The organism is Desulfobaccales bacterium (genome assembly GCA_041648175.1).
Classification (GTDB): domain Bacteria; phylum Desulfobacterota; class Desulfobaccia; order Desulfobaccales; family 0-14-0-80-60-11; genus 0-14-0-80-60-11.
Genome location: JBAZPO010000012.1, coordinates 57,672 through 115,342, shown reverse-complemented (window position 1 = coordinate 115,342; position 57,671 = coordinate 57,672). Strand labels below are relative to the sequence as shown.

Below are 57,671 nucleotides of genomic sequence, written 5' to 3'. Positions count from 1 at the left end.
GCTACCCATCCTGGGGATTCGCCGGCTGCCAAAGCCCATGAAGCAAAAGTAGGTCTCGTTTTGTACATTCGCCAATCTGTGCCATTCGGGGATGCACTCCATCAGATTGGCCCACTCCTCAAGCGTGAAAGGTTGGATGCGAATCCTTTTATTCTTGGGTAACTTAAGGCAATTATAGCGTTTGCCATAAATTTATGCCGCTGGCTGATTTTTAAATCCCCCTAAATCCCCCTTTTTCAAAGGGGGACTTTATAAGTAATTCCTTATAGTTCACCCCTTTACCAAAGGGGAGTTAGGGGGGATTTAGGGTGTTATACCAAGTTGCGCTCATAGAAGTAAGAAAAGCTCACGGTCTGTAGTGGAGTACCCGAGTGTGCGCCCAACCTGAGGGCGGACACATAGGTCCGCCCCTACAAAAATTAAATTACCTGTTTGATCGCAGTTTGGTATTAAAGTATCTCCTATTACGGAAAAAACTTTTGGCAAACGCTATAAATGGATCCGGCAGTTGTGAGAGTCTGGGCAGAGACCGCCATGGCCCAAAAGAGCAAGGGCTGACTTGCTGACCTTTTCTCCTGCCAAAATTCTCGGCAACACCGAATCGAGCACAGTAATTCGGTGATCAAGATTCTCACCAGCAGATCTACCCAGGAAATAAGTTGGTAAACGGAGGGTACGCAGCCCGATAATTTCAAGGTATAATTCTAAAGGGCAAACCCTTACCCCGCCGAAAGCGAACTGGCTGGTCCCGGTCCGGGGGCAGAAATATAGCGTTTGCCATAAATTTATGCCGCTGGCTGATTTTTAAATCCCCCTAAATCCCCCTTTTTCAAAGGGGGACTTCATAAGTAATTCCTTATAGTTCCCTCCTTTACCAAAGGAGGGTTAGGGGGGATTTGGGGTGTAAAGTATCTCCTATTACGGAAAAAACTTTTGGCAAACGCTATAAAGAGCCATCTGGTTGCGGAGCTACCATTGAAGACCCTAAACCTTTTTTCCACGAACAAAACCTGCCGCTTGCTGGTTAATCTTGCTGGTGAAATCGTAGAAAAGTACCACCAGTTCAAAGAGTTTCTCGGGCACAACTACGTTGCCTTACAGCACCTGGCGGAACTTGAGCAGATCTATTTTACCGGGGCGCCCTTTAACATGCGGGAGGTTGAAGAACGGACCCAGGATCTGATGACCTCTACCCACCGGCTAGCAGAGGCCCTGGATGCTATGGGCCGCGGCCGCTATACCCCCTTGGTGGGCGTAGTGGACCGGCTGGCCCAGGAGATTGCACCCCTTTATTACCCACCCCCCCACTGCCTGATGGGCCCGCTGGTCCTCCCCCTTTCCGCCCTGAGTGCCGCGTCCTACGGTGAGGCGGGGGGCAAGGCCACCAACCTGGCGCTCATGGCCCAGCGGGTTGGCTTACCGGTTCCACCGGGGTTTGTCGTCACCGCCATGGGCTTCGCCCGGTTCGTGGAAGAAGCTCGGCTGATGCGGGTCATCGAGACTATGCTGGCCACCATTGATCCCAATAACCTGGAGGAGGTGGAAATCGGCAGCCGGGAAATCCAGGCAATGATCCTGGAGGCTACGCTTCCTCCAGTCCTGGCGGACCAGATTTTGGCGGCTTACGAGACCCTGGAGGCTGGGACCGTGAGGGGTGTACACATCGCCATGCGGAGCAGCGCCGTGGGAGAAGACTCCGAGGCCTCTTTCGCCGGCCAATACGTGACCCGCCTCAACGTCACGAAAAACGAAATTATTTCGGCCTACAAGGAGGTGGTGGCCAGCAAGTATGCCGCGCGGGCCATCCTCTACCGTCTGCGCTACGGCCTGGATGACCGGGATACCCCCATGTGCGTGGCCGGGATCACCATGGTGGATTCCCGGGCCAGCGGGGTGCTCTACACGGTGGACCCGGCCCGGCCCGAATCTGGCCAACTCAAGATCAGCGCGGTGTTGGGGCAGGGGGAGTACCTGGTAAGCGGTGAGACCTCCCCGGACGGATTTTTCGTGGACCGGCAGACTCTGGCTGTGGTAGACCAGAGCCTCGGGAACAAGGCCAGCCGGCTGGTTGCCAGCCCTGACGGTGGTCTTAGGCTGGAGGAGACTCCCGGGGCAGAGCGTGATCGCCCTGCCATTTCTGACCAACAGATCCGCATCCTGGCCCAGGGGGGCCTGAAGCTGGAGCGCTATTTTCAGGGACCCCTGGACGTGGAGTGGGCTGTGGACCAGGAGGGCCGCCTCTTTTTCCTGCAGTCCCGGCCGCTGGGTTTGATCCAGGGCAAAAGCCGGCAAGCTGCCGTACCCCGGGAAATCCCGGGACACCCCTTGTTGCTCGCCGGCGGCAAAACTGCTTCCCCCGGTGTGGCCGCCGGGGTGGTATGGCAAGCGGGCCGGGAAGGCAACGCCACGCCGCCGGAAAACGCCATCCTGGTGGCCCGGACGGCTTCACCGGATTACGCCAGTCTCATGGGCCGCATCAAGGGCCTCATCACCGACGTGGGGAGCATCACCAGCCACCTGGCCTCCGTGGCCCGGGAGTTTGGCCTTCCAGCCCTCCTGGATGCAAATGGGGCCACCAAAACCTTGATAGACGGTCAAGAGATCACCCTGGTCGCAGACGATGCGGCGGTGTACCAGGGGGTGGTGGCCGATCTGGCTGAGAGCGTCCGGCCAACCCGGAGGCATATCATCAACAGTCCCATGCATACGCGCTTGCGAGCCGTGCTGGACAAGTTGTCACCCTTAAATCTCACTGATCCCCAGGCCCCGGACTTTACCCCTTCCGGCTGCCGGACGCTGCACGATGTCATCCGCTATGCCCATGAGCAGGCCATGCACGAAATGTTCGGCCTGACCGAGGCCGGGCCAGGGGAGACCGTGGCGGCTCGGCTCACCACCAACATCCCCTTTCCGCTCTATCTCATCGACCTGGGCGGTGGGCTCAGCGGAGGGCTGACCACCTGCGACCAGGTGACCGTGGAAAACCTTGAGTCCGTGCCGATGAAGGCTCTGTGGCAGGGATTGTCCCACCCCGGGATCAACTGGACCGGTGGCATCACCGTGGGCGCCCGGGACTTTCTCACCCTCATGGCCCGAGGGATGTCTCAGAGGCCGGGAGAGCTGCCCGGGGGAGACAGCTTCGCGGTCATTTCCCGGGAATATGCTAATCTCAGCGCCAAGTTCGGCTACCATTATGCCAATCTGGACGTCATGGTGGGAGACAAACCGGAAGATAACTATTTTTCTCTCCAATTTTCCGGCGGGGCCGGCACCCAGGCCGGCCGTTCCATGCGCCTGAGCTTCCTGGGGAAGGTCCTCATCCGCCTCGGCTGTAAGCTGAGAATTACTGGCGACCTGTTGGATGCTTCGATAAGCGGCCTGGCGGCAGCCGATATGGAAGCCGCTCTAGACCAGTTGGGACGTCTGCTGGGGGCCAGCCGCCTTCTGGATGTAGCCATTGCCAGCGAAGCAGACGTTGACCGGATGGTAGATGCCTTTTTTCGCGGTGACTACGATTTTTTCCGGTTGTCTCAGGAAAAACGTCTACCGGATTTCTATACTCCCACCGGGGTTTGGCGGCGGGAGACTCAGGATGGCCGCAGCCTGATCCTGGAGGATGGCTCCGGTTACGGCTGGGGGGTGTCATCGGGGCTGGCAGCGCTCATGGGTCGGATTGTTGGCGTCAAGTACAAGGAATTTTTAGATAATATCGGAGCTTACTTTTATTTTCCCCTGGCCATCGCCAAGGAAAGCTTCGTCACCGACGCGGTGCTCCGGGTCAGGGCTAGGGTGTCGGGCGGCAAGATCGACCAAGTGGCCGGCCTGGCCTTTGCCATGCGGGACGTGGGTAACTACTTCGTCCTCCGAATCAATGCCTTGGAAGATAATTTAGCCCTGTTTGAATATGTGAACGGTAAGCGCCTGCTCCGGGTCAAGGTGGCGGCAACCGTCACTCTGGGGGAGTGGTACGAAATTTCGGTGATGGTACAGGATCACGCCCTTAAAGGCTACCTTGATGGCGAGCTGAAAGTGGAGTATACCGCGGACCGTCTTCTGCAGGGTTTCGTGGGGCTTTGGACTCGGGCTGATGCAGTAAGCTATTTTGAAGAGTTGGTTATCGACGCATCCGGAAAAGTCCTCCGGTTGGCTTCGTAACGGGTTACCGCTCCGCTCTCCTCGAGTGGATCACCAAGTCTTTTCCAGCCGTGCACCGCCTCTTGATTTTGGAAAGATTGGCCTTACCATATTAAGGAATAAAATAAGGGGGCTGTGCTCCTGGCCTGAGGCCATAAATAATATGAAGACCTTGCTGATGCTCATATTCCTCTTAGCTGCCGGTCTCGTGGTCGCTGGCTTTGCCGACCACAACCCGAAGCAGAAATCAGAACGGGGTGCCACAATGTCTGAGCCGCAACAAAACTTACAGACCGCCACCTTTGCTGGCGGGTGTTTCTGGTGCGTTGAGTCGGATTTCGAAAAAGTTACCGGCGTGGTGGAAGTAATTTCCGGATATACCGGTGGTCGCGGCGCTAATCCCACGTATGAAAATTACGCCGAGAAAGGGCACGTGGAAGCTGTGCAGGTGCTTTACGATCCGGCCAAAGTTTCCTACTCAAAGTTACTCGACTATTTCTGGCGTCACGTTGACCCCACTGATCCGGGCGGGCAATTTGTGGACCGGGGCCCGCAATATCGGAGCGCTATCTTTTATCACGATGCGGAACAGAAACGCCTGGCGGAAGAATCCAAACAGGCCTTGCAAAAATCCGGGCGCTTCCAAAAACCCATTGTGACGGAGATCTTACCGTTCACTAAGTTCTACCGGGCCGAGGACTACCACCAGAATTATTACAAGACCCATGCCCTGAAATATAAATACTACCGCTGGAATTCCGGCCGGGATCAATTTCTCGAGAAGGTCTGGGACAAAGGACAGGCGGCCGCCGCCGAACCACCGGGCAACCCGCAGTACACTAAACCCAGCGACGCTGAACTGCGTAAAAAACTAACGCCGTTGCAATACAAAGTGACCCAGAAGGAGGGCACGGAACCGGCATTTCAAAACGAATACCATGACAATAAGAGGGAAGGCATTTACGTGGATATTGTTTCAGGCGAGCCGCTGTTTAGTTCCAAAGACAAATACGATTCCGGGACTGGCTGGCCCAGTTTCACCAAGCCCCTGGAACCGGGGGATATTGTGGAAAAGGAGGATCGCCGGCTCTTCACCACGCGTACCGAAGTGAGGAGCAAGCATGGCGATTCCCATCTCGGCCATGTCTTTAATGACGGGCCGCCGCCCACGGGTCAACGTTACTGCATGAATTCCGCCGCCCTGCGCTTTATCCCCAAAGAAGATCTGGAAAAAGCCGGTTACGGCAAGTATCTTAAGCTCTTCAGTCCGGACAAAAATGTTAAGTAGACCGCTAAATGGTCAGGTGAAACCGGCCTAAACTTGCTTCTGCTCCTTTAACTTCGCTCATTGCAAGATGTCGGCGATCCGTTTCAAGTACTGGTCATCCGCATTTTTTTTGAAAGATGGGCCCCAGAAGTGGAACAGCAGCAGGCGCATAATGATGATCGCGGCTACTCCACCCAGGAAAAAAATAACCACAGCAGCGACCATGTGCATGACTCCCCCCTTTTATTAATTTGGTTGGGTGCAGTGTATGATCGCGCCCCCTGCAAGCCAATTAGGGAAACCCTGAATATGAGTGGGGGAATTCCTATATTGGCGGCTGTACTCTCCCTGATCGGGAAAGTGGGCAAGGCTTTAAAGGAAAACCGGCCTTGTCTTAAGGGCTACTCGCTGAGGATAATTTCATCCAGCGGTCTTTTCGGCACGTGATGCGTGCCGTGCTCATCCCGCCAGTAGTTGATACTGCCTCCGGGCTCCATCTCTTCTAAAACCACGCTCTCCTTGGGTTTGCCCAGGGCAATGGCCAGGAGGATCTCGAACCGGTCCGGAATCTGGAGAATCTCCCGCAGCAGTTCTTTTTTGATGGAGCCGATCATACAACCGGCCAGGTTATGCTCCCGGGCCCCTAGAAGGATGCTCTGGGCCGCGATTCCCAGGTCGGTGGCAAAGGTCTTGGCGATCGCCGTATCACCCACCACGATAAGATAGGCCGACGGCCGTTCGCCTTCCGGGGGGCCGGGCCAATCCTTCAGGTAGCCGGCCCAGGCCAGGCAGGAGAAGATCAGTTCATTTTTGTCGGGGTCGTTGGAGAGAATATATTTGAGGGGCTGGAGATTAGCCGCGGAGGCCGACAGGCGCGCCAGGTTCACCAGCTTTCTCAGCGTATCCACCGAGACCGGCTCATCTTGAAAGAAACGTCGGCAACTGCGGTTTTTTATGATCAGGTTCTCAATCATGGCTGCTTCCTGGTCAGGATGGTGAGAGACGACCTCCAAACAATCACGGGATGAAGCCAACGGATTTTTAGCTCTCAGTCCCCCCCCATTAAATTCGCGGGCTCCTGGCGCGGTTCCAGGCGAAAAACCCCTTCCGGGGTGAGAGTGGCCAACAAGCCATAAGTCTCCAAAAAGTCGCTCAGAGGCCGGCCCAGGAGAAGATCGGTGGCCGCCGGGGTGACTTCCCAGTCGTCGATGAGCAACTGCCGCAGATAGTGATCGAAGTGCAGGGCCTCGAACAGGGCGTCGCTGGCCTCTTCCTGACCGCTCGCCAGATCGGCTAACAGGCGGGCTACGGCGGCGCAGTCACAGCGGGCTTGATGTTCCTGGATCAATTCCCACACCTCGGGCACGCCGGCGAGGAGGTGGTGGCGCTGCAACAGCTCCTCTGGGGCAGGCGGGTCTGGGGGCTCGCTCCAGCAATTCTGGCGGCGGCACTGCTCCGGCCGATCCTCATAGATGCGGCAGGTCTGAGTGGCTGCCATATAAAACCAACACTGGCGGCTACCCGGAACCTCCCGGACCTTCAGCCGTTCCTCTTTCAGCGCGGTCACCTGCCCATCCCGGGTGGTCGCTTTCTCCCCGGACCGTAGAGTATAGACGTCGTTTAAGGTCAGGACTTCCCGGTTAAAGAGCCCCAGATCGGGACCCAGCAGCGCAGGGCTGCCCTTGCCGCAGCAGTCGCCGCACCGGACGCAGCTCTGCCCCCGCTCCAGGATCTGGTTGCGGCTGGCGGTCATCAATCGGCGCCAGGCAACGGCTCGGGACTCGGAAGGGAGGCTATTCCAGCTCTCGTAAACATCTTTAAACCCTGCGGCCGTCTCGATCTCCCGGCGCAGGATCTTGTAGCGCTCGCTCTTGGGAGAGATTTGCAAGACCTCAGCCAGATAATCGTTCCAGATGGTGGATAATGCCTCCCGCGGGCCTTTGGCCAAAGCGTCCCACGGTTCTCCATGAATCTTGCCTAAAAATTTCTTATCGGCCATGCCTGTCCTTTATTCGGTTAAGTTGTGGCAGTCGCATTTTAATCCGGAACACCTGCTGGATTAGCGCCTCCCAGAGAAATTGTAATATTTTATCATATCAGGATGCCCTGTGCAGGAGCACCGCCATTTTTTCAACGAGCGGCCTTCCCGTCCTCACGTTGAGGGGCTTGGGGTTTCCTGTCTACGAAGCTCTATTTTCTAACGAATATGATATTTTTAAAACCTGACCCGCCCTCTTCTGTCCAGTTGCGTTCGAATTCAATTATAAACCCCGCGTTTTTAAAAAAACTGGTAATGGCAGGTTCTGACTCGTCGCTGACTTCAATCGCCACAGATCTTAATTTGGGATTTTGCACGGTCTCGATCATCCCCAAGATCAGATTCTCTTCTGCTCCGTCGACATCTATTTTAATATAATCAGGATATAATTGAGTCATATTCACAAACTGATCTAAAGAAATAGATAAGGTATTATACGCTACCATATCATATTTATTTCTTCCTTTGATAAAATGATATTGCGAAGGCTCTTGAAATGAATGCAAGCCAAAACCATTAGATAATGCCAAATAATATTGATCAACCTTCTGAATATTATTGATACTAATATTGTAAGCCAAATTGAATGAAGACTCCAAAGCGAGATCAAAGGCGATAATTTTATCAGGGCCGTCTGCTTTTAAGGCGGCATAGAGAGTTTCAGTTCCAAAAGATGCCCCTACATCAAAAAAAGTACATCCTGTTTCAAAGGCGTCGATCCAATCCAGGATTTCCGGTTCTCTCTCTTCCCAATCCTTAAAGGTGTTATAGACTCCGACTTCATTCAATGGCATAATAACTTTTATAGGAACTCCCCGGACTATTTGTTGAGGAGTAGGAAGAATCCGCCCATAAAAATCAAATATTCGCTTCGAAAATCTGGTCTTTTCAATGAAAAACGCCAGAATGGCATTTATCGGACCAAATACTATTTTTTCCAACAGCCTGGCTGCTGATCGAGGTTGCATCATCTCATTGGGCATAAGATATCTCTTGAGCTGAGGTCCGGGAAAAGAAATTAAGGATAACTTATTTATTATGTTATGAAATAGCCAATATCGCCTCTATTTATTCTGAAGGCCTTAACCCTACCAAGTTTAAACCAATATCCGACAAAATACCATATAGTTGCCTTCATCTGTCGTGATTGGGTGATCTGGTGAATGTCCATAAATCGTCCTTTCATGCCAAGTAATCCCAGCCTCGGCTGAGAGCCATGCAGGTAGGTGTGGCTGGGACTCCCGCCTTGCCCGAATTATATCATGTCACTGCCCTGAGGGTAGCCGGACGGTCGCATCGCAAAAGACATTTCTGGCAGCCCTGCGAGCCTTACGGCAGGAAGAACCCCACCATACCTCAATTATTCCATTCTTCAGTCACTATGAAAAAAAATTAGTCAGCGCTTAACATATCTCTAATTTTCCACTGTTAAACTTCACGTGCACATAAAACATAAATCCATAAAAAGGAGTGCCAATGCTTGAGCACAACCTGCACTTGGACACCAGAGTTACTACGGATATGACTCAGCTAACTCTGACCCCTTCCTCTGCGACACCAGGGGACTGTCGCCCTTCTTCCTGCCAATTCTTGGCGCCGTTACAACCCACCATAGCTTCATGGCAACGCCGCTTCCACCAGGGGGTCAATCAGGTAATCATTCGGTTTCATAACGGCTACGGGGCGCTTATTTCGGGAAATCGACTGCTGGAAGGCATTTATGAGATTGCGCCTCTACGGTTTCATGGGGGCGGCCCGGATGACTATGAGCACTATTTTCGCTCCCACGTGCCCGATCTAACCTGGTCCTCGGACCGCGACGAGCTGGTACGGGTTTGCGAGCAAATTTCCCGCTTGCTTCCCGCGGTCACGGTTTAAGCGCTCTGGCCGGTTCGAGCTTTCACCCGATCCTCTAAGAATCTCTAGCCAACGCATCTTTTCCCTGCTATCCGAACTTACCTGCCTCTCGGCCCCAAACGGCCACCCCTGTTAAAAACTCCTTAAAAGCCACTGAAGCACTTCTCGCAGCAGTTCTTTCACCGTTTTTGTTGGCGCCAAAAATCTCTTGCAGGTTGATCCCGCCCCCTTTACACTGGTTCCCGGTCATGGCATAACCTCCATCAGTTCGGATTTGGGTGATCTTGGTCGATACACCCACATGCCATGACCTTCTGATTATCTCATCTCTTTTTGCAGAACCTTCTGTACACTACCTATTTCGAAAATAATTTGGCCGGAGTCTAACAGAACCTAAAGGAAGTCGCTAAGGACAAAAAATAACCCTAAAAGATGGGGGAATCATGCTGCCAAAGAATCTGCTTTATTTGCTTGGGGCCCTGATGTTTATCCTCTGGGCGGGCCAGCCGGGCCAAAGCCAATCTACCCCTGAGATACCCCTGAAGAAGAAAACCTGCGGTGACCTGTGGCCGGTGAAGCAGGATAAAAAGTGGGGCTATGTAGACAAGACCGGTCAGCTCATCATTCCATTTAAATTTGATCATGCCTATGATTTTTCCGAAGGCCTGGCGGCAGTAGAGATTAAAGAGAAAACCGGCTATATCGATAAGACCGGCAAATTCGTCATCCCGCCCCGATTTATTTCGGGCTTTCCTTTCTCTGATGGGATGGCTCTCGTAGTTATTCGCCGTTCCGAGAAAGATAAATACCCCATGAACAAGTTAGGCTATATTGATAAGTCGGGCAAATTGGCGATCCAGCTTAAAGAAACGCTGGATTCAAAATCGTTACATGTCACTTACAAAGGACTGTACTTCTCCGAAGGATTGGTCTACATAGAGCATGGTAAATTGGGCTATATCGATAAAGCTGGCAAGACGATTATTCCTCCCCAATACAATGATACCCAACCTTTTTCCGAAGGTCTGGCAGCTGTGAAGCTTGAAGATAAATACGGCTACATCGACAGGTCCGGAAAGATGGTTATTCCCCCCCAGTTTAGTGATGCCGGCCCGTTTTCTGAAGGCCTGGCCCCGGTCCAGATCGATTCTCACGGGGATCAAGAAGGCTATATTGATAAATCCGGCAAGCTGGTAATCAGTGGAGGAGAATTTAGTGCGGCCAGGGCGTTTTCCGAGGGTCTGGCTGCAGTCCGGGGCAAGAACGACAAATATGGCTTTATTGACAAAACCGGCAAATTTGTCATCCCGCCCCGGTACGATCGCGTGAGTGATTTTTCTGAAGGATTGGCTGCGGTTCAGTCATTCGATGTCAGCTGGCCCGGCGACTTGTCCTATATTGACCATACGGGTCAAATTATCATCAAATCGATATCGAGTTTTCCCAACAGCCCCATGAAGACTGAATTCGATCTACATAACTACCGGTTTTGTGGCGGGGTCGCCTTGGTGAACCTGGGGAAGACCGAAGACGAAGACGCCATGGCTTATATCAACAAAGAAGGAAAATTCATCTGGCCCAAGGTCGCTCCGTCAAAGTAAGAATTGCGCTATCGACCATCGTCAAATGTCATGGCTTTCATGTGCTTCGCCCTGTTGATTCTCCGTAACCTATGGCTTGCTCCAAATTCGGAGTTCCGTGAGTCTATCTGCTATTTTTGAAAACTTTATCTCCCCACATCACTGTCTATGGCTACATCTTTTCCGTAGACCAGCCTTTAAATCAAACCGCACGGGCAGCGGAAATATTTAAAATCTCCAAGGTAAGCCCCTCGTGTCGCACCGGCAGGTGATTCAATATCTATTATCCCGGCTGCCCGGCGTTTTCTAAAATCTTGCGGGGCTGGGCGTTAGGAGTAAGTTCCAGACGGTAGAGGTCAGCTCGGGAGCGATCACCCGGGAGCAGTTGGTCTTTCTCAAAGACAATAGCCGCTCCTCTATCCACAAAAATCGGTGCCGATCCTTCGGCCATCATGCGTCGGGAGGCGTGGGGATGAACCGTGGGAGCTGAACCGGATCGATATCGGGCGCACGTGTTCCCCACAGGCGTGGGGATGAACCGGTGGACGCTCGCTCACAAGAGAAAGCCCGTATCAAGCCCGATAATCCCTTCGCCCCTCTTCTATCATGCCGTGGACGTCCGGAGCGACATGAATCTTGCCCACAAGCGCGAGGGCCTCTTTCCCCATTGCCAACGGCATTGCATCAGATATCTTCTCGTTGGAATCGACGGTATTTCCGTTTAGCCCCGGGAACGAGGTCCTTTTCGCAAACAATGTGGTGGCCAGTCTTCCGACCAGCGGCGTGAACATCATCGTGTTACAGACTTTTGACAACGATACCTCCGCCATCCCGCCAATCCCAGCAAGCCGGAACCCAAAAGAAGAACGGTGGGGGGAAGGGGGATTGTCGTGATTTCGAAGTTCGATTCAGTGAACGTAGGGATTGCTGCACGGCCGCCGTCACCAATAAGGTTTGTCATCCGAAATAGGATCTTCAAGTCGGCAGTAGCGTCGTTCAGATCCGTAGAGTATACCAGGCGGGGCAGGTCGAGACCCTGGTTAAAGTAAATGAAAAATCCTGCTCCCGGAGAAGTGATCCGACCTGCGATTAGGTTGGCGGCTGACCGCCTTGAGGGCCTTTTTCACGTCCTTGTTATCCGCATAGGACCCGGCAAGGGTTTGAAGCTCAAGCGGAGACATGAAATAGAGGGTGGTTGACTTCACTTTCTCAGTTGATTTGGCATCCAGTTTCACCAAGGCATCGACGATTTTCTTGGCCCCTTCTTCAGCATCATTGGCCGAAAGATTGGCAGCCATCATTTCCTTGACGAGGGGTTCAAACAACAAACGGGTCCTTTCCCCCTTGAAGTGCTCAGGGGAAATGTCCTTGGCCAGCTCGCGAATCGCCCGTTTCCATGATTGGCTCGATACTCGTGCCCGCTGGACGCCGCCAAAGACGGCCGTCTTGGGTGAATTCAGATCGTCGCGGTTGAGGCAGGCAACGGGAACGGATTGAATGATGTGCAGTTCCAGGTGCTTCATGGGACATTCTCCTTATGGGGTTCCTATAGGACCAGGTTGATTGGCGCAAGCAGAAGCAGGCCGAAACCGAAGCTCTTGGCGCTGCCGAGGCCGGCATGATAGGTTCCGATAAACCTTTCCGGGTCAGTCACTTCCATGATTCCCCGAAACTGGACCCCGCCGTGGTAGCCTGACTGCCCTTGCTTGCGAAAATAGCTTTCTGCCATTGGACTGATTTCGAGAGGCTTTTCTGTTACGATTCGAAATCCGCCAGGTACATCCAAACCTGTGTCCTTGTCCCGGCATCTCACGTTGCCTTTGTGAATAAGCCAGGCGCCTAGCTCTTCCGGTTTAACCAAGGGCACGCGCTTGCCATTCTTTCGCTTGCCGTTAGCGCGTCGCAATGTTTCTCCGTTTGGTCCCCGCTGCACAATGGTCTTTACCGGGTTGGCCTGCAAGTCAAAGGCATAGTAGCGATGAGAGAAGAAAGAGGCGGCAATTTCCTTGAGGGCAAAGCTCTCAGGTGGGCACCATGGTGGCTGCATTGGTTTTCTCCGGGCCAGAATCCAAAGCCTGAAGGCCCCTTCGAGTTGATCGATTCGAGTCAGGAAATCCCGTTTGGTATCCGGAGTATCAGGGTAACACTCCCACAGCCTTTGGTGCCAGGCGTAGCTGTCAGAAATGCCTTCGGCCCGGGCGATTTCCACATCAACTTCCAATCGGGCCAGCCAGCTCATGTCGCCTCCTCCTTATCTGGAGATGGTTTCACTGCCCAGAAAGAGCTCGCCCATTCGATCTTGGTGCGGTCGCCCCAGGCTTTCAGGTCGCGCTCTAGCTTGGCATAGTTGACCGGAATCGGAACTTTCTGTGATCTTGCCAGGAGAACCAGCCGCAAGACGCGATCATGCAACTCGGCCGGGGTGTCGGCGGTGAGCAAATGCTGGAATCGCCGTTCGGTCGGCGTCAGCTTTTTGTCATCGCTGTTATCACCCCGCTCTTTCTCGATAACTTTACAGGTAGCGCCGAAATTTCTTCCTGTGGAGGTGTCTTCGGGATGGACCGCGAAGAGTCCGGCCACAAAAGCTTTAACCCTGTCATTGATCGGCACCCCCAGACGATTCAAGGCAGGCCAGGCCCGATGTTTTTTGCTCTCGACATGCACACAGCGCAGGTTGGCCATCATGCCCCGGTCATCTTTGTATTTGTGGAGTCGTTCAAGAAGCCGGCTCATACTTCCTCCCCCTTAGCTTCATGGGTATTCGCGTTAGTTTCAATCCATACCGCGGTCAGTTTCTGCCACCCTTTGACAAAAGCTCGCAACTGCCGTGGGGTCTCCTGCCCGCAGGCGATCCGGTAGGCATCACAGGCCGCAGAGAAGAGCATTCTTCGCCAGGCCTCGCGGGTGGGGACGGCGGCATCGGTGCCAATGGTTTTGAGGTGATCCATCAAAAGCGGGAGATTCTTTTCGACGGTGGTCCAGTAAGAGAGGAATGCGGCTTGGGCCAACCTTTCTTTCAGGACATTTTGTTCTTTGGCTTGGGTTCTCTTGACGCGAGGCTTCCAATCGTTATCGATCGTTTGGCGATAATCTTCTATGGCCCAGCGAAGTTTTCGGGAGCAACCCTCAGCCCCTAAAACTTTATCCTCTCCAGTGACCTCAGTCTGATAGGCGGAAAGATGGGTTAGGAATGCCGGGAAAATATGGAAGACGGATTCTAAAGCGATGTCCATGGAAGCCTGATCCCGAGTAATTGCACATACATGAAAATCGAACTCGGTATCGTAAGGTGTATTCTCCATAGCCAACGGGCCGCCGAGTCCTTCTGCTGAACGCTTTATGAGTAGCGAGGACAACTCTCGCCATAATGCTTTTTTCGGCTCTACCTTTACGACCTTCCGTTCTGTTGTTTCCGCACCCTTTTTGTCCTTTTTCGTAATCAACCGAACAGCCGCCGTTGGCTCTGAGGCAAACCCATCCTTGTAAGTGTCGTACCTGAATCCGTTACAACAATACATTTGGTCTGAGCCCTGAATCAGACGAATCCATCGTGATATCGGCACCAGCCGCCCAAGGTAGGTTTTCGTGGCATTGATCACTCTGTCCGATTCCTTCTCAGGCGATTCAGGGAAGAACTCCCAGACAGGCCCCCCTAAAGCAATATCGGAATAGTTGCCACTCTTCTTTTGGTCAGTTGAGAAAGTCCTGTAATGCCGTTTAATGTTTTCAAAGGTCGGCAGATTAAAATGCGTTGTTTCTGCCAACGATCTGCCGCGCAGCAAACAATGCGCCATGGACTGAGACAGACACGGGGCATCCGGGTTCCCAACCTGAGAAGTTCTCGTGGTCTCCCATTGCGCCACCGGCGAGCCCCCGCCGGAGGAGAAATTCTGGAAAGTCAGTAAGTTCAAGGTAATACGTTCAGGCTCGATTTGGCGGGAGTTCATTTGTCCGCCATGGTCGAAGAGGGTCGAATTATTCCCGGTGGCCAGTTCAAAATCAAGGAGTGACACAGGAGAGGTCTTTCCTGAATCTTCAGCTCCTTTGTCTACCCCTTTTAACCCTGCTACCTGCAACCAGGGCTTTTCCGGATGGAACAACTCAAAAGAACATTCCCAATCCATCAGGTAATTTTCAACGGCGCCAGGCAGGTTTTTCGGGACGTTAAGCCATTCGTCATAATCTTTAGGCCCGTTGAGCGCGGCATGGGCGACACAGAGCAAGAGCCTCATCAAGGAGACCCGCTCATGCGGGCGGACTGCGAGATCGGCAAACTGTTCGCCTTCGGTAAGGACGGTGTACAGGCTCGCCAGGGTTGGGCGGCCCGTAGTGGTTACCACGGGTATCCACGGATCAAAGGCAACATTCATATTTCCTCCTAAGTGAATGTTTTTTCGATAACCAGCCCGAGGTCTTCAGAAAAGGAAAGCCGGGTCCCTCTCTTTAATCCCTGCACTGCAACTGCTCCCCCTTCGGCAACGATTCCGAGGCATTGCTTGCCGTGGAGATAATCAGCAAAAGCCGGGCAGGGCTCAATGTGATCAAAGCAGGACTCCGGAACTTTCACCAGGTTCTTGTGAATCGCCTGGGCGGTAGCAAGTCGGTACCTCTCGTTGCCGAGAAGGCCTTTTGACTGATCGATAAAGACTGCTTCCTGAGCGGTGAGTTTTCGACAGAGCACCAGTGCTAACGTCGGTACCTCGTTGAGACGGGTTTGCACCCCTTCTTCGTCTTCACGCGCCAACTGCCAGAGGTTTGAGTTTCGAGAGGCGATCATTTTTTTGGCCGAGTCCGTTGCGAACCAGTCGAAGGAAAGCTGCAGCCATGAATCGGGCTCTGTATCCCTGTCCTCGTAGGTGGATTCGATCAACTGCCGTATCTGGGACGGTACTGACACTACCCCGGGCTCTTTACTCAGATTCTGCCAGACTTCCAGGGACCGAAGAAGAATGAACGGAGCGTACACCAGGGCTTTGTTCCCGAGCGTCTTCTTTATCTCTTCGGGCTCCATCCGGCGCAACTCATCAAGGTTCTTCACTTCTTCGAGAATGCAGAGCCGGGCTGAATCAACGGGGAGTCCCTCCCGTTCATGCCGCCAAAGCCGCCCGAGGCGTTGAAGCAGCATATCGGTTGGCGCCAACTCGGTGATCAGCAGATCGGCGTCCAGATCTACGCTCTGCTCAACTACCTGGGTCGAGACCAGGATGGAGCCGCAGCGAGTTTTGCCATCCTTGCCAAACCGTTCCATCCATTCGGTTTCAAGCTGTTCACGCCTCCAAAAAGGGAATCGGGAGTGCAGAAGCCCGATAGGGAACTCTTGCCGGGTCGGATTCGTGAGCTGTTGATACCGCCTCTGAGCCGCATCGACGGTGTTGCATATCCACAGGACCGCCCCACCTTTCCGGGCCAGAGCAATCGCCTCTTCCCATGCTTCTCCCGCGGAAACAAAGTCCACCCTGACCTCTCGCGATTTGGGAGGTGAGGCTGAGACAGGGTCGAGGCAAACGCCTTTATTGCGCCCGGTGATGAGGGGATAGGGCAGTCCGCCATCATCCGGGGCAGCAAGCGAACCAGTCCCGCCCCGCCCGCGCATCATCGGGTGTTGCTTCATGCCTATCGGTCGCTGCCGGGTGAATCGGGCAGTCAGTCTGGGGGGAAAGCCAGGAATTGCCATGGATAAGACGGCTTGTTGATGCTTCGTCGGGTGATATTCGACGCAGGAATTCATTCATGCGAAGGTGAATTCGATTGCTGGTCATCTGCGTTGGCAACGCAAAATAGATTCCCGTGGCTTTTCGGGAAAGAAGCAAACGATAGGCCGCCCAGAGCGCAGCTTCGGTTTTGCCCATACCCATTGGCGCTTCGACCACGTAAACCCCTGGACCGGTCACAGTGGCAACGGTTTTCTCCTGCATTTCATTGGGGACCCATTCAATTTCGGGTCTTTCAGAGTCATGGAACAGGCCATGAAAAGAGAGATTATGAACAAATTGAATCGGTCGAAAACCGATAGCCCTGAGCGCCTCCAGGGCCAGGGCGGAGGGATCTCCAGGATCTGTACCTCGCCCGGGAGGGAAAAATCTTTCATCCGAGCCGATCCAATCGGCTACTGAGGCGAGCCCGGCAAGCCACCATAGGGCCGGCGATTCAGCGCTGATGGTGACAAATGAACTCTCCGCTTCGAAATAACGCCATGTCTGCTGGGCATTTTTTTGCCGTTCCTCATTCCATTCGATGCCGCTATTGCCTTCTGTGGTTTGCTTGATGAGAGGCGGCTTGATTCCACGAGGATTTGGAAAAAACTTCATTTTTCCATGGTGCGCACCAAGAATAGTCGATAAATACTGAGATAGATTTCTTGACGTACCTTGCTGCTCCAAAAATTCCTGAATTGCAGAATGCGAAATCTTGCCATGATCCGATTCCATCGCTGTGTCCCAGCATCCGTTGCGGGCAACCTTCGTCAGGCCATTCTCTTCAAGCCACGCTTGACATTTTCTCTGAAAACCCGGGGATATCTTGCCGAGGTCGTGGAGTGCAGCAAGCGCACCGATCTCCTTTGATCGGAAGTTAAAATATTCAAGGACCTCCGGCCACATCTCAGCGATACCGCGCGCCACACAACCCACATTTACCAGATGGTCGAAAACGGAAATACCGGGTTTCCCTTCCGGAGTGGTCTTCGCCCAAAAGTGAACCATTTATTATCCCTTTCTTCTACCGGCCAGCAGATTTCCAGGTTGAGGCTTTTACAGGCTATGAGAACGGTGTGTTTATAAAGCGGTTTAAGGGCGGATGATGCAATGAGATTTATAGGAACCGAGTTCCCATTAAATGAGGATGAATCACAAATTGTGAGAACTTTCATTCTTCATGTCGGGAGTATTCAGTAAGGAAGATTATGAGGCAACCTTGGCCACCGCAATCCAGAAATGGTTTTTGGGACCTCTTGCCCGGAAAAGATCCTCAAAAGTTTCTATTCTTGAAGCCGAATCCTCTCATCGACGCCATGATAGCACAGGCTTCCTTGAAAATGGAATTTTTTCAAAATTTTGAGCATAAAAAAAGGCTAGCCGTTTTAGGCTAACCCTTTGAAATTATTTGGTGGCGGGGCCCAGAATCGAACTGGGGACACGCGGATTTTCAGTCCGCTGCTCTACCGGCTGAGCTACCCCGCCCCCAGGTGTTTTGTTTATCCTGACATCCCGTTTTTGTCAATACAAAAACGGCCTTGCCAAATGCTGAAAACTGTGGACAATGTCACATGATAGGTGAACCCCGGGATTTTGCAGTCCGGGCCAATGCTTAGGCAAGTGCTTGACGGTCCGGTTTTGGTGTTTTCGGATTTTCACCTAACTCAGATCATAAGGACTCTTCCCGTGGCGGACCCTGCTATACTCATCGTGGGCCCTGAAGGCGCGACCCGTCGCCACTTGGCCGACATTCTGGCACGGGCCCCTTACGAGATCGACCAGTGCCAGGCGGACCAGTTGGCCGCCACCCTCCAATCCCGGCCGCTTGAACTTTTGGTGCTCATCGAAGAGGCTGGCGTAACTCAGCCGTTCATTCAGAGACTCAAGACCGATGAGGTCTCCTGGAATCTGCCCATTATCGTGGCCCTGGCTGAGTTTTCCGACGCAGCCGCAGCCTGGGTCCTGGAGGTGGGAGCGGACGAATTCCTCCTGTCGCCCTTTGAGCCCCGGGAGGTCCTGGCCCGGGTGGCGGTGGTGCTCCGCTTGCAGCATGACCGGACCCTGTTGTTGGCCTCTCACGAGGAGTTTTCCCGCATCTTCCAGGAGACCAGCCATCCCCTCTTTTTCTGCAACCGTTGGGGAACCGGGTGCAATCTCAACCCCGCTTTGCGGCGCCTCCTGGGCTACCCGGGCAAGCGCCGCACCCCGGTAACCGTGCCCCTGGAAGAGTTGCTCTACGCCACCGAAGATCGGGAGCGCTTCAGGCGCATCCTCTCCGAGCCGGGGCAAACCAGCCATATGAAACTGCACCTGGTAAACCGGGATGGCCAGCCGGTGACGGTTTTGATCAACGATTTGGCTTTACAGGGCCGTCCGGAAGAGTTGATGAGCTTCCAGGTGCAGCCGGTGGGGGCCACCTCTCCTCTGAAGCGGGCCCTCCAGGGACTGGTGGAGCACCTCTTGCCCAGCGCCAGGGACTACCTGGCTCTGCTCCAAATGACCCCGCTTTTGGGAGGCCGCTACGAGAAAATCAAAAAACTGGGGCAGGGGAATTTCGGCGAAGTGTGGCTGGTAATGGACACGGAAGCCATGGGGGGACAGCGGCGCTATGTGGCCAAAATCCCCTTTCTCAAGGCCGCCAACGCCAAGTTTCGCAAAGAAGCGGCCATTTGCCAGAAGCTGGACCCTCACCCCGGGGTGGCGCGGCTCATTGATACTTTGGAAGATGATGGTAAACTGATAATTATTCAGGAATATGTGGAGGGCCCGACCCTGGGGGACATGCTGGATCAGGAGTTGCCCCGGCCGTTGGTGGAGCGCATCATCCTGCAGCTCATCGAGGTGGTGGCCCACGCCCACAAAAACCGCATTATGCATCGAGATATTAAACCCAACAACATCATCATCCAGCCCAATGGGAATCTGAAGCTGCTGGATTTCGGGGTGGCCAAGATGCTGGGGGAAAAAGAGATCAGCGCCACCATGGTGGGGTCCCGGCCCTTTATGGCGCCCGAGCAGATCATGGGCCAGAGTGAACGCCGCAGCGACATCTGGGGCATCGGGGTGCTCATGTATCTCCTTTACACCGGGGAGTTGCCGTTCTACAGCGAAGTGGAGAAACTGCTCATCGATCAGATCTTGGAGCGGGAGCCCGTGCCCCCTCGGGAAGAGAACCCGGAGATTCCCCCGGCCCTGGAGACCATCATCCTCAAGTGTCTCAAAAAGAACCTGGCGGAGCGCTACGTCAGCGCCGTGGCCTTACGGGATGACCTGCTGCGCCAGTTCCCCCACTACGGCACCCAAGGCGGGAGGTGGCCATGGATCCATTGACCCACGTGGCCACCGGCGTTATCTGCTCTCAACTGTTGACTTCCCCGTCCCGGTGGTGGGCCGCCTTAGCCGGGGCCCTCTTCGCGGTATTGCCGGACATTGATTACTTTTTTATCTTCTGGGACCGACTGGCCTTTATTCGTTATCATCGGGGGTTCACCCACTCGCTGGTGGCCCTGCCTCTCTTTGCCCTGGCCGGAGCGCTGGCCGGACGCTTCCTGGGCGGCCCCCGCTGGTTCAAGCCCCTGTTCATCCTGGGGCTCATAGTGCTGGCCTCACACCTGCTCCTGGACCTGGCCACTTCCTATGGCACTCAGATCCTGAGCCCCTTTTCCCGGCACCGCTTCACCCTGGATTGGGTTTTTATCATCGACCCCTATCTGACCGCCCTCTTGGCGGCCGGAGCCATAAGCGTCCTGGCGTTTCATCTTTGGGGGCCCCGGTTGGGAGCCTGGTTCCTGGCCGCAGCCATGGTCTATATACTGGTATGCGGCTTCTATCACCACCGGGCCTTTACCCTGGCCCGCCAGGTATTTCAGACGGCCCATCCCCAGGAGCAGACCGTGGCGGCCCTGCCGCAACCCTTTTCTTGCCGCCGCTGGCTGCTCATTGCCGCTCGCCCGGGAGAAATCCGGCAAGCCTTTGTTCAGCTCCCCGTTGCTGCTATCCTGGAGAGGGTGACCGCGGTCAAGCCGGCAGAGACTATTATTATTCCCCCGAGCCAGGACTGCCTGGCGCTGGCCGTCGCCTATCAGGCCCCCAACCACCTGACCATACAGACCTGGACGCCGGTTGCGGCGGCCCCCGCCTACCCTCCGGAAGCCCAGAAAATTTTGGCCGGTTACCTGGAGTTTGCCCGGTTTCCCCTGCTCTGCCGGGCCGGGTCTCACGAGGGCGAACAACTGCTGGAGTGGCTGGACCTGCGCTTTTCGATCCCCGGCCGGGCCTTCCCTTTTGTCCTGCAACTGCGCCTGGATGCCCATGGCCGGCTCTCGCATTGGCTCATCGGGCGTCGGGGGTAAGGTGTAGTCAGGAGTCAGAGCCGTTATTCAGGGGTATAGGTCCCAACCAGAAATTATGAAAAGTCTGGTGGGGCGGGCTTGCGTGCCCGCCTGCTTTTTTGCGCAAGGTTGTTTCTGACCACTGGAAACTTTTTCTAACAGAGGTGTCTTGTGGCCAATCTCTTTGCCCCAATTCCTCCCCATATAGCCGAGGAAATCTTTCAAGTACTCCTGGAGACGAAGAATTTTCGTTTGGAGCGCATCGTTTCCACAGGCCAGGCCACCCCTCCGGGGGAATGGTATGACCAGGACACCCACGAGTGGGTGGTGCTCCTTACGGGCGGCGCCGGCTTGCGCTTTGAGGATGAACTCGAGCCCCGGGTGCTGCGACCCGGAGACCACCTCCTCATCCCGGCCCACTGCCGCCATCGGGTGGAGTGGACCGACACTGTCGAACCCACCGTGTGGCTGGCCTTGCATTATAATTTATCGCGCTGCCCGGCAAGTTCCGGCAGGTAACGAGTTGTTGAAAGAGCCCGCAGTCAGTTTTGGTCATGTAATCCCAGACAAACCTAAGCTCCGCTCCTCTTCAGGCCTCCTCTATCTCAACATTGCGCCATTTCATTCCCCGCCGCCGTCCCCCGCTGATCCCCTCAAACTTGGGGTACAAGGTTCTCGGTCGTTTCTGCCCCTCCTCTACGCTTTTAGGGGAGGGCTCGGCTGCCTGCTCAATTATTGTATTGTCCGGCGGACGTGACAGGGGTATTACCGTAGCTTTCGAGGGCGCAGGCAACGTCACCTCTGGCGGGTTTAGCGACTCCTTTCTATTCCTTAAGCCTTCCGCAAGTTGGTCCAGGGTGAAGTCGTAGCCCTCGATTTTCACAAACTCAAGAAAGTCATCGTTATCTTCAAAGGCTCGCGCCGTCAGCTCAAACTCCGGGTCATCCTGCAAGCGCTGGATAAATTCTTCTACGGTTTTTCTGGGTGCCAGTGGCTCCTCCACCGGCTGCTCTGTCGTCTTCTGCTCATGTTTGAATTCATCCAGGAGTTGGTCCAGAGTGAAATCATAGCCCTCGCCCTTCACAAATTCCATAAATTCATCGCTGTTTTCATAGGCTTGGGCCATTTGCTCGAACTCTGGATCATTTTGTAACCGCTGGATAAATTCTTCCATAGTTTTCATGAGCGCCTCCTGAGGAATATTATCGGTATGACGAGGGTGCAGCATGAGTTTATTTCGCACCCTGGCATGTGGCGAATGGGAGTTAATCCTGGGGATATTTTTTCCCCAAGGCTCTTAAGTTCCCCCGCTTCTCCTTCCACAGCCTTGAAACTATCTTATCTTTGTGTAAAATTAGATTAAATAATTGGCAAATGCTTATATGCCGCGCCAGGTCATGGGGTGATGGTGACGTCAGCCGCATCGGGGAACTAGCCTTGCCAGGGTTCTGCCGCTGGAGGGTAACGTACCTCGGGGTGGTTGTCCTATTAATTAAAAAGATATGGTGCGATGTTTCGTCAATATGTTACTGCCGTTCTCAGTTTGCGTCATGGCAACGGGTAATGCTGCCAGATTTTTTCGGAAAAATCTATGAACTGCCATAGAAGCCCCAAAAATTAACCAGCGATCGCCCGGTTATTAACTAATTTAATCTCCAAAAGAAGTAAAAATTAACCTGGTCTAAGAATAATTCTTGACAAGGTAGCGTGAATATTAGCATATTAGTCATAATAATTTTTCTAAAATAAAAAAAAGAAAGGAATAATTCACATGGCCAGCGAGGTGCTGAAATTAACCGCACAAATTGTTATGTCCCATGCCTCCATGAGTGAACTTACCCCCGAAGAATTGGTGGACGAAATTAAAGAGGTCTATGGTATTTTGTCTTCTTTGGAGGCTGGTTCGATCTCGGAGGAGCTCATCATGGAAAAAGCCGGCGAGGGTGAAGTTGTAAAGAAACCGCCGGTACCCTTGAAAGATATCGTCAAGGCCAAGTACGTGGTCTGCCTGGAATGTGGCAAAAAGATGAAGACCCTCAAGACCCATCTCCGCAAGGCTCACAACTTGATGCCCAAGGAATACTTCCAGAGATATGGCTTGGACCCCAAAAAATATCCGCTGGTATGCAAAGATTATTCCGAGCAACGCAGCAAAATGGCTAAAGACAGAGGCTTTGGCGAGAAGGGCGGGAGACGGAAGGCGACTACTTGATTATCTGCAGGTATACCGGACCAGACAAAATGAATCATTAATCCTGCTGTCAGGGTGCGGCAAGTATCGCTGCGTTCGACAAGATTTTGCCCAAAAAAACAGGCCGAGTGGGGGAGACCCGGCCTGTCGCTTAAGGAGAACATGGTTTATGAACTGATTAAGGGGGGGATTGGGGTACCTTAATTCAGGTTCATATTTGATTAATCTATATGCAGAAAACGTGCCTAACTCGTGACCCATGAATTAGGTTGTCTTTTCAGCATGTTACTCTTTACGGGTTTCGGTCCTGGTTCAATTATTTTTACCGCATCGACGCTAACCTGCAGCCCGTATCAATTAAGCTGTTATAATAATTAACCTTCTTAGGAATACAAATTGTCCCCAGTCAGTCCTTGAGTGTTTCCGAGGCGAAGGGATGATATTGGCGTGGCGGTGTTGCCCCGGTCATGATGCTGCTGGAGCACCATACAGGCGAAATTTTGTGCCGATGTGGCGCTTTACCACGCAGTCTCTTGACTAACGCGTCACCACACTCAGATTCTGGCGGCAGCAACTGAGCGTTAACTGCTCTTCAGGTTAGGCGGGTGTATGAGGAAACGGCCAGCACCGAAGGATGAACTGGGGACCACCCTTCAAGCCATTGAGAACGCCTGGACGGAGGGGGTGGCGCTGTCCGGTGCACTCCCAGACCCGGAGGCTGAGGCCAGGCTTTCCAGGCTGTTAAGTGATGTGGTCATGGTCCAGAAATTCTCCCTGGCGTTGTCTAAAGGAGACCTGGCGCAACGTCTGGAAGCCAAGGGCCTGATGGCCGGAAGCTTGAAAAGCCTCCAGGCCAACCTGCGGCATTTAGCCTGGCAAACCCAGATGGTCGCCAAGGGCGATTTCAGCCAGCGTGTCTACTTTATGGGGGAGTTCTCCGAATCCTTCAACCAGATGATTACCGGCCTGGCCGAAGCACGGAGTCAGATTGAGCGCCGTGAAACGGAGTTATTGCAGTTCAATGCCAATCTCCAAGCCCGCAACCGAGAAATCACCTTAATCAATAAAATGTCTGATGCCCTCCAAACCTGCTTCACCTGGGAAGAGGCGGTTCCTGCTATCGAGCATTTTGTCCAAGAATTATTCCCCGTAGCATCAGGAGTCTTGTTCATGCTCGACTCCGATAAGCAGTTGATGCAGGCGGTGGCCTCTTGGGGGACACTTCGACCGGAAGCCCACGACGTTACTCCACATGAATGCTGGGCCATCCGGCACGGAGTACTCTATTTTGGGGAGGGGCTTGAGGAGGAAATGGCCTGCTGTCATCTCCTTTCCCGGTTGGAAGGCTTCTCCGCCTGCCTGCCCTTGCAAACCCACGAGAGGACCCTGGGGTTGTTACGCTTGCAGGCGCCGGGCGAACTTCCGGCAGGAGGGTCTGAGCAACTTAAAGTTCTGGCCAAAACCGTAAAAGATCAATTATCCCTGGCCCTGGCCAACATCAGCCTGAGAGAGACTCTCCACCATCAGGCCATCCATGATCCCCTTACCGACCTCTTTAACCGCCGGTATCTGGTAGAGACCCTGGACAGGGAAATCCTGCGCGCCCAACGCAAGGGTACCTCTTTAGTGGTCATGATGCTGGATCTTGACCACTTCAAACGCCTTAATGATGCCTCTGGTCATGAGGCCGGCGATCGCCTGTTGCAGGCGTTGGCGGGGTTCCTTAAGTCCCACATCCGGGGCGGAGATATTGCCTGCCGGTATGGGGGGGAAGAATTCGTGTTGATCATGCCGGAGGTTTCCCTGGACGTTGCCCTGATGAGAGCCGAACAGTTCAGACTGGGAGTATCAAACCTCCAGGTGGATTATCGGGGACAGCTCCTGGATAAGATCACGATATCCATGGGAGTGGCCGTTTACCCGAAGGATGGCACGACGACTGATGACGTGCTCAAGGCCGCGGATGAGGCCATGTACCGCGCCAAGGCCGCAGGCCGCAATCGGGTGGTGTTAGCAGCTAAGAGTCAGTGAGCCCGTGCCGTAGTCGAAGCCGGCGGCCATGGGTTTTGCCGTCGGCCAAGCCCGCTATCTCCAAAAGCTCTGAGTGCGCCCGCGGTCACAAGGTTAGGGAGCTAAGCTGCTTATTTCTGATCTTTTTCCTGGTCATACATCAATGACACGGTTTGAGACACTCTTTTAGCCCAGGCTGGATCATCTTTGTTTAATTCAACTTCATCATAAAAATCACTGAAGTCATGATCTATGATTTTGTATGGATTAAGACTATCGGAATCATAAAAGGTATGTCTCAATTCGTGTCTTAAGACCCTCACAATGTCACTATCATCGCAATTTGTAATTAATTTACTATCCAAAAGCATGATATAGTCGTAACCATCTTCGGGAGCTTCATCTTTGGATAAGAATTTTACCAGCTCCGAAGGTTTCATCATTTTACCGAGAACAATATTACCCTTACGTACCATCTTTTTCTTGTTAATCAGGAATAAAATTTTGGAATTTACCAACTGAGGGAAATGTTGAGATCTGATTTTTTCATACATTTCAATAATATGGTCAGGAACATGCTCATACTTCATGATACGCCTCCTCCTTTAATGATTCGTCAAAATTACAACCATTAAATATAAACGAGGGACCGGTAAATACAAAGAGATATTTCAAAATCATAGGGATATCATCTAGATTATCTCAGAGGGCAGCCCTGCGCCGGGTTGACCGGGGGAGCTGCCTCAATTGGACCGACCTCCAGCGGCAGAAATAGTGAGGCTCCAAGCATATTGAGCCTAAAGGCCATTTTAAAACCGCTTGGGCTGAGATTGTCATTCTGAGCGCAGCGAAGAATCTCGTTTTTACGCTCTCGTTCCCAAACTCCAGCTTGGGAACGCCAATTTCCGCCCAAGCTTTGCTTGGGCACCGCTGCCTCCCTCCCCCTTGATGGGGGAGGGCTGGGGTGGGAGTGAATGAAATTATTTTTCTGCTCCGGGCAATATATGAAAAATTGGCCACGCATCTTAACGTGTTTTTTCGCTTTGTTATGCCTGTTCGCCGGGCCTGGCGCCGCCTGGGGACAGGAGGAAGATTACAGTCATTTTTGCGAAGAGTTGAAGAACTCCGGACTCGAGGTGGTCGACTCAGGTGTGGCTTACGGCGTACCTTTCGTCGAGATCGCCATTCCACCGGACTCTTCCATTACTGCCATCTGCCGGCGCCTCCCCACTCTCAATAATGATTTCACCCGTTGCCGCAACCGGCTCGGCTTTTTTAACGCCCTCAATCCATCTTATATCAAGACCAAGACCCTGCAACCCAACTCCATCGCAGCCGACACCTTGAAGATCCCCCTGGATCTTCGCAGGGTCCCGGAAATTTTCCCCGCCACCGACTCATCCCTGGAAAGCTATGAAGCATACCTCCTGGTGGATATCGGCAAGGGCTTTCTGGGGCTCTATTCCAAAGGCGATCTGCAGCGGGTATTTCCCATATCCGCGGGGGCTGAGGACCAACGGACGCCGCTGTTCGATTTTCAAGTCGAAGGCAAGGATGAGAATCATTGGTCCAACATCTATGAGTCGTGGATGCCGTGGGGCTTGCACCTCAAGGGGCCGTATTACATCCACGGCGGGGTTCTGCCCGGTAAAGCCGACTCCGCCGGCTGCATCCGTCTGCCCATCGGCGATGCCGAGCAGTTGTATAACTTGGTGGAAGTTGGCACTCCAGGCCGGATTATCGATACTCCCAAGGTGGAGCAAGCTATCTACCCCGCACCTTTTTGTCGTTAAGGCCGTGGCAGGATGACGAAAAGGTGAAGCTGTTCAATTAAGCCTTGCTGACTTCTATTTGGCTGTAGGGGCGAGGTTTCCCCGCCCAGTAAATGCCCTTTTAAGACAGGCGGGGAGACCCTGCCCCCACCGCTGCTTTGATCTGCCTGCTGATCGAATGAGCCCATTCTTTCTTATCAGTCGTCCCTCCTCAATGACACCGCATAGATACTTCGAAACCTCTACGAAAGTCTCGTGTGGGTAGCCGCCCTCGGCTGCCCGAGCTTTTCTCCTAAAAAAACAAAAAGGTTAACGGTCTCGCGAACGTTAACCCATCAAGATAATTTTAAAATTATGGTCGGGACGAGAGGATTTGAACCTCCGACCCCCTGAACCCCATTCAGGTGCGCTACCAGTCTGCGCCACGTCCCGACAACTTCAAACTATATCAACTAGAATTTTCCCTGTCAATTCCCTGGGCAATTTCTCTCCATGGCCGTAAATTTCTCTCTGCATCACCCCCGTAGACCCAGAAAGACTGTGTAAAAGCGGTTGAGATTTCATGATAAACCTGTTAATTTTAAAAGGTTGCCCCGGTCTGATAGATGAACCGGGGAGGCAACCTTGAGGGGAGGGAGAGTTTGATGTCCGGCAAAACCACACAGATCCGTAACTTAGTATTAATCGGCCATGGAGGCTGCGGCAAAACCTCCCTGGCCGAGGCCCTCCTCTTTGGGGCGGGGGCCACTTCCCGGCTGGGTAAAGTCGATGACGGCAGTTCCGTCCTCGATCACGAGCCTGAAGAAATCAAGCGCAAAATTACTATCTCCAGCGCTTTTCACCATTATCAGTGGAAAAAGCACACGGTTTATCTGGCCGACACCCCCGGTGACGACAATTTCCTGTCCGATACCCGGGCCAACCTCCATGTGAGTGACGCCGCCGTGGTCGTGGTGGACGCGGTGGACGGCGTCAAAGTGGGCACCGAAAAAGTTTGGCTGACGGCCAACCAATACAGTCTGCCCCGCTTGGTCTTCATTAGTAAGATGGATCGTGAACGGGCCGATTTTCAGCGGGTCCTCAAGGAAATCCGGGACGTGTTGGAAGTCCAGGCCGTGCCCATCCTGCTTCCCATCGGTCGGGAAGCCGATTTCAAGGGCGTAGTGGATTTAATCAGTCAGAAGGCTTACCTGTCGTCCGGCGGTGGCGCCAAACAGGAAGCGGGTCCCATCCCCGACGACATGAAAGATGAAGTGGAAGCATTGCGCAGCGACCTGCTCAATTTTGCCGCGGAAAGTGACGATGCCCTGATCGAAAAATTCCTGGAAGAAGGGGAACTCACTCCCGAGGAGATCTACCAGGGGCTGCGGGTTGGGACCTTGAAAGGCAACTTTGTCCCGGTTCTGTGCGGGGCGACCAGCCTGGGCTGCCCCCAACTGCTTGACGCCATTAATCTTTATCTCCCCGCCCCCGAGGACCGGGGTCTGGTTGAGGGACAGCATCCCACCACCAAAGCGGAAGTCGCCCTGGAGCCGGACCCGGATGGTCCCCTGGCCGCTCAGGTCTTCAAGACCGTGGCCGACCCCTACGCCGGCCGCCTATCCATCTTTCGCATTTACTCCGGCACCATGACCGCTGACTCTACGGTCCTCAATGCCAACCGGGCCGTTCCGGAACGTTTCGGCCAGCTTTTCCTGCTCGAAGGCAAGGGCCAAAAGGCCGTGCCCAGCCTCGGTCCCGGGGCCTTTGGGGCCGTGGCCAAACTCAAGGAAACGGTCACCGGCGATACCCTGACTTCCGAGGCCAAGCCTCTTGTCCTCCCGGCCATTGCGCCATCCCGGCCCATGGTCACCTTTGCGTTGGAGCCCAAGAAGCAGGGAGAAGAGGACAAGGTCTTCTCCGCGTTTTCCAAGCTCATCGAAGAAGACCCTTCTCTGGCCCTGACCCGCAACGCCGAAACCAAGGAAATCCTGCTGTCCGGCGTCGGTTCGGTCCATATCGAAGCCACCGCCGAAAAGCTGAAACGCAAGTTCGGAGTGGAAGTCAATCTGAAGTCCCCCAAAGTGCCGTATCGGGAGACCATCAAGGGCACCGTTAAGGTCCAGGGCAAATATAAACGCCAGTCCGGCGGCCGGGGCCAATACGGCGATACCTGGCTGGAAATGGAGCCTTTACCCAAGGGTAGCGGCTTTGAGTTCGTCGACAGGATCGTCGGCGGCGCCATCCCCCGGCAGTACATCCCCTCGGTGGAAAAAGGCATTGCCGAAGCCAAGAATACCGGCATCCTGGCCGGTTTCCCAGTGGTAGACTTCCGGGTGTCTCTTTACGACGGGTCCTTCCACGATGTTGATTCTTCGGACATGGCCTTCAAAATCGCCGGGTCCATGGGCTTCAAGAAGGGCATGGAGCAGGCCCACCCCACTATTCTGGAACCCGTTATGAAGATGACGGTGACGGTGCCGGAAGAGAACATGGGGGATATCATCGGTGACCTCAACGGACGCCGCGGCCGGGTCCTGGGCGTGGAAGCCGAGGGGCGCTATCAGGTAATCACCGCGCACGTGCCCATGACCGAAGTGCTGCTCTATGCCCCGGATTTGATCTCTAAGACCGGTGGCCGGGGCACCTACGAGATGGAATTCGATCACTACGACGAGGTTCCGCCCCACCTGGCGGAAAAGATTATCGCCGAAGCCAGGGCGGCCCAGGAGAAGGAATAAAGCAGGGGTCAGGGATTTAGGGGGGTTAGTGGCACAGGCGTTTCGCTTGTGGTTCCCCTGTCTTCCTTGATAGCCCCCTTCCAGCCTACTGTAGGGGCGGACCTGGTGTCCGCCCCGGCACCCTCATCTTTTTATTATGTCAAACTCATCAAAGAAACTCCACGGCCGTATCCACGCAGTCTCCGTCAGCGACCGCAAAGGCGTGGTCAAGCACAACGTGCCACAGGCTCGGCTGCTGGTGGAACACGGCCTGGAAGGCGACGCCCATGCCGAAGGGGGCATTCGCCAGGTCAGCCTGTTGTCACTGGATAGCATCAATAAAATGGTGGCCGCAGGGGCCAACGTCAAGCCCGGCGATTTCGCCGAAAATCTCACCATTGAAGGGCTTGAAGTCATGACCCTGCCGGTAGGGACCCGGTTGAAAGTTGGCGAAGTCGAGTTGGAAATTACCCAGATCGGTAAGACCTGCCACAAAGGCTGCGCCATCCGGCAGTTGGTAGGTGACTGCGTCATGCCCAAAGAAGGGGTTTTTGTCCGGGTGCTCAGCGAAGGCGTGGTTAAGCCGGGCGATGTGATCGAGGTGACGGATGTTCAGGGTGGGCATACTGACGGTCAGTGATAAGGGGCACGCCGGGGAGCGGGAGGATACCGCGGGAGCCGAGCTGGGCCGCCAGTTGGACTCCCGGTGCTTTACGGTGGCCGCTTATCAAGTAGTGCCCGATGAGCCCGACGTCATCGCGGCTCAACTTGTATCTTGGAGCGATGATGACAACCTCGATTTGATCCTGACCACCGGCGGCACCGGCTTAAGCCCCCGGGACACGACGCCGGAAGCCACGCTTACCGTGGCCCAGCGCCTGGTGCCGGGAATCCCCGAGGCCATGCGGGCTGCGGGCCTGGCGATAACCCCTCATGCTATGCTTTCCCGGGGGGTGGCGGTGATCCGAGGCAGCACCCTGATCATCAATCTCCCCGGCAGCCCCAAGGGTGCCCGGGAAAATCTGGCCGCAGTGGCGCAGGCCCTGCCCCACGCCCTGGAAAAGCTCAAAGGCAGCCCGGCAGAGTGCGGCGCGCCTTGAAGGGAAGACTGTAGGGGCGGGTTTAAAACCCGTCCCTACATTTTGACGGCGTTCATCAATTTTCTAATTCTTGCTGCCCCCTAACTGCTGACCGCTTTTCTCAACTTGGCACTTCAGGATTTTCTTCCATGGCGCCCGGCTGGTCGGGGGTGGCAAAGACGCACGACGACTGAATCCTTTCCCGGATAGCCTGGATGGCTAGCTCGTTCTTTTCTCTAACGTACTTCAAATCCTTGGCTTTTTGCACCGCGGCATTGACTTCGGGCGCGACCAAGGGGTTGCCCTCCCCCCGCTCCAGGGCCTGAAAGGTTTTGACCCCCAACGCCGCCATGGCCTTATTAATTTTTCTCTGCTGCCAATACCTCAGCCCTTTACGACCCAGAATCTTGATCCGTCGCCCGGTATTGAGCGCGAAAGTCCAGGAGCTGCACCAAGTTTTTTTGAGACCGGTGGCGGCCTTTTCCTTCAAGTCCCCATTCATAGACACCTCCTGCGGCACGGTGGTGGTGGATGACCCAGAATCATCTGGAACTCTGCGGGCTTAAGCGAAGGTGGTGAGGCCTCCTGACTAAATCCGGGCATCAAACTGAATTTAATATAAGAATTGTTGATTCAGGTGCAAGCCAAGCCACTAAGGAAAATAGGAAAATTTCCTCATGAAACCATACGGTTCTCCCTCAAGTCTCGGTGGCTAATTTTTCCAGCTTCTCCCGCAGGGTTTTGGTGATGCCCCTGATGTGGCTGCCGGGCCAATAGACCCGGTGACACCGGGGGCACTCCGAGAACTGCCGTTGGTAATGGAAGACATGCTCTGGAACCCGGCCTTGGACCAGATCCCGGTCGAGCGGGATTAAGGGCTCGTTGCAGTGGCTACAGCGGCTCAAGGGGTTGAGGTGGCGGGGCGAGATGTGCAGGCGCCGCATGACCTCTTCCAACTGGGCTTCGGGCTCACCCGCGGCCAGGACCAGAAGGTCGGGGCGCTTGAGGCGTTCGCAATTTTTCTGGCGAGTCAAAATGTGAATCTGGGGTTGGGGCGGTGGCCAGCCCTGAGGCTGATCCGCGGCCAGGCGCACCAGGCTGGCGTCAAAGCCGCAAAAGCGCAGCCACTTGGCCAAGCCGCCCAGAGGCTGATCCACCAGGAATTTCATAAAGTTATAAGCCTTTAATTGCTTGAAAGAAGATTACTTCCCCCTCACCCTAACCCTCTCCCCCATTGGGGGAGAGGGGATAAAGATTGAAGCAAGATATTGCTCCTGGCCATTTGGTTCTTTAGCTGAAAGCTGACGGCTGACCGCTGAAAGCCACCTACTTCCCCAAGGAAACCTCAGTCACGCCGGGCGGCGGCGTCAGGGTTAACTCGGCCGGGGTTAAAGGCGGATTGAGCTTGAGGTCTCGATAGACCAGGCGCAGTTCCATCTTCGGCGTGGTGGTCTTCAGGGTAATTTTTTCGGGGAGATCGGGGGTCAAGGCGCCGAAGTCGGCAAGTTCCGCCGTAAAACGCGGTTCTGCCGCGCCGCCGAACCACTCCTCGGCCACCGGATAGAGCCCCTGAGCATCTACCCAGAGACGTTCCTGAAGTTTGCCGCCCTGGCCCCATTCCAGCCGGTAGCGGCCCGTGGCGCTCTCGTAGTCAAAGCGGTCCGGGGGGCCGGGGCTTAAAGGCAAGGCTCCTACCAGCAGGCGCAAGGTCTGAGGCAGACTGACCGTGGGGGGAATGAACGCGGCCAAATTCCCGGGAGTGGCCGGGCCGCGCAAGAGCTTGTTTTCATGGGGGGACAGTATCTTGACTTCGGTGCCGTCCGTGGCGAAGCTTAAGATGGTGCGGCCCAGGAAATCCAGGATATTCACCTTAAGACTGGCTGGCAGGCGACCGATGAGCAGGGCCGTGCCCGAATAATTCTGCTTGGGGGACAAATAGGTGATACGGCCTTTAGCCTGAAAGGACTGGACGTGCTGCTGCCGGGACCTGAGGCGCAAGAGTAACTCTTCAGAGGAGATTCCCGTCACCGGCGGCGGAGACGGCGGCAGAGCCCGGCACCCCCCCAGCAGGAGGAGAATCAGCAACGCCGGCCAGAAGAGGTTCCGCTTCAATGGGCTCGTTCCTTCAGGAGAGTTTCCAACTGATTAATTTTTTTGTTCAATTCAGATTTGTTGGCATTCTCCATGGCCAGGGCCCGACGATAGATACGCAAGGCATCCCGGTAACGCTTCTGCTGGAAATAGGCATCCCCTAAATGTTCTGCCACGGTGCTGTCCTGAGGCATGATGTGGTGAGCCCGCTCCAGCTCGGCCACCGCTTTGGCATATTGGCCCTTCTTATACAAGACCCACCCCAGGCTGTCAATGATCTGGCCGCTGTTGGGTTTGGCCCGCAAGGCCTCTCGGATCAACCGTTCCGCCTCATCGAGATTTATGCCCTTCTCGGCATAGGTGTAACCGAGAAAATTTTGGGCATCGGGATTGTTGGGGTCCAATTCCAGGACTTTCTTGATCTGTTCGATACTGTCGTCGCGCTTATTCTGTTTTTCATAGAGCACCGCCAAACGGAAATGAATTTCCGCCGGCCGCTCCACCTTGTCGAGCCCTGCCTTGAGGGCTTGGATGGCTCGGTCCCACTGGTTATCTTCTTCAAAAAAGTAAGACTTGGTAAGATAAACCTCTTCCTGATTGGGGGCCAGGGTCTGAAGTTCATTGAGGATCTGCCGGGCCTTTTCTTTGTCGCCCATCTGAAAATTGAGGTAAGCCATCCGCAGCCGGGACTGGACGAAATGTTCGGAATGCCGCTCTACCAGTTGGTATTCACGGATAGCCGCCTTCAGATCACCCTTTTCCTCCATGGCCATGCCGATGAAATAGCGAGCCCGATTTTCGTAGCGGGGGTGGCTCAAGAGTGGGCGGAAGAGCCGGATGGCGTCGTCCGGCAGCTTCTGCTCCAGGCAGATAAGGGCGATGTTAAAATTTGTGGCCGGGTCATTCTTCTCCAGGTCTTGGATTTTATGAAAGACCTTCTGGGCCTCACCGTAACGGTTCATGATCAGATACAGGCGGCCGATACTGGCCCAGGCCCGGCTATTGCGGGGTTGCAGGTTGATGATGCGGCGATATATGGCCAGGGCGCGGCTGTACTGGCGCTCCCGCTCCAGGGTGGACCCCAGATCGAACATCGCCGGCACGAATTGGGGATCCATGGTGAGGACCCGCATGAATTCCTTTTTCGCATCCGCCAGACGATCAGTTTCCAGGTAGATGCGCCCCAGATAGTAGTAACCCACTACCAGTTGGGGGTCCAACCGCAAAAGTTCCTGGATGGCATGAATGGCTTGGGGATAGCGCCGCTGCTGGGCATAGAGGGTGGCTAAAAAGAGACGGGCTTCCCGGTTATCCGGATCTAACCGCAAAATACGCTCGTATTCCCGGGTAGCATCATCCAACTGGTTCAGACCCACGTGGAGGCCGGCCAGGAGGAAATAGGCTTCTTGCTGTTTGGGGTCTAATTGGATGGATTTTTGGGCATGGGCCAGGGCTTCTTTGACATCACCCTGGCGTTGGTAGAGGGCGGCCAGCTCCATCTCCAGGTACGGAGAATCAGGATCATTTTCCAGGGCTATCTTATATTCCTGGATGGCCCCGGCCACGTCATCGGCCACCAGCAGTTGTTGGGCCTTGAGAAAGTGATAATATGACTGACTCTTCGACGTTTCCGGCGATGTTCCGCCTCCGGTCGCCAGGGCTGTCACTTTGCCCAGGGAGGCGCAGCCCGTCATCAGGCACACGCACAGCCCCAGAATCCCCCAAGGCCGCAGCCGCAGCCAGGATTTATTACTAGATAAAAAACCGATCACTTTTGACATTGGATATTCTATAAATTTTTCCAGGAGATGCCCCCAAAGGAACCTAATCTCCTATAGGGGTCCGATAATCTTCCCAATCAGCGATTTCATTCTTGAGATGCTGCCGCAATCTTTTAATGAGGCGGTCTTCGATCTGACGCACCCGCTCCCGGGAGATGTGGTGGCGAGCCCCGATCTCCTGCAAGGTCATGGGCTTTTCAGCCAACAGGCGCAGGTCCAAAATATCCAGTTCTTTCTCATTAAGTTCGTGGCGAAACTCTTCCAACTTCCGGCGGAACATACCTTTCAATTCCGCTTGGGCCAACACTTCTTCCACGTGGGGGTCGGTGGCCGGCAAGAAATTCTTGTGATACTCGTCGGACCCGTCTTTTAAAGGCGCGTCCAGGGACAGCTCCCATCCTCCCAGGCGCTGGTCCATCTCGATAACTTCTTCCTCCCGCACGTTCAAGGCGTCGGCCAGGAGTTTGGGGCCCGGCTCAAATCCCTGGGCCCGAAGCTTCTCTTTTTCCCGCTTCAAGTTGTAAAAAAGTTTGCGCTGGGACTGGGTAGTGCCGATCTTCACCAGCTTCCAGTTATCCATGATGAACTTGAGGATGTACGCCTTAATCCAGAAGGAAGCATAATAGGACAGCTTGATGCCCCGGTAGGGGTCGAACTTCTTGATGGCGTGCATGAGACCGATGTTGCCTTCCTGGATCAGGTCCAGCAAGTTTTTCATCCAGTATTTCTGGAACTCCAGGGCAATCTTGATCACCAGCCTCAGGTTACTGGTGATTAGCCGGGAGCCGGTTTCCTTATCGCCGCTCTCATGGAAAAAAGTGGTGAGGGCTTTTTCCTCCTCCGGGGTCAGCAGGGCAAACCGGTTGGCCTCCCTGATGTAGCGTTGCACCAGGTCGAGATCGCTGGGGATCGGTAAAGCTGCTTCAGCTTCTTCTTCATGGTCCGCTTCGATCTCGGGCTCTAGAATCTCTGGCAGCTCTTCCGGCTGTTCAGCAAAGTTCCTGTCGAACTGATCTTTCAATGGCATCCTTCTTGGGTCAGGTTAAGGCTCTTACCAGACCAGGCGAACGGGGATATGGTGCTGGTTCAGATACTCTTTAATGCCCGCAATAGTATAGGTGCCGTAATGGACCATGGAAGCAATGAGCGCCGCATCCGCCCGTCCCTCAGTGAGAACCTCCCGGAGGTGGTCGGGAGTGCCGGCGCCGCCTGAAGCTATCACCGGAATGGGCACGGCCTCCGAGATCATCCGGGTGAGAGTCAGCTCATAACCCGCCTGGGTGCCGTCAGCATCGATGGAGTTGAGGCAAATCTCCCCGGCCCCCAGCCGAACCGCTTCCTGGGCCCACCAGAGGGCATCGATCCCCATGGGGGTGCGCCCGCCGTGAATCACCATTTCATACCCCGAAGGGATGGTAGGGGAGGGGGTGACCTTCTTTACATCCATGCCTAAAACAATGCACTGGCTGCCGAAGGCCTCGGCCCCTTTGGTAATCAGCGGGGGGTCAAGAATGGCGGCGCTGTTGACGCTCACCTTTTCGGCCCCGGCCAGGAGCACGTCCCGCATATCGCCCAAATTACGGATACCGCCCCCCACCGAAAAGGGGATGAGGATCTCCGCGGCCACACGCCTCACCACATCGATCATGATGTTGCGGCGGTCACTGGAAGCGGTAATATCGTAGAACACCAGTTCATCGGCCCCGGCTTCATAGTAGAGCCGGGCCATGGCCACCGGATCGCCGATATCCACATTGTTCTTAAATTTTATGCCCTTGGTGGTCCGGCCATCCCGGACGTCCAGGCAGGGAATGATCCGTTTACTCAGCACTTAAACCGTCCCAGGCCAGGAAGTTTTCGAGGATCTGTAGCCCAAAGCGGCCGCTTTTCTCCGGGTGAAACTGAGTTGCCACCAGGTTGCGCCAACCAATGGCGCTGGGAAATTCCCCGCCGTGATCTGTCACGCCCAGAACCATGTTCGCCTGAGCCGGGTTCGGATAGTAGCTGTGCACAAAATAGTATTCGGCGCCTTGCGGTAAATTCTTAAATACCGGGTGATCCTTGAGAAAGCGCACTCGGTTCCAGCCCATGTGGGGGATCTTCAGATTCTCGGTTTTGGGTAGTAACCGGGTGCGGCCTGGCAGCAGGCCCAGGCAGGTGGTGTCGTTTTCGTCACTGGCCTCTAGGATGATTTGCGCCCCCAAACAGATACCCAGGATGGGAATGCCCCGGGCAAAACTCTGGCGCAGGGCCTGATCCAGACCCAATTCCTTAAGCGTCGCCATAGCCTTGCCGGCCGCTCCGACCCCTGGAAAAACGACGCGGCTCGCCATTGCCACCACCGCCGGGTCCCGGGTCACCGTGCCCTCCACCCCCAGGGCCTTGAAAGACCGGACCACGCTGGTGAGGTTGCCGGCATGATAATCGATGATGATGATCACAGTTGCCTTGATATTGAACAGACGATTTCTACACTGTAAAATTTATCAATCCAAAAGCCCTGCGTCAACATGATTATCCCCCGCGCCGGGCCGTCTTTTCATGAAGAAGCTATCAGCGGTCAGCCTTCAGCTTTCAGCCAGGAAAAAAAATGAATCGCTCCAGGTGCATCTTACTCAGAATTGGTGGCACAGGCGTCTCGCCTGTGCATGGTCTAGGCGTAGCGACTGTATTGAAGATACGGGTTGTTGCGAGGCAGTTTTTCACCTCTCCATACCTCCATTTTCTGCAATTCCCTGTATTGGCTGAAAGCTGACAACTACCTCCCAAACCTGGATTTACCCCCACCGCTGTGTTATCTTAAAACCCAAAATTCAAGCCAAGGTTAAAACATGAAACTCGTGACGGCATCCCAGATGCGGGAGTTGGACCGCCGGGCCATCCAGGATATTGGCATCCCTTCCCTGGTCCTCATGGAAAATGCCGGGCGGACCACCTACCAGATTCTTAGGCGGGAATTTCCTGCCCTTGAGGGGGAAGTGGCGGTGGTGGCCGGACGAGGCAACAACGGCGGCGACGGCTTTGTCGTGGCCCGCTGCCTGGCCAATGCCGGCCTCCCGGTGGCCGTATTTCTTTTGGGGGAGCGGGCTCAGGTGCGCGGCGATGCCCGGGTTAACCTGGATATTCTGGCTCACCTGGGGGTTATGGTCGAAGAAGTCCTCACCGATGCCGACTTAAACCCCGTCATCCATCGCCTGGCCAAAGCCGGCCTCATCGTGGACGCGCTTTTGGGCACCGGCCTCAACTCCCCGGTCCAAGGCTTAATGGCCGATTTGATCGAGCGCCTCAATCACCTGCGGGCGCCGGTGTTGGCGGTGGATATCCCCACCGGGCTTTCCGCCGATACCGGCGAGGTGCTGGGGGTGGCCCTGAAAGCTCACGTCACCGTGACCTACGGCTGGCCCAAACTGGGCCAAATCGTGCCGCCGGGCCGGGATTATGTGGGCCGCCTCTGGCAGGTGGATATCAGCATTCCGCCGGATCTTGCCCGGGACGTGAACCTGGAACTGGCCGAGGCCTCGGACCTGCGGGCGCTCTTACCGTCCCGGCCCTTCGGCAGCAACAAAGGGACCTTCGGACATCTCCTGGTTCTGGCGGGCTCTGAGGGCAAAACCGGGGCTGCCACCCTGTCGTCCGAGGCCGCACTCCGGGCCGGGGCCGGGCTGGTAACCCTTGGGATTCCAGCCAGCCTCAACGATATTATGGAGGTGAAGCTCACCGAAGCCATGACCGTGCCCCTGCCCGAGGCCGTGGGCGTCCGGGCCTTGGGAAAAACGGCCTTGGGGCCGATCCGGGATTTCCTGGGGGAGAATTTTACCCTGGCTATCGGGCCGGGTCTGGGCACCCACCCGGAGACCCGGGAACTGGTCTGCCGGCTGGCCCATGACTTACCCCAGGCCATGGTCATCGACGCCGACGGCATCAACAACCTGGCCGCGGATAGTTCTTGTTTAAAAGACGCCGCGGGCCCCCGGCTGCTCACCCCTCACCCCGGCGAGATGGCCCGGTTGCTGGGGTTGTCCGTCCCGGAAGTGCAGGCCCGGCGTCTGGATCTGGCCCGGGAAACCGCGGCTAAATTCGGCATTACCCTGGTGCTCAAAGGGGTCCAGACCCTGGTGGCGGCAGCAGATGGCCGTGTCAGCCTCAACCCCACGGGCAATCCAGCCCTGGCCAGCGGCGGCACAGGAGATGTGCTCACCGGCCTCATCGGCGGATTCCTGGCCCAGGGCCTGACTCCCTGGGATGCGGCCCGCCTGGGTGTCTATCTCCACGGCCTGGCCGCCGATTATTTTGTCAGCCGCTACGGTCCCCGGGGGATGATCGCCGGCGACTTGTTAACCGTGTTTCCCTCCATGTTGGCAGAATTCATGCAGGGACAAATACCCCTGACAGAGGAAGATATATGCTACAAGCGCGTAATATCATGACCATTGACGTCCTCACGGTCGGCCCCGAGACCTCCATCTCGGAGTTGTCCAAGCTGTTGGAAAACCGCAAAATCGGCGGCGTGCCCGTGGTAGACCAAGACGGCCGCCTGGTGGGGGTCATCACCCAGAGCGACCTGGTGGAGCGGGCCCGGGACCTGGAGTTGCCCCCTGCCATCAACATCCTGGACTTCCATATTTATCTCCAGATTCCCTCCCACCTCTTTCACAAAGTGGAAAAAATGCTGGGCACCACGGTGGGCGACTGTATGACCGAGAACCCCGTCACCGTGGCCCCGGACACGCCGGTTTCCAAGGTCGCGGCCCTCATGGCCAAACAAAAGGTGCACACCATTCCGGTAGTGGAAGGGACGAAGCTCGTGGGCATCATCGGCAAGATGGACCTGGTCCGGGCCATGGCCCAAGAACCCGGCGTGTGAAGCGAAATTGCGCTCACCTGGTGGCACAGGCGTCTCTCCTGTGCAGAAGCAGGCTTCACCGCAATTTCGGGAAAATCTCCCGATCCTTCTTAACGAGCCATTCATGTTCCAAGGGAACACTCAAAACCATGAAAATTAAAGTAGGGTGCGTCTCACGCACCATTTTTGGCGCGTAAGACGCGCCCTACGAGATTCATTTTCAGAGCAGAGTGGGGTGCTTTGAAAGTCCCCCTTTGAAAAGGGGGATTTAGGGGCAATGCTGTTCACTTAAACAATTGTAGGGGCGGGGTCTCCCCGCCCCTGGCTTAAATGTGCCACGGGTTGGGCGGGGAAACCCCGCCCCTACAGCCGATCAGAAATCGCCAATGCTTAAGTGAACAGCATTGGATTTAGGGGGATTTTGGCTTTTCCGTTTATCCCCGGACTTACAGGATATTATTCGAATTCAGGTGATATGGAAATGAGGCTATACCATCGGGTCAGCCACAGTCCCGAAGACACCCGCGCCCTCGCGGCCCGGCTCGGAGCGCTTTTGGCCCCGGGGGATGTGGTGGCCTTAAACGGCGAGTTGGGCAGCGGCAAGACCGAGTTTGTCCACGGCCTGGCTGAGGGTCTGGAAATACCGCCCGATCTGGTCGCCAGCCCCAGTTTCGCCCTGGTGCATGAGTATCCCGGCCGCCTGACCCTGGTGCACCTGGACCTCTACCGCCTGGAAGACCTCCCGCCGGAGTTGCTCCCGGACCTGGAGGAATACCTCTCCGGCGACCAGGTGGTGGCGGTGGAATGGGCGAAGCGATTGGCCCCCTTGCTCCCCGGCGATTACCTGGAAGTCGACCTGGAAGTCACCGGCGTAAACGACCGCCGCTTCACCTTCACCGGCCACGGCGAGCGTGGTTGTGAACTGGTGCGGGAGTTGGCGAATACCTAAGATTAGTCCAATTGTAGGGGCGCACCTGCGTGTGCGCCCTTATGGGGGACACGCAGGTCCCCCATACGAGACAATGGCAATTTGTTTTTTATATGAACTCACTCATTTATGTTAGACACAAAAATATTCAGGAGACCCACATGGCTAAAATAACCCCCAAGCACCGCGTAGTCATTGACAGCCCCGAAGGATTGAGGGACTGGGCCGAGCTCCGGTTGGAACGGCTGAAACCATATGCGAAGTGGCTGGTGTTGGCAGTGGTAGTGATCGCCTTGGGCCTGGGCGCCTGGGGCATCAAGGCCAGGATGCAGGCCAGCCGGGACGAAAAGGCCGCCGTAGCCTTGACCCAGGTGACCCCCAAGATCGACCTCAATATCCCTGCCGTGGCCGCAGCCACCGACCTGGAAAAATTTATCAAGGAACATCCCGGCACTCCAGCGGCCCGGGAAGCGCAACTCCTCCGGGGCAACCTCCTCTACAATCTCCAGTTGTACAGCGAAGCCGCCCAGGCCTATGAATCGCTCCTGGATGGCCGCGACCCGGGCTGGGATTTCCTGATTACCGAAAGTCTCAGTTATTGCTACGAAGGTATGGGCAATTACAAAAAGGCGGCCGAAGTGTTGAAGCCTTTGGTGGAGCAGTCTGTTGGCCCCATGCGGAACGAGGTTATAAGCAGGGTGGCCATGCTTTACGACCAGGCCAAAGACCCCGGACAGGCCGCAGTCTACTGGCGCAAGCTCTTGGAAAAGCCCCCGGACGCTGCCATGGCCTCGTACCTCCAGGAAAAACTGGCCGCGGCGGAGGCTGCAGCCAAGAAATAACCGGGGCCGATATCGATTACCGGGTAGCCAGCCGGGCCTTGACCATATCGATATTGAATTTGATCAGGGGCGTGAGCTCCGTGTCTCCGTAAACCTCCTGCAAGGGGCGGAAGGCCAGACAGATACCGTCCACGGCGCACACCTGGTTGACGTTGATCTTATACCCTTGAGCCCGAGGCAGGGCCTGTTCCAGGTATTTTAAGGCCTCTGGATATTTGTGCTCTTTGACCTTAATAGCCCCCAGATTATTCAAGGCCAGAGGATTGCCCGGGTCCTTTTTCAGAATCTCATCGTAAAGTTCCTGGGCCTGAGCCAGTTTGCCTGCCTCCAGCAAGTCGTAGCTCTCCACCATCTTCTTGGTGAGAGCCGCGTCAACCTGAGTCCATGCCGGTCCGGTGAGGGCCAAGCCTAGCACCGCCGCCATGCAGACTATCTGCCAAGATTTCGGTTTCATGCTTACTCCCCGGATTATTCGTGGTGATTTGAACTTATCCTTGTTGCAAGTTCGGGATAGGGTAGGGGGCCGCCTAACCTCACGCTTATTCCTTATTGAGATAATCCCCCAAAAGCTTCCGGCTGTGTTCGTCTTCATGGCAATAGACGCAGAGATTTTCCCAATTGGAGCCATCCAAGGGATTATTTAAGTGATTGCCGTCCTTGTGATGCACCGTCAAGAGCTTCCGGTTTCGCTGGGTGAATTCCCGGCCGCACTTGGCGCAAATCATCCCGTGGATCTTCAAAGAGCGTTCCCGGTAGTCGGCGGGTGGTTTCATGGCGTTCAATCTCCTCCCATGCGTCAACTCATACAACTTAACGCAATTTCGACCTATTTTAACGAAAAACCAAAAACCAAAAACGCAAAACGGGTTTTAAGCCTGGGGCAGAGAGAAATAAAAGCTGGCCCCTTCATTTACCTGCCCTTCGGCCCAAACCCGGCCGCCATGCCGGTGAATAATTTTTTGAACAATGGCCAGACCCACCCCAGTCCCCTCAAATTCGGAACTCAGGTGCAATCTTTGGAACACGTTGAATAACTTGTCCACATACTTCATGTCAAACCCGACCCCGTTATCCGTGACTGAATAAACCGTTTCAGCCCCCGTACTCCATCCCCCTAAAGCAATGGTAGCGTCTGCTTTGGGCTCGGTGAATTTGAGGGCATTGGTCAAAAGATTCACCAAAACCTGGCGAATCAGGGTCTGGTCCCCATATGCCGGCGGCATTTCCTTCAGGGTAAGACGCACCTCCCGTTTGCGTTCCCACCCCTTGAGCTCCGCACAAACGGTTTGGCTCAGGGCCGTCATGTCGATATCGGTTTTCTTAACCTCCTGCCGGCCGAATCGGGCAAAGGCCAGGATATCGTCAATAAGCTTGCCCATGAGCCGGGCGTTGTCGGAGATCACCGTGAGTAGCCGCAGACTTTCCGCATCGAGACGGTGGCCGTGGTCCTCTCTGAATATCCGGGCATAGCCCGCGATGGCCCGCAAGGGAGCCCGCAGGTCATGGGAGATCGAATAGCTGAAGGCTTCCATGTCCTGATTGGCTGCCTCCAAGTCGGCAACTTTCTGTTTCAACTGGCAATTAAGGTCTTGGATGCGGTTTTCGGCGGACTTCCGCTCGGCAATCTCGCTCTTGAGGCTGGCATTGGCTTGGGCCAATTCTTCCCCGTGGCGTTGGAGTTCATCCCGAGCCGCAGCCAGGTTCCGGGTCATGGCATTAAAGGATTCGGAAAATTCCCCCATAAAGTCGATGTGTTGACTGAAATCGCCTTTGGCGATCATCTGGGTTTGCCAGGTGACATGGCGCAGGCTGGCCTGCAACGATTTGAGGCCGCCGGCCATCGCGCCTTTGGATTTCAATGTCGGCGACAAATCCCCTTTCGCCAAAGAGCGGGCAAAGTCTTGCACCGCCAGCACATCGGTAAGCAACCGGGCAAGCCGCGCTTGCTGTTCCGGCCTCCCCGGCAAGGGGGCAGTGGGGGCGAAACCTTTGAGCCAGGCATCTTCCAGGGCCTTAAGGGCAGGTTCCAAAGCATCGGCGGGTGCAGCAGAAGTAGGCGATGGGTCCAGTCGCCGCAAAGCTTCAGCCAGCCCTGGCGCCAGGCCGGCGTAGCCCTCGGAGGTCTCGGAGTTTATCGCGGCGTCAAGCTGACGCCTGAGTTCGACCAGGCTCTCCTTGTTCATAGCGTACTACTTCTCCTGGGTTTGGAGCCAGACTAATCCACCGCCTTGGCGGTAAACCGGCAGGTGCGATCCCCGGTGCACCAGCAGTCCACCTCTTTCACCACAAAGCCCTTTCCCAAAAAGCTCTCTAACAAGCCCGCGATAAACCCTTCATCATAGGTGCAAATTTCGTAGTCCAGTTCCGGCAGGCCGGAACAGTCCAGGTCTTCGGAGACCGTAAAGACGAAAGAGTTCGTGTCGAGATCGGCCTGTTCCACCCGAAAGATGCCGATGCCCAATTCTTTGAAGGTGCTCTGGATGAGCTTGATGAAGGCATCGAAATCAGCCACCTGACCCAGCAGGTTCTGATAAAATTGGCTACCCGCCAGTCTGCCCGCCTCATAAAAAACCAGATCGGCCTTATCGGTGCCCACGTGTTGTTCCAGGACATCTCGCAAGGTAAATTGCATGAGACGGTAGACTTCTAATCGGGAGGTGGGTCCGAGATTGGGCCTGCCTAATTCCAGGTTCCCTAATAATCCCCAATAAAAGTGATACTTGCGCTTGGGCGTCATCGCCTTCCCCCTGAATTCGTTGACACATTATCACAACACCGGCTCAACCGGCGCGGGGTTTGGTAATTATCGTGCCATTTAACCCAAATTTTTCTCCGCCTGTGCTCCGTCCTCAATAAAAGACTCTACCAGGCTCTGGACGGTGAGGGTCTGCCAGCCGGCGGGACAAGAGTTCTCCAGCAGAGGTTGCAGAACCTTTACCAGGCGGGGCTCGACTGCCAAGGTCGTGCCCCGGGATGCCCGCAGGCACTCCAATACCTCCTTGACCGTAACCTTATCCAGGGGTAGGTTGGGCATGAACCGGGGGGAGGATTTCGGCCGGTCCGGTACCACCTCCACCACCAAATTACAATCCTGGAGCGCTTTGGTAACCTGATGAACTGTGTTGTCGCCTCGGGGCAGTATCCGGCTCAGTTCGTTCAGAGAGAGCAGAGGCTGCCGCTGCCGGAACCTGGCCCCGATACTCACCAGCGCAGCCAGGCAAAGGTATTCGTCCACCGGCTCCGGGGGTGGGATAGGCTGCCGTTGCTTATCGGTGAGATAGTCCAGGTTCTGGTGGGCGAAGGCAACCTCAGTTCCGAACAAGAGAATAAGCCAGCACCAAAACATCCAGATGAACAGGAAAAGGAGATTATACAAGGCCCCATAAATGGCATTATAGTAGGCCGCGCCGCCTTGAATGGCGGTAAAGATCCACTGGGCCACCTGCCAGACAGTGCCCCCGATAACGCCCCCCAGCACGGCGGACCATAACTTAACCCGGGTGTTGGGCATGACCAGATAGATAAAGATAAAGGCAAACCACAGCAGGCCCAGGGAAACCAGCCAACGGGTGGCGGTAAAGAAGATGGCCGGCATGATGCCGGACAAGACCTGGATGATGTGTTGAATCCCCCATAAGGAGGTGGAAAACGACAGGGCTGCAGCCATCAGGATGGGGAAGATCAGAAAGATGCTGAGGTAATCGCTGACCTTGCGGCTCCAGGGGCGGGTTCGGGAGACCTGCCACGTTTTGTTGAAGGCTTTCTCCACGTTAGTCATGACGATCACCAGGTCCAGGAGCAGCGCTACCACTCCGAAGACCCCCAGGGAGGTCACCTTGGTGGCTTCGATGTATTCCAGGATCTGGGTGGCGAATTGCCGGGACCCCGGCGCCAGGTGCTCCAGGGTGTAGGTCGCGATCAGGCGCGGGACGCCGATGGCCTGTAAGATGGCAAAAAGCAGGGCGAATAAAGGGATAAAGCCTAAAATGGTGGCGTAGGCCAACGACGAGGCGCGCACCAGGGATTGGTTGCGGATCAGGCCGCGAGCCGACAGGACCAGGACCCGCAGGCACTTCAGGGCCAGGAGCTTCCCGGGACTCCGGCCTTCATCCTGCCAAAGGCGATGCCGGAAAAAACCCCGCAACTCGGTTACAAATTTGCCCAATGAAAATCCTGTCTAGATTTCCCGGTTAATGGGTAAGGGAAAAAACCGCGGGGTCATCCTGCTTCAGATCCACGGTGATGGCCTTGCCGGTATTCTTGCCGAACTCTTGAAAATCCGCCACCAGCAGATAGTTAAGCACCACCCGGAGGTCCGAGGAAGCCCCCAGGCTCTTGGCTTCCCCCACCCACACCGGGCGCGACTCCTTGTTGGCCCGGTAGGCGGGGCCTTCCACTACATTGATCAAGAGCCAGCGGTCATAAATGGTGGATGTCGCTGACGGCGCATAGCTCACCCAAGGCCCACTCATGGAGTACCAGCCTGGGCCGCCGAACCCCACGCCACCGCCCCAGCCCCAGCCGTAATCCGGCGTGACTACGGTGACGCTCTTCGGCTCGCCCATGCCATAGCTGAAGAACAGGTAATAATCGGCCTTATCGAATTTAGTGGTGACAGGATAGCCTCGTATTTGAAGGAGCCGCGTGATTTTATCCCTGATTTCCTGCTCCAACAGAGGATTCTTGGCCTCCTTGTTTTCCATGACAAAAAAGGTGCCCCCGGACTTGATCTCCCCGGTGGCGCCGGGGCCGGTGTAGCCGTTGACCTTGACGCTATAATAATTGGCGCAGCCTAAAAGGCCGCAGCCGATCACGGCGATAGCCAGGAAACGCATGACCCTGCTCATCATGGTTTTACCCTCCTTTGGTTTTTAGCCGCGGTGCTCCCAACCTGACTTGTCCTTACAACGGTTTAAGGATGCGGAGGTTTAAAGTTGTTAAAAGCGCAACTGGCTTATCCGCAACAGAATTCCGGCAGATAAATTTTTCCTGCCAGGCTGTCCAGTTTCCTCTGGATCTCCTTCAGGGGCGGTAGGGCCGCCACCGGCGGCAGTTCCTCGTCGGTCAACTTCTGGCGCTTGAAACGCATGCGGGTGGAAAGCTCCTCCCGTTCCGGGGCCAACAGGCCCCCGCACATGGATTCGTCCCGGCCGCCATCCATGGCCTCGATCTGGGCTGCAATCAGGCCAAAATCATAGGAGAGATTATACTTGTTGATATCTTCGTTGAGGAGTTTCAGGTGAGTCTGGATTTTGGCGTAAGCCTCGCTAAGCTTGACGCTTTCCTGCTGCAGACGTTCGTATAGGTCAAAAATCAGATTGCGGAAGCGGCGGTAAGCGGTGAGGCCGCGGGGCCGGCAATCTCTAAGCAGGTCCAATTGCCCCTGGGACGAGAGGTCGCAGTACTCCGGATAAAACGGCCAGGCCTCGATTTTCAAAACATCCATCAGCAGGACGCAGGCCTCCTTGGAGCCCAAGGCATGGTACAGAGCCATAAACCGTTTGCGCAAAATGTCCAGGTCCTTAACGTAACTCTGGACTTCCTGGTGCAGGAGTTCCGTATCCTCTTCCAGGTAGACCCGGTCGGCAAAATAATTGTCGACAATTTCTTTCTTGATCTGGACCCTTAAAGCGTCCAGGGTCCTATCGACTTCGTCCATCTCGGCCCTCTTCTGCAAAAGCCCGGAGATCAGGGCAACCCGATCACTCGATTGCGCAACTTAACGCAACTTGGAACTCGCCAAAGGCTGCTTCTGTTTTATCCCCTCTCCCCTTTGAGGGGAGAGGGCTAGGGTGAGGGGTGACTTTGAAAAAAATTAGCTAAGGAACTTAAGCACCGGGAGAATCTTGCTATTCCTCGGGTTCCGCCACCGCCACCACCACTGCCGACCCGCTGTCGCCGATACCCAGTTCCACGAAAGTAAATTCCACCTCCCGCCTGTCTTCCATCTCTAAAGTCACGGTTTCCCGGATAAAATTGTAGCGGATGATTTTGCCTTCCCCTTCGGGGGCCTGGAGGCGTTTCCCCACCTTGGGCAGGGACTTCCTGAGTTCCTGGTACGAGGAGTACTCGTAGGTGAGGCAGCACATCAGGCGGCCGCAGATGCCGGAGATTTTGTTGGGGTTGAGGCTGAGCTGTTGTTCTTTGGCCATGCGCACGCTCACCGGCTCGAAATCCCGGAGAAAGTGGGCGCAGCACAGGCCTCGCCCGCAGATGCCCAGACCACCCACCATCTTGGCCCGGTGGCGCACCCCGATCTGGCGCAATTCGATGCGGGTGCGGAATTCCTGGACCAGGTCCTTGACCAGTTCCCGAAAGTCCACCCGCCCGGGGGCCGTGAAAAAGAAGACGACTTTGGAGGCGTCAAACAGACATTCCACCTTCACCAGGTAGATCGGCAGCCGGTGGCTCTCCACCCGTTTCTGGCAAAATTGCAGGGCCCGCTCTTCCAGCAGCCGGTTTTTTTCTTCCTGGTCCAGGTCTTCCAAGGTGGCCAGCCGCACCACGGTCTTCAGTTGGGTCGAGCCCATCTGGGGATCGACGTCAGCATAGACGCCCACCACGGTGCCCAGCTTCAGGCCGGTTTCATGTTCCACCACCACCCGGTCTTGGGCTTTGAGGGCGAGAGGCCCCGGGTCCGCCAGGCAGCATTGGTTACCGGGACCGAGACAAATTTTAGCGAGGGTCATGATGGTCCCCTTGGCGCTGCAAGCTTGAAGCCCAGGATATCCAGGGTCAATTCCGGGTTGAGGTTGGCCTGGAACTGGCGCTGGGCCTGACTTAAGGCCGTGAAGTTGGCGAACCAGGTTTGAGGCGCGCCTATAGCCTGCTCGCGCTTGAGCGCCGGCAGGAGGTCTTGGTGGGCGTAAAGTTCGCCAGGGGCCTGGAAATGGGCCAGCAACAGGTCCCGATACCAGAGTTGGGCCAGCAAGAGAAAGTTATCCAGGTCCGACCGATTCTTGGCCAGACGCTGGGCCCATTCCAGGACCACTGTAGCCGAACCTTGCTGAAAACGGCCCAAGTCCGCCAGGACCTGGTCCCGCTGTTTGACCAGCTCCTCCGGGTCCAGAGTTAAGGCCCGGCCCAGAGAACCGCTGCTCAAGGCAGCCACCAGGGCCGCCTGGGACGAGGGCAGGCCCCGCCGGTTTTCAAGTTCCCGAATAATCAGGGCCGTCGGCAAAGGCGCAAAGGCTAGCTTGTGGCACCGCGAAACGATAGTGGGCAGCAGGTCCGCTTCGCCCCGGGCGGTAAGCACCAACAGGTGCCGGGGAGGAGGCTCCTCCAAAGTTTTTAACAAAGCGTTGGCCGCCGCGTCGTTTAAGGCGCTCAAGGCTTCCGCCGGATTAATCAACACCACCCGCCAGCCTCCCCCCAAGGGAGGATAATCCGTCAGGCGGCGCAGTTCCCGAATCACCTCGATCTTGATCTGGGCCTTCGCCTCTTCCGGGCTGATCATCAAAAAATCGGGATGGGTGCCCGCATTCATGCGCTTACACGATGGGCATTCCCCGCAGGCGTCCCCATCTGCCGCAGGCGCAGCGCAGTTCAAGGCTGCGGCCATGGCCCGGGCCGTCGTGGCCTTGCCCACCCCCGCCGGCCCCAGGAACAGATAGGCATGGGCCAGCCGCCCCGCGGCCATAGCGCCCTTGAGATGTGACACGACCCAATCCTGCCCCAGAATCTCCCGGAAAAACCTGAGGCCGGGCTCCGGCGGCGGGGTCGCGGCTACCTGATCTTTCTTAGGTGTTGCCATAAATTCTATTCTCGTTCCCAAGCTCCTGCTTGGGAACGGTTAATTTCGATTCTCGTTCCCAAGTTGCACTTGGGAACGGTTATTTTTCGTCCAAGCTTTGCTTGGACACCTTAATAATTACTACTACTCTACTCCCATTCAATCGTACTCGGCGGCTTCGATGAAATATCCAACACCACCCGATTGACCCGCTTGACTTCGTTGATGATGCGGTTGGCCAGCCGGGCCAGAAAATCGTGGGGCAGGCGGCTCCAGTCCGCGGTCATGGCGTCCGCTGAATCCACGATCCGCAGCGCAATGACGGACTCATAGGTGCGCTCATCCCCCATCACCCCTACGGTGCGCACGGGCAAGAGCACGGCAAAGGCCTGCCAGACCTGGCGATAGAAGCCGGAGGCCACCATCTCTTCCTGCACGATGGCGTCGGCATCGCGTAAGATCTCGAGCTTGTCGGGGGTGACGTCCCCCAGGATGCGGATGGCCAGCCCCGGCCCCGGAAAAGGATGGCGCCACACCAGAGACTCCGCCAGCCCCAACTCCGTGCCCACTTCCCGAACTTCGTCCTTAAAAAGCTCCCGCAGCGGCTCCAAGAGCTTCAGGGGCATCACTGTGGGCAGCCCCCCTACGTTGTGGTGGGTCTTGATGGTGGCCGACGGCCCTTTGAAGGACACGCTTTCAATGACATCGGGGTATAGCGTCCCCTGGGCCAGGTATTTCACCCCGCCTAGCTTTTTGGCTTCCACCGCAAAGATGCGGATGAATTCATGCCCGATGCGGCGGCGTTTCTCCTCCGGGTCGGTAACCCCCTGGAGTTGCTTAAGGAACTCCACGGTGGCGTCCACGTAGACCAGGTTCAGATGATGATGCTCCCTGAACAGGTGAAAGACTTCCTCGGCTTCGCCTTTGCGCAACAGGCCGTTGTTCACAAACACGCAGGTCAAACGGTCCCCGATGGCCCGGTGCACCAGCACCGCAGTGACCGAAGAATCCACGCCTCCGGACAGAGCGCAGATCACTCTTGAGTCGCCCACCTGCTCCCGGATGCTGTCGGTGGCGGCCTCGATGAAGGAAGCCATGGTCCACAGCGGCTTTAAGCCGCAGATACGGAAAAGAAAATTGCTCAGGATCTCTTTGCCCCGGGGCGTGTGGTGCACTTCAGGGTGGAACTGCACTCCGTAGAGCCGCCGGGAGGTGTCCCGGATGGCCCCGGTGGGACAGGAATCACTGTAGCCGATCACCTCGAACCCTGGCGCCAGATGATCCACCCGGTCGCCGTGGCTCATCCAGACCTGCTCCTGGGGATTCAGGCCGTAAAACAGATCGTCGAAATTGGTGATAGTGAACGTTTTGTGACCGTATTCCCTGGATTCCGCGGGGGCTACCTCGCCGCCCAAAAGGTGATTGAGGAGCTGGATGCCGTAACAGATGCCCAACACCGGCACCCCCTGAGCGAACAAGTCCGGGTCCACGCTGGGCGCGTCCCGGTCATAGACGCTCCTGGGCCCGCCCGACAGGATGATGGCCCGGGGCGCGAACTCCTGGATGCTCTTAAGCGGCATGATATAGGGATGGATTTCGCAGTAAACTTTCAGTTCCCGCACCCGCCGCGCAATGAGCTGGGTGTACTGGGAGCCGAAATCCAGGATGAGCACTCTTTCTTGATGGGGATCGAGCATGCCTTTAAAGTCCGGGTAAGCCAGACCCCGCCCGATGACACCGGCGGCCCTGGATTTAACCCCTAAATATAATTTAATCAATTGATTATAGCGGGCGCAGGCTCAAAAAGCAAAGGTTCTGTAAAGCGGATAAGAAACTGTAGCGTGCGTCTTACGCACCACTCTTGTGGCTCTCGTGCCCAAGCTCCGCTAGGGGACCTTATCATGATTAAGGGGGCCTCTATACATATTATAATGAGAATCGAAAAACTCTAGCCGGAGACGGCTGAAAATTGCCTCCTTCTTGACAACCCTCCTTGCTCATGGCAATGTGAATTTAAGAATAGGGAACATTTAGAGCTACATATGAGGGTATGATGGATAAACGATATCAAGTTTTCATTAGCTCGACATATAGTGATCTCAAGGATGAACGCAAACAAGTGATGCAGACGGTCCTTGAAATGGATTGTATCCCAACCGGAATGGAGCTATTTCCGGCTGCGGATGAAGAGCAGTTTGAATTCATCAAAAAGGTTATCGATGATTGTGATTACTATATGATCACCATTGGAGGCAGATATGGTTCTGTCACTCCTGAAGGTGTCAGCTATACTGAAAAGGAATATGATTATGCTATTGAAAAAGGCATATATGTAATCGGTTTTCTACATGGAAATCCGGATATTATACCGGCTGGAAAAACTGAACCAGAGTCAGAGGGGCGACTCAAGTTGCAAGCGTTTCGAGATAAGGTCTCTAATGGGAGATTAATTAGGTATTGGACAAAAGCCGACGAGTTACCTGGTCTAGTCGCACTGAGCCTCACAAAAGCCATGAAATCGCATCCTGCAATAGGATGGGTTCGTGGCAATTCCGTAGCAAGCGCGGACCTTTTGCAGCAGGTGAACCAACTCCAGCAAAGAAATGAGAAGCTATCGGCAGAGTTAGGCATTTATAGAAATAAGTTTGTTATTGATACTTCTAATCTTGCCCAAGGAGATGAGACTATTAAATTGAGTGGTACATACAAATCTCCATACGGAAAGGCACATTGGAAATACGAAGTATCCTGGAATTTCATAATATCATTACTCGGACCTCATCTTCTAATGTGGCTAAATGAAGCTACTGCAAATACGCTACTTACCAAAGGTATATTAAAAGTTAATGGTATAGAAATTGAAAATATTAATTCATATGAAATAACAGACGAATTGTTCCAGACCATCAAGATTCAATTAATGGCCTTGGGGTGGATTAACGTCCAACAATTCACCACTATGGCGAATTTACCGGCTTTATTTTTGATTCTAACAGAGGCAGGTAAAGCTCAATTACTAAAAACCGCGAGCATTAAAGTCATATCTCAGCAATAGATGACTGCAAAAATCCTGAGCATGACAAGCAGATACCCAATGCCCCCTTATCCTTAGTAAGGTTTCAGGGTGTACCGGGCAGGCCGACTCGTCACTGCTGCGGGCCCCTTCTGACTAATTTTCCAGCATCCTTCTTTCGTAGGGGGAGCGAACCACCCCTACAGATTCAAATCCCCCATAGATGAACGTCTGATCCAGCTTCACAACCCCAGCGGCGCCAAATAGCACCGCTTGATTTCATCCTGAAGCCATTGGTCGGAGGCAGCCTCCGTTGCTTCCAGCAAGGCATTGAGGCCCTGTGCGGTCTCCCGCAGCCGGGCCAGGGCTTGTTGGCGCGCCTGTTCCATCGCGCCCCAGTCTCCGGTGGCCATAAATTTCTCAAAGCCCGGCGTAAGCTCCGGCAGCAGCGCCGGCATCAGCCCCGGACGCCAGGCCAGCATCACCGCCAGGGAAGGCAGGTTCTGCTCGCTGATAATATAGGCCAGACGGCCCCACTCGTTGACGTCGGCCAGGGCGTCTTTTAAGGTCCGCACAAAGAGTTCCACCCGGGTCTGGGGGAAGCGTTCCAGCACTTCGGGAAAAGCGGCTTTCAGGCTAGGCTCCATGGCTTCGCCGGTTTCGTGGCGGATGACCGCCTCCAACTCCCCGGCTAAAAAGGCCTGGAACTGTTCCTGGCAGGCTTCGGGGTCCCGGACCAATTCCTTCAGGCGGAGATTATGAGCCTGCAAAGCGAGTTGCAGGTAGGCATTGCCCTGCTGGGTGGGGTCGGACAACCGGTCCCAGAGATAGAAGGCCAAAGCCTGGCGGCGGGCATAGATCAAGGTCCCCTGGCACAGGGCCGGGGAGGCGTCCAGGTCTCGGGCCAGCTCCGGCCCCAGGACCAGGATGGTCAGGCCACCAATGCGCCGTTCCTCCAAAAGCTCCCCCAGGAAGAAGGTGGGGGTCAGGCCCCGGCTGAGGCCCGCGCCATAGGCCAGCTTTTGGGGAATGAGATGAGCGTTGAGGGTTTCCACGGCAAAGGGGTCGATAGCCGCGTCCCCCCAGGCCAGGTCCCGCCAAGACGCCTCTTCCAGGTCATCCCAGGTGGACTCCCGCCGCGCAATCCACGCCAGGACCGCCTCAACTTCGGGTTCCTGCCAGGGAGCCAGGCCGTGCTCCCACTTATAGAGCTGGCGCAGACGCAAGAGCATGCCGCACAGGGAGAAATGCCCGGACTGCCCGGCGCTGGCAATGTCGCAGTTCCAACGCACTTCTTCAATCAGGGTGCCGGGGATCATGGGGCCGTTCTTTCCCGAAAATTTCTGCAAAGCTCTCAATCCGGCGGTCATGGCCTATGGCTTCTTTTTCCCGGCCGCCGCCGGGCGCATCAGGGTAGAAAGTCTTTGCGCCAGTTTCGGGTCCAATTTCTGTACCGCCTGGAATTCCCGGGCCGCAGCCTGGGCGTCGCCTTTCCTGGCATAGTAGAGACACAGGGCGTAATGGGCTTGGGGGTCGTTGGGGGACAAATGGGCTGCTTCTGTGAGAGCTTTCCCGGCCTTATCCATCGCGCCCAGGTTAAGATAAGCCAACCCCAGGTTCACGTGAGCCTTGGCCATCTCGGGCTGGAGCCGAATGGCTTCGTCAAACTGGACCCGGGCTTGCTGGTCCCGCCCCAGCCTGCCGTAGGCCAGCCCCAGGTTATAGTGGGCTTCAGCGCTCTCCGGGTGGAGCCGGATGGCCTCCTGAAAGACGTCCCGGGCCTCCTGCCAGTGCCCCATTTTGATATACGCGACCCCCAGATTTTCATGGGCCAGCCCCCCTTGGGGCTGAAGCTGGACGGCCTCTTTAAAGGCCTTGACGGCCTCGGGATACTGGTTAAGACAGGCATAGGCCAGACCTATCTGGTTATAGGCCTGGGCGTAATTCGGCTTAATACGGATGGCTTCCCGGTAGGCCGCGATGGCCTCTTCGAACTTGTTGTTTTGGATTAGTCGTTCGCCTTTCTGAAACTGCGCCAGGGCCTTGGGAGCGACCCTCTCCTCTTTCTGTTCGTACTGCACCTGAGCCAGGGCCGGGAGCATCCCCCAGGTGAGCAGGACAATCAGACAAGTGGCGATCCGAACATACTTTCCCATCATGCCGTCCGCTCCCGGGGCGCAAGCAGTTCAAAGTTTTTCATAATCTTCCTAATCAGGGCTGATCGACCTAATTTCGTTCCCTTGAACGGAAAAGGGCGCAATCTGCCCCAGAGAATTTGGCATAAAAAATTATGCCTTAATCATATCACATTCCTGACGTTGGGGAGAGTGGGAGCTTAAAGCCCCGCAGGGCTGGCGGCTGGGAAGAACTTTAAGGGCGATTGACCAGCAGGCGCTTGCTCGGCAGACTCAACACCGCAGGAGCCCCACTGAGAAACGCCTCCGGCGGGGTGGCGTCATCCAGGAGGAGAAAGACCTTTTTGGGGCCCTGCCACAATTCTTGCAGACGTTCCGGGGAGATGATGTAGTTTGCGGCGGGGTCAACGGGGTAGGGAAACTGAGGCAGACCGTTCCGCTGCACCATGAGGATATGGCGCCGGGCATAGTATTCCAGGGAGGCCCCATATTCGAACTCTTCGATGGGCCCCATGATCAGGATATCCTCAGGAGCGGCATGCTGCCGGACATATTCCGCCGCCTCCTTATCACAGAGCACCGGAGTCAGGCTGGCAAAGCTTTGAAAGGTGAAGATGGCTATCCCCAGGGCCAGGACGCCATAGCCGGCTACCGCCAAACCGCGGCGTTTAAGCAGTCCGGCTCCCGCGCCCATCAGGGCCGCGGCCGGGATAAACCAGGAAGCCAGCCGGGCAATGGGGGAGAGCACGCTGACCATGCCGCTGAATTCCCGCCGGTTGTCCACGCAGACCCGTTCCAGGTAGGGCAGCAACACCAGGAGCGAAACCCCCAAGAGGCCCAACGCGATGAGGGACCACGGAATGACCCGGTCTCCATTGGTGTCCAGATAGCGTTTGATGCGCCACCCCAGGATCAGAGCCAGGCCGGGGAACGCGGGCAGGGAATAATACTCGAGGCGGCTGGAGGATATAGTAAAGAACACCAGGATTACCGCGGTCCAGGTGATCAGCAGGCGGGCGGCCGGCGCCTCTTCCCGGCCCGGCCGCGTTGCTTGCCAGAAACGGTAAAGGGCGGACGGCAGGATGAAGGTCCAGGGCATGAGCCAGATACCCAAAAACAGCCAAAATCCCGTGATGGTGAAGGAGTTGACGTCGGGGGGATGACGGCGGCCAAAAAACCGCATGATCTGCTCGTTGACGATCTGGAACTTGAGATAGCCGGGATTGGCCAGTTCGCTCCCCACTGCCCAGGCAGCCAGGATAATCACGGCCAGGGCGATCCCCCAGGGCGAGAGCAACAGCCGCAACGGCCGGCGATCCTTAACCTGCCATGCATAGATCAGACAAATCAAAACAGGAAAGAGCAGTCCGATAAAACCCTTACTGAGAAATCCGGCCACCAGGGACAGGGAGAACAGGATCGACCAGCGCCGGGCCGGTTCCTCCTGCCAGCGCACCAGGCAGTACAACGCCGCCAGCAGGCTCAGGGTGATGAGGTGATCGGTGAGAATCTGCAGGTGCAGAACGAAAAAGCCGATGCAGGTGATCAGGACAAAGCCGCCCAACCAGGCGGCAATCCGGCCGATGAGTCGCCGGCCGATGAGATAGGTGAGCCAGACCTCCCCCACCGTCATGGTCAGGGTGGGGACGCGCGCGCTCCATTCCGAGACCCCCAGGAGCTTGTAACTCACCAGGCTGAGCCAGTAAAGCAGGTGGGGTTTATCCAGGTAGTGTGCGCCGTTTAAGGTAGGGGTCAGCCAGGACCCGGCCGTCAGCATCTCCTGGGGGATCAGGGCGTACATGGCTTCCGACCGCAAGAGCGGCAATTGCCAGAACAGGGGGAGGAAAAGGCCCAGGCAGACCACCACCAGGGTGGCGCCGTTCATCCAACGGAAATCAAAGGAGGGCGGGGTTGAGGGGCGTTTCACCACGAAATCTGTCTGCAAGAGGGCGTCAGGGGCACTCCCTCCCGGCCCGGTCCGTGAAATCTCTGCTTAACCCCATCAACTAAGATTCCAGCGGAGCATGGTCCAGATATCCGTCAGGCCGCCCATCTGGCGGACCACGGTGGGTTCGAACCCGGAATGCATCATGCATTGGGCGCAGCGAGGGTCCCGCCCCACCCCGTAGTCCTCCCAACGCGTCTTTTTCATCATGTCGGCGAAGGTGGGATAGTGGGTATCCACGATCTGGTAGCAGGGGGCCCGCCACCCCATGGGATTGCGGGTGGGGTTGGCCCAGGGGGTGCACTCGTAGTCCCGCTCCCCCCGGAGAAAGCTCAAGTAGAGCGGCGTGCTAAAGAACTTGAACCGCTGGCCGTTGCCTGTCAGGCGAATAAACTTGTCCTTGATCTCCTCCCGGCTCATAAAAAGCTCATCGTTGACCCCGGCAAAGCTGTAAGCCGGCGAGACCAGGAGGCCGTCCACCCCGATATGCCCGAGGTAAGAAAAGAGAATTTCGAGTTCCCCGGGATCGGTTTCCTTATAGATGGAGGTATTGGTGCAGACGCGGAACCCCTGGGCCTTGGCGGCTTTAATGGCCTTAATGGCCAGGTTGAATACTCCCGGCCGTCCCAAAATGCCGTCGTGGGTAGGAGCCAGGCCATCCAAATGGATGCTCAGAGTCAGGCGGTCGGAGCGGGGCAGCTTTGGTAGAGATTTTTCCATTAAGATGGCGTTGGAGCAGAGGTAGATGTGCTTGCCGCGGTGTACCAGTTCTTGCAATAGCTCAAAGACCGGAGGGTAGATCAGGGGTTCGCCCCCGGTGACGGTGACCACCGGCGCGCCGCATTCTTCCACAGCCCCCAGGCACTCCTCCAGGGTCAGGGATTGTCCTAAACTGTCCCGGTATTCCTGGATACGGCCGCAGCCCTGACAGGCCAGATTGCACTGATGCGTGGGCTCCAGCATCAACACCAGGGGAAATTTCTCCTCCCCCTGAAGCCGTTTTTTCATGAGGTAACGGGTTAAATCGAAACTCAAACTCATCGGGAAACGCAAACGTATCCTCTCCTCTGTTCATAGCCTTGGGCGGGGCCAACTTCGACTCTCCCCAAACCTGCCTTGGGACCCCGCGAAACCTGATCACGCATAACCGTTCTGGCGAAACCAATCCACCGCCTCGGCCAGGGCCTGGCGCACCGGTGATAAGGTGAGTCCTAAATATTGTATCGCTTTCCGGTTGTCAAAGTACATAAATTTCTTAGCCATGCGGATGGCCGTAACCGGCATGCGGGGCGGTTTCCGGCGGATATAGGTGGCGAAGAACTCATCTAGGTAGGCCAGCCCCAGGACCGGCCAGTAGGGCAGTTTTACGGTAGGGGCCGGAAGACCGGTGAGTTCCGCCAGCAATTGAAAGATCTGGGACAGGCTCAGGTTTTCGTGGCCCAGGATATATTTTTCCCCGACCTGGCCCTTGGCTTCGGCCAGCAGGTGGCCCTTGGCGACATCCCGCACGTGGATGAGGTTGAGGCCGGTCTCCAGGTAGGCCGGCATACGGCGCTTGAGGAAATCCACGATCATCTGGCCGGTAGGGGTGGGGCGGGAGTCCCAGGGACCCACAGGGGTGCTGGGATTGACCACCACCAGGGGCAGGCCCTGGCGGGCGAAGTCCAGGGCCACCGCCTCGGCCAGGAACTTGGAGCGTTTGTAGTGGCC

54 protein-coding genes and 2 tRNA genes (1 of these 56 only partly in view) are annotated in these 57,671 nt (G+C 55.6%); 18 read left to right on the top strand and 38 right to left on the bottom strand.

Annotated features, from left to right (window positions below; genetic code table 11):
• Window positions 1-975: 975 nt before the first annotated feature.
• Together WC600_12380 and msrB are read left to right on the top strand one after the other, a co-directional pair.
• Window positions 976-4,155 (top strand): PEP/pyruvate-binding domain-containing protein, encoded by a 3,180-nt coding sequence (locus tag WC600_12380; GenBank protein ID MFA4903525.1) that lies wholly within the window; start codon window positions 976-978, stop codon window positions 4,153-4,155.
• 142 nt (window positions 4,156-4,297) lie between these two features.
• Window positions 4,298-5,422: a peptide-methionine (R)-S-oxide reductase MsrB gene (gene msrB / locus WC600_12375; GenBank protein MFA4903524.1), complete on the top strand. Its 1,125-nt coding sequence runs from the start codon at window positions 4,298-4,300 to the stop codon at window positions 5,420-5,422.
• Between the two features lie 57 nt (window positions 5,423-5,479).
• Here msrB and WC600_12370 read toward each other — a convergent pair whose 3' ends face one another.
• The 4 genes from WC600_12370 to WC600_12355 all read right to left on the bottom strand — a co-directional run bounded on the left by WC600_12370 (window position 5,480) and on the right by WC600_12355 (window position 8,422).
• Window positions 5,480-5,632 carry a hypothetical protein gene (locus WC600_12370; protein MFA4903523.1) on the bottom strand — a complete coding sequence of 51 codons (153 nt, stop codon included), beginning with the start codon at window positions 5,630-5,632 and terminating at the stop codon, window positions 5,480-5,482.
• A gap of 170 nt (window positions 5,633-5,802) precedes the next feature.
• Entirely contained in the window at window positions 5,803-6,375 is a 573-nt protein-coding gene (locus WC600_12365; protein MFA4903522.1) for a nitroreductase family protein, read from the bottom strand.
• A gap of 74 nt (window positions 6,376-6,449) precedes the next feature.
• The gene (locus WC600_12360) at window positions 6,450-7,400 is read right to left on the bottom strand and encodes a YkgJ family cysteine cluster protein (GenBank protein ID MFA4903521.1); all 951 of its coding nucleotides are present in this window, start codon (window positions 7,398-7,400) and stop codon (window positions 6,450-6,452) included.
• 191 nt (window positions 7,401-7,591) lie between these two features.
• Window positions 7,592-8,422 carry an FkbM family methyltransferase gene (locus WC600_12355; GenBank protein MFA4903520.1) on the bottom strand — a complete coding sequence of 277 codons (831 nt, stop codon included), beginning with the start codon at window positions 8,420-8,422 and terminating at the stop codon, window positions 7,592-7,594.
• A 493-nt stretch (window positions 8,423-8,915) separates the two neighbouring features.
• Here WC600_12355 and WC600_12350 point away from each other — a divergent pair, with 493 nt between their 5' ends.
• Together WC600_12350 and WC600_12345 are read left to right on the top strand one after the other, a co-directional pair.
• Window positions 8,916-9,317: a hypothetical protein gene (locus tag WC600_12350; GenBank protein MFA4903519.1), complete on the top strand. Its 402-nt coding sequence runs from the start codon at window positions 8,916-8,918 to the stop codon at window positions 9,315-9,317.
• A 551-nt stretch (window positions 9,318-9,868) separates the two neighbouring features.
• Window positions 9,869-10,897, top strand: a complete 1,029-nt coding sequence (locus WC600_12345) for a WG repeat-containing protein (protein MFA4903518.1) — start codon at window positions 9,869-9,871, stop codon at window positions 10,895-10,897.
• A 262-nt stretch (window positions 10,898-11,159) separates the two neighbouring features.
• Here the strand turns inward: WC600_12345 and WC600_12340 are convergent, their stop codons facing one another.
• From WC600_12340 to WC600_12300, 9 genes are all read right to left on the bottom strand, one after another.
• On the bottom strand, window positions 11,160-11,300 hold the full coding sequence (locus WC600_12340) for a hypothetical protein (protein MFA4903517.1): 141 nt from the start codon (window positions 11,298-11,300) through the stop codon (window positions 11,160-11,162).
• A 148-nt stretch (window positions 11,301-11,448) separates the two neighbouring features.
• Window positions 11,449-11,691, bottom strand: a complete 243-nt coding sequence (locus tag WC600_12335) for a hypothetical protein (GenBank protein ID MFA4903516.1) — start codon at window positions 11,689-11,691, stop codon at window positions 11,449-11,451.
• Between the two features lie 225 nt (window positions 11,692-11,916).
• A complete protein-coding gene (locus tag WC600_12330; GenBank protein ID MFA4903515.1) occupies window positions 11,917-12,399 on the bottom strand; it encodes a type I-E CRISPR-associated protein Cas7/Cse4/CasC in 483 nt (160 codons plus the stop codon).
• Between the two features lie 23 nt (window positions 12,400-12,422).
• Window positions 12,423-13,115 (bottom strand): type I-E CRISPR-associated protein Cas6/Cse3/CasE, encoded by a 693-nt coding sequence (cas6e, locus tag WC600_12325; GenBank protein ID MFA4903514.1) that lies wholly within the window; start codon window positions 13,113-13,115, stop codon window positions 12,423-12,425.
• Window positions 13,112-13,609 (bottom strand): type I-E CRISPR-associated protein Cse2/CasB, encoded by a 498-nt coding sequence (gene casB, locus WC600_12320; protein MFA4903513.1) that lies wholly within the window; start codon window positions 13,607-13,609, stop codon window positions 13,112-13,114. Before casB ends, cas6e begins: the two co-directional genes overlap by 4 nt.
• On the bottom strand, window positions 13,606-15,246 hold the full coding sequence (gene casA, locus WC600_12315; protein MFA4903512.1) for a type I-E CRISPR-associated protein Cse1/CasA: 1,641 nt from the start codon (window positions 15,244-15,246) through the stop codon (window positions 13,606-13,608). The genes casB and casA overlap by 4 nt, the downstream gene beginning before the upstream one ends.
• An 8-nt stretch (window positions 15,247-15,254) precedes the next feature.
• Window positions 15,255-16,472 carry a CRISPR-associated helicase Cas3' gene (cas3, locus tag WC600_12310; GenBank protein ID MFA4903511.1) on the bottom strand — a complete coding sequence of 406 codons (1,218 nt, stop codon included), beginning with the start codon at window positions 16,470-16,472 and terminating at the stop codon, window positions 15,255-15,257.
• Window positions 16,426-17,577 carry a CRISPR-associated endonuclease Cas3'' gene (locus tag WC600_12305; GenBank protein MFA4903510.1) on the bottom strand — a complete coding sequence of 384 codons (1,152 nt, stop codon included), beginning with the start codon at window positions 17,575-17,577 and terminating at the stop codon, window positions 16,426-16,428. The genes cas3 and WC600_12305 overlap by 47 nt, the downstream gene beginning before the upstream one ends.
• A gap of 401 nt (window positions 17,578-17,978) precedes the next feature.
• A tRNA-Phe gene (locus WC600_12300) sits at window positions 17,979-18,054 on the bottom strand.
• Window positions 18,055-18,255: 201 nt separating this feature from the next.
• Here WC600_12300 and WC600_12295 point away from each other — a divergent pair.
• From WC600_12295 to WC600_12285, 3 genes are all read left to right on the top strand, one after another.
• Entirely contained in the window at window positions 18,256-19,899 is a 1,644-nt protein-coding gene (locus WC600_12295) for a protein kinase (protein ID MFA4903509.1), read from the top strand.
• A complete protein-coding gene (locus WC600_12290) occupies window positions 19,887-20,921 on the top strand; it encodes a metal-dependent hydrolase (protein ID MFA4903508.1) in 1,035 nt (344 codons plus the stop codon). Before WC600_12295 ends, WC600_12290 begins: the two co-directional genes overlap by 13 nt.
• A 150-nt stretch (window positions 20,922-21,071) precedes the next feature.
• The gene (locus tag WC600_12285; protein ID MFA4903507.1) at window positions 21,072-21,419 is read left to right on the top strand and encodes a cupin; all 348 of its coding nucleotides are present in this window, start codon (window positions 21,072-21,074) and stop codon (window positions 21,417-21,419) included.
• Between the two features lie 70 nt (window positions 21,420-21,489).
• On the opposite strand, the gene WC600_12280 is transcribed toward WC600_12285, so the two are convergent.
• Window positions 21,490-22,083, bottom strand: a complete 594-nt coding sequence (locus tag WC600_12280; GenBank protein MFA4903506.1) for a Nif11-like leader peptide family RiPP precursor — start codon at window positions 22,081-22,083, stop codon at window positions 21,490-21,492.
• A gap of 588 nt (window positions 22,084-22,671) precedes the next feature.
• Here WC600_12280 and WC600_12275 point away from each other — a divergent pair.
• Together WC600_12275 and WC600_12270 are read left to right on the top strand one after the other, a co-directional pair.
• Window positions 22,672-23,112 (top strand): MucR family transcriptional regulator, encoded by a 441-nt coding sequence (locus WC600_12275; GenBank protein ID MFA4903505.1) that lies wholly within the window; start codon window positions 22,672-22,674, stop codon window positions 23,110-23,112.
• Between the two features lie 588 nt (window positions 23,113-23,700).
• Window positions 23,701-25,122, top strand: a complete 1,422-nt coding sequence (locus tag WC600_12270) for a sensor domain-containing diguanylate cyclase (protein ID MFA4903504.1) — start codon at window positions 23,701-23,703, stop codon at window positions 25,120-25,122.
• Between the two features lie 110 nt (window positions 25,123-25,232).
• Here WC600_12270 and WC600_12265 read toward each other — a convergent pair whose 3' ends face one another.
• Window positions 25,233-25,691: a putative metallopeptidase gene (locus tag WC600_12265; protein MFA4903503.1), complete on the bottom strand. Its 459-nt coding sequence runs from the start codon at window positions 25,689-25,691 to the stop codon at window positions 25,233-25,235.
• Window positions 25,692-26,105: 414 nt separating this feature from the next.
• Between WC600_12265 and WC600_12260 the strand changes: the two genes are divergently transcribed.
• Window positions 26,106-26,894, top strand: a complete 789-nt coding sequence (locus tag WC600_12260) for a L,D-transpeptidase (GenBank protein MFA4903502.1) — start codon at window positions 26,106-26,108, stop codon at window positions 26,892-26,894.
• Window positions 26,895-27,228: 334 nt separating this feature from the next.
• Here WC600_12260 and WC600_12255 read toward each other — a convergent pair.
• Window positions 27,229-27,305 (bottom strand) — tRNA-Pro (locus WC600_12255).
• A gap of 212 nt (window positions 27,306-27,517) precedes the next feature.
• Between WC600_12255 and fusA the strand changes: the two genes are divergently transcribed.
• From fusA to WC600_12240, 3 genes are all read left to right on the top strand, one after another.
• Window positions 27,518-29,593: an elongation factor G gene (fusA, locus tag WC600_12250; GenBank protein MFA4903501.1), complete on the top strand. Its 2,076-nt coding sequence runs from the start codon at window positions 27,518-27,520 to the stop codon at window positions 29,591-29,593.
• Window positions 29,594-29,729: 136 nt separating this feature from the next.
• Window positions 29,730-30,212, top strand: coding sequence for an MOSC domain-containing protein (locus WC600_12245; protein ID MFA4903500.1), 483 nt, complete (start codon window positions 29,730-29,732; stop codon window positions 30,210-30,212).
• On the top strand, window positions 30,181-30,672 hold the full coding sequence (locus WC600_12240; GenBank protein MFA4903499.1) for a MogA/MoaB family molybdenum cofactor biosynthesis protein: 492 nt from the start codon (window positions 30,181-30,183) through the stop codon (window positions 30,670-30,672). Before WC600_12245 ends, WC600_12240 begins: the two co-directional genes overlap by 32 nt.
• A 100-nt stretch (window positions 30,673-30,772) precedes the next feature.
• On the opposite strand, the gene WC600_12235 is transcribed toward WC600_12240, so the two are convergent.
• The 7 genes from WC600_12235 to hisH form a co-directional block, all read right to left on the bottom strand.
• Window positions 30,773-31,153: a hypothetical protein gene (locus tag WC600_12235; GenBank protein ID MFA4903498.1), complete on the bottom strand. Its 381-nt coding sequence runs from the start codon at window positions 31,151-31,153 to the stop codon at window positions 30,773-30,775.
• 196 nt (window positions 31,154-31,349) lie between these two features.
• A complete protein-coding gene (locus WC600_12230; GenBank protein MFA4903497.1) occupies window positions 31,350-31,820 on the bottom strand; it encodes a Mut7-C RNAse domain-containing protein in 471 nt (156 codons plus the stop codon).
• 157 nt (window positions 31,821-31,977) lie between these two features.
• Window positions 31,978-32,763 (bottom strand): hypothetical protein, encoded by a 786-nt coding sequence (locus WC600_12225; protein ID MFA4903496.1) that lies wholly within the window; start codon window positions 32,761-32,763, stop codon window positions 31,978-31,980.
• Window positions 32,760-34,523, bottom strand: a complete 1,764-nt coding sequence (locus WC600_12220; GenBank protein ID MFA4903495.1) for a tetratricopeptide repeat protein — start codon at window positions 34,521-34,523, stop codon at window positions 32,760-32,762. Before WC600_12220 ends, WC600_12225 begins: the two co-directional genes overlap by 4 nt.
• A gap of 43 nt (window positions 34,524-34,566) precedes the next feature.
• The gene (locus tag WC600_12215; GenBank protein MFA4903494.1) at window positions 34,567-35,544 is read right to left on the bottom strand and encodes an RNA polymerase factor sigma-32; all 978 of its coding nucleotides are present in this window, start codon (window positions 35,542-35,544) and stop codon (window positions 34,567-34,569) included.
• Between the two features lie 30 nt (window positions 35,545-35,574).
• Complete coding sequence (hisF, locus tag WC600_12210) at window positions 35,575-36,354, bottom strand: imidazole glycerol phosphate synthase subunit HisF (protein ID MFA4903493.1); 780 nt, start codon at window positions 36,352-36,354, stop codon at window positions 35,575-35,577.
• The gene (gene hisH / locus WC600_12205) at window positions 36,344-36,964 is read right to left on the bottom strand and encodes an imidazole glycerol phosphate synthase subunit HisH (protein ID MFA4903492.1); all 621 of its coding nucleotides are present in this window, start codon (window positions 36,962-36,964) and stop codon (window positions 36,344-36,346) included. The genes hisF and hisH overlap by 11 nt, the downstream gene beginning before the upstream one ends.
• A 390-nt stretch (window positions 36,965-37,354) precedes the next feature.
• On the opposite strand from hisH, the gene WC600_12200 reads away from it, so the two are divergent.
• From WC600_12200 to WC600_12185, 4 genes are all read left to right on the top strand, one after another.
• Entirely contained in the window at window positions 37,355-38,950 is a 1,596-nt protein-coding gene (locus WC600_12200) for an NAD(P)H-hydrate dehydratase (protein MFA4903491.1), read from the top strand.
• Window positions 38,926-39,387 (top strand): CBS domain-containing protein, encoded by a 462-nt coding sequence (locus WC600_12195; protein MFA4903490.1) that lies wholly within the window; start codon window positions 38,926-38,928, stop codon window positions 39,385-39,387. Before WC600_12200 ends, WC600_12195 begins: the two co-directional genes overlap by 25 nt.
• 460 nt (window positions 39,388-39,847) lie before the next feature.
• Entirely contained in the window at window positions 39,848-40,315 is a 468-nt protein-coding gene (gene tsaE / locus WC600_12190) for a tRNA (adenosine(37)-N6)-threonylcarbamoyltransferase complex ATPase subunit type 1 TsaE (protein MFA4903489.1), read from the top strand.
• A gap of 140 nt (window positions 40,316-40,455) precedes the next feature.
• A complete protein-coding gene (locus tag WC600_12185) occupies window positions 40,456-41,136 on the top strand; it encodes a tetratricopeptide repeat protein (GenBank protein ID MFA4903488.1) in 681 nt (226 codons plus the stop codon).
• Between the two features lie 16 nt (window positions 41,137-41,152).
• Here the strand turns inward: WC600_12185 and WC600_12180 are convergent, their stop codons facing one another.
• The 10 genes from WC600_12180 to guaA all read right to left on the bottom strand — a co-directional run bounded on the left by WC600_12180 (window position 41,153) and on the right by guaA (window position 50,646).
• Window positions 41,153-41,590, bottom strand: coding sequence for a tetratricopeptide repeat protein (locus tag WC600_12180; GenBank protein MFA4903487.1), 438 nt, complete (start codon window positions 41,588-41,590; stop codon window positions 41,153-41,155).
• A gap of 85 nt (window positions 41,591-41,675) precedes the next feature.
• On the bottom strand, window positions 41,676-41,909 hold the full coding sequence (locus WC600_12175; protein ID MFA4903486.1) for a YajD family HNH nuclease: 234 nt from the start codon (window positions 41,907-41,909) through the stop codon (window positions 41,676-41,678).
• A 96-nt stretch (window positions 41,910-42,005) separates the two neighbouring features.
• Window positions 42,006-43,319, bottom strand: a complete 1,314-nt coding sequence (locus WC600_12170) for an ATP-binding protein (protein MFA4903485.1) — start codon at window positions 43,317-43,319, stop codon at window positions 42,006-42,008.
• A gap of 32 nt (window positions 43,320-43,351) precedes the next feature.
• The gene (locus tag WC600_12165) at window positions 43,352-43,873 is read right to left on the bottom strand and encodes a V4R domain-containing protein (GenBank protein MFA4903484.1); all 522 of its coding nucleotides are present in this window, start codon (window positions 43,871-43,873) and stop codon (window positions 43,352-43,354) included.
• 78 nt (window positions 43,874-43,951) lie between these two features.
• The gene (locus tag WC600_12160; GenBank protein ID MFA4903483.1) at window positions 43,952-45,301 is read right to left on the bottom strand and encodes a YihY/virulence factor BrkB family protein; all 1,350 of its coding nucleotides are present in this window, start codon (window positions 45,299-45,301) and stop codon (window positions 43,952-43,954) included.
• A 25-nt stretch (window positions 45,302-45,326) separates the two neighbouring features.
• Window positions 45,327-45,986, bottom strand: coding sequence for a hypothetical protein (locus WC600_12155; GenBank protein ID MFA4903482.1), 660 nt, complete (start codon window positions 45,984-45,986; stop codon window positions 45,327-45,329).
• A 104-nt stretch (window positions 45,987-46,090) separates the two neighbouring features.
• On the bottom strand, window positions 46,091-46,795 hold the full coding sequence (locus WC600_12150; protein MFA4903481.1) for a hypothetical protein: 705 nt from the start codon (window positions 46,793-46,795) through the stop codon (window positions 46,091-46,093).
• Window positions 46,796-46,985: 190 nt separating this feature from the next.
• A complete protein-coding gene (locus WC600_12145) occupies window positions 46,986-47,825 on the bottom strand; it encodes a stage 0 sporulation family protein (protein ID MFA4903480.1) in 840 nt (279 codons plus the stop codon).
• Window positions 47,822-48,889, bottom strand: a complete 1,068-nt coding sequence (gene holB, locus WC600_12140; GenBank protein MFA4903479.1) for a DNA polymerase III subunit delta' — start codon at window positions 48,887-48,889, stop codon at window positions 47,822-47,824. The genes WC600_12145 and holB overlap by 4 nt, the downstream gene beginning before the upstream one ends.
• Window positions 48,890-49,017: 128 nt before the next feature.
• Window positions 49,018-50,646 (bottom strand): glutamine-hydrolyzing GMP synthase, encoded by a 1,629-nt coding sequence (guaA, locus tag WC600_12135; protein ID MFA4903478.1) that lies wholly within the window; start codon window positions 50,644-50,646, stop codon window positions 49,018-49,020.
• A gap of 272 nt (window positions 50,647-50,918) precedes the next feature.
• Between guaA and WC600_12130 the strand changes: the two genes are divergently transcribed.
• Window positions 50,919-51,923 (top strand): DUF4062 domain-containing protein, encoded by a 1,005-nt coding sequence (locus WC600_12130; protein MFA4903477.1) that lies wholly within the window; start codon window positions 50,919-50,921, stop codon window positions 51,921-51,923.
• Window positions 51,924-52,123: 200 nt separating this feature from the next.
• Here WC600_12130 and WC600_12125 read toward each other — a convergent pair whose 3' ends face one another.
• The 5 genes from WC600_12125 to hpnA all read right to left on the bottom strand — a co-directional run.
• Complete coding sequence (locus tag WC600_12125) at window positions 52,124-53,251, bottom strand: Sfum_1244 family protein (GenBank protein ID MFA4903476.1); 1,128 nt, start codon at window positions 53,249-53,251, stop codon at window positions 52,124-52,126.
• A 3-nt stretch (window positions 53,252-53,254) separates the two neighbouring features.
• A complete protein-coding gene (locus tag WC600_12120) occupies window positions 53,255-54,040 on the bottom strand; it encodes a tetratricopeptide repeat protein (protein MFA4903475.1) in 786 nt (261 codons plus the stop codon).
• Window positions 54,041-54,251: 211 nt separating this feature from the next.
• Window positions 54,252-55,961, bottom strand: a complete 1,710-nt coding sequence (locus WC600_12115; protein ID MFA4903474.1) for a glycosyltransferase family 39 protein — start codon at window positions 55,959-55,961, stop codon at window positions 54,252-54,254.
• Between the two features lie 57 nt (window positions 55,962-56,018).
• The gene (hpnH, locus tag WC600_12110; GenBank protein MFA4903473.1) at window positions 56,019-57,014 is read right to left on the bottom strand and encodes an adenosyl-hopene transferase HpnH; all 996 of its coding nucleotides are present in this window, start codon (window positions 57,012-57,014) and stop codon (window positions 56,019-56,021) included.
• An 84-nt stretch (window positions 57,015-57,098) separates the two neighbouring features.
• A protein-coding gene (hpnA, locus tag WC600_12105) for a hopanoid-associated sugar epimerase (protein ID MFA4903472.1) crosses the window boundary here: on the bottom strand, window positions 57,099-57,671 show its 3' portion. 423 nt of this gene lie beyond the right edge of the window; the window shows 573 of its 996 coding nt (coding positions 424-996); its start codon lies off the right edge, out of view; the stop codon is at window positions 57,099-57,101.

Bases quoted from the DNA above. Each gene is read 5' to 3' on its own strand.
- msrB (MFA4903524.1), top strand. From the start codon at position 4,298: ATGAAGACCTTGCTGATGCTCATATTCCTCTTAGCTGCCGGTCTCGTG.
- WC600_12370 (MFA4903523.1), bottom strand. From the start codon at position 5,632: ATGCACATGGTCGCTGCTGTGGTTATTTTTTTCCTGGGTGGAGTAGCC.
- WC600_12365 (MFA4903522.1), bottom strand. From the start codon at position 6,375: ATGATTGAGAACCTGATCATAAAAAACCGCAGTTGCCGACGTTTCTTT.
- WC600_12360 (MFA4903521.1), bottom strand. From the start codon at position 7,400: ATGGCCGATAAGAAATTTTTAGGCAAGATTCATGGAGAACCGTGGGAC.
- WC600_12355 (MFA4903520.1), bottom strand. From the start codon at position 8,422: ATGCCCAATGAGATGATGCAACCTCGATCAGCAGCCAGGCTGTTGGAA.
- WC600_12350 (MFA4903519.1), top strand. From the start codon at position 8,916: ATGCTTGAGCACAACCTGCACTTGGACACCAGAGTTACTACGGATATG.
- WC600_12330 (MFA4903515.1), bottom strand. From the start codon at position 12,399: ATGAAGCACCTGGAACTGCACATCATTCAATCCGTTCCCGTTGCCTGC.
- cas6e (MFA4903514.1), bottom strand. From the start codon at position 13,115: ATGAGCTGGCTGGCCCGATTGGAAGTTGATGTGGAAATCGCCCGGGCC.
- casB (MFA4903513.1), bottom strand. From the start codon at position 13,609: ATGAGCCGGCTTCTTGAACGACTCCACAAATACAAAGATGACCGGGGC.
- casA (MFA4903512.1), bottom strand. From the start codon at position 15,246: ATGAATGTTGCCTTTGATCCGTGGATACCCGTGGTAACCACTACGGGC.
- cas3 (MFA4903511.1), bottom strand. From the start codon at position 16,472: ATGATGCGCGGGCGGGGCGGGACTGGTTCGCTTGCTGCCCCGGATGAT.
- WC600_12305 (MFA4903510.1), bottom strand. From the start codon at position 17,577: ATGGTTCACTTTTGGGCGAAGACCACTCCGGAAGGGAAACCCGGTATT.
- WC600_12290 (MFA4903508.1), top strand. From the start codon at position 19,887: ATGGATCCATTGACCCACGTGGCCACCGGCGTTATCTGCTCTCAACTG.
- WC600_12280 (MFA4903506.1), bottom strand. From the start codon at position 22,083: ATGAAAACTATGGAAGAATTTATCCAGCGGTTACAAAATGATCCAGAG.
- WC600_12275 (MFA4903505.1), top strand. From the start codon at position 22,672: ATGGCCAGCGAGGTGCTGAAATTAACCGCACAAATTGTTATGTCCCAT.
- WC600_12270 (MFA4903504.1), top strand. From the start codon at position 23,701: ATGAGGAAACGGCCAGCACCGAAGGATGAACTGGGGACCACCCTTCAA.
- WC600_12265 (MFA4903503.1), bottom strand. From the start codon at position 25,691: ATGAAGTATGAGCATGTTCCTGACCATATTATTGAAATGTATGAAAAA.
- WC600_12260 (MFA4903502.1), top strand. From the start codon at position 26,106: ATGAAAAATTGGCCACGCATCTTAACGTGTTTTTTCGCTTTGTTATGC.
- fusA (MFA4903501.1), top strand. From the start codon at position 27,518: ATGTCCGGCAAAACCACACAGATCCGTAACTTAGTATTAATCGGCCAT.
- WC600_12245 (MFA4903500.1), top strand. From the start codon at position 29,730: ATGTCAAACTCATCAAAGAAACTCCACGGCCGTATCCACGCAGTCTCC.
- WC600_12240 (MFA4903499.1), top strand. From the start codon at position 30,181: ATGTTCAGGGTGGGCATACTGACGGTCAGTGATAAGGGGCACGCCGGG.
- WC600_12235 (MFA4903498.1), bottom strand. From the start codon at position 31,153: ATGAATGGGGACTTGAAGGAAAAGGCCGCCACCGGTCTCAAAAAAACT.
- WC600_12230 (MFA4903497.1), bottom strand. From the start codon at position 31,820: ATGAAATTCCTGGTGGATCAGCCTCTGGGCGGCTTGGCCAAGTGGCTG.
- WC600_12220 (MFA4903495.1), bottom strand. From the start codon at position 34,523: ATGTCAAAAGTGATCGGTTTTTTATCTAGTAATAAATCCTGGCTGCGG.
- WC600_12200 (MFA4903491.1), top strand. From the start codon at position 37,355: ATGAAACTCGTGACGGCATCCCAGATGCGGGAGTTGGACCGCCGGGCC.
- WC600_12195 (MFA4903490.1), top strand. From the start codon at position 38,926: ATGCTACAAGCGCGTAATATCATGACCATTGACGTCCTCACGGTCGGC.
- tsaE (MFA4903489.1), top strand. From the start codon at position 39,848: ATGAGGCTATACCATCGGGTCAGCCACAGTCCCGAAGACACCCGCGCC.
- WC600_12185 (MFA4903488.1), top strand. From the start codon at position 40,456: ATGGCTAAAATAACCCCCAAGCACCGCGTAGTCATTGACAGCCCCGAA.
- WC600_12180 (MFA4903487.1), bottom strand. From the start codon at position 41,590: ATGAAACCGAAATCTTGGCAGATAGTCTGCATGGCGGCGGTGCTAGGC.
- WC600_12175 (MFA4903486.1), bottom strand. From the start codon at position 41,909: ATGAAACCACCCGCCGACTACCGGGAACGCTCTTTGAAGATCCACGGG.
- WC600_12170 (MFA4903485.1), bottom strand. From the start codon at position 43,319: ATGAACAAGGAGAGCCTGGTCGAACTCAGGCGTCAGCTTGACGCCGCG.
- WC600_12165 (MFA4903484.1), bottom strand. From the start codon at position 43,873: ATGACGCCCAAGCGCAAGTATCACTTTTATTGGGGATTATTAGGGAAC.
- WC600_12155 (MFA4903482.1), bottom strand. From the start codon at position 45,986: ATGATGAGCAGGGTCATGCGTTTCCTGGCTATCGCCGTGATCGGCTGC.
- WC600_12150 (MFA4903481.1), bottom strand. From the start codon at position 46,795: ATGGACGAAGTCGATAGGACCCTGGACGCTTTAAGGGTCCAGATCAAG.
- WC600_12145 (MFA4903480.1), bottom strand. From the start codon at position 47,825: ATGACCCTCGCTAAAATTTGTCTCGGTCCCGGTAACCAATGCTGCCTG.
- holB (MFA4903479.1), bottom strand. From the start codon at position 48,889: ATGGCAACACCTAAGAAAGATCAGGTAGCCGCGACCCCGCCGCCGGAG.
- WC600_12130 (MFA4903477.1), top strand. From the start codon at position 50,919: ATGATGGATAAACGATATCAAGTTTTCATTAGCTCGACATATAGTGAT.
- WC600_12125 (MFA4903476.1), bottom strand. From the start codon at position 53,251: ATGACCGCCGGATTGAGAGCTTTGCAGAAATTTTCGGGAAAGAACGGC.
- WC600_12120 (MFA4903475.1), bottom strand. From the start codon at position 54,040: ATGATGGGAAAGTATGTTCGGATCGCCACTTGTCTGATTGTCCTGCTC.